This window comes from Stenotrophomonas sp. YJH_SMC_119, assembly GCF_059368315.1.
The window spans coordinates 56,049-110,997 of record NZ_JCAFRP010000011.1 but is presented as its reverse complement, the minus strand read 5'-3'; the positions used below and the strand labels follow the sequence as shown (position 1 = coordinate 110,997).

Sequence of the window (54,949 nt, the reverse complement as noted above, 5' to 3'; positions counted from 1 at the left end):
TCGCGCTGGACGAGGAAGGCCACCCGATCGCGGTGCCGCCGCTGCCGGCGGCCTGACCCGGACAACCGACCGGCGCTTGCGGGGGCGCTGCGGCGCCCCCATCTGGCAGCCATGACCCCGCCACTGACCGACTTCATCGACCGCGCCCAGCGCCTGTTCGTGCTGACCGGCGCCGGCTGCAGCACCGCCTCGGGCATTCCCGATTACCGCGACAGCGACGGCCAGTGGAAACGCACGCCACCGGTGACCTACCAGGCCTTCATGGGCGAGGCCGCTACCCGCCAGCGCTACTGGGCGCGCAGCCTGCTGGGCTGGCCGCGCTTCGGCCTGGCCCGGCCCAATGGTACCCACCAGGCCCTGGCCGCACTGGAAAGCCGTGGCAAGCTGCAGGTGCTGCTGACCCAGAACGTGGACGGCCTGCACCAGCGCGCCGGCAGCCGTAACGTGATCGACCTGCATGGCCGCCTGGACCTGGTGCGCTGCATGGGCTGCGAGCGCCGTAGCGGCCGCGAGGACTTCCAGCAGCGCCTGCTGGACGCCAACCCCGGCTGGGATGCGCTGGAGGCCGGCGTCGCGCCTGATGGCGACGCCGACCTGGAGACCGATTTCTCCAGCTTCGTGGTACCCGTGTGCCCGCACTGCGGCGGGGTGTTGAAGCCGGACGTGGTGTTTTTCGGCGAAAACGTGCCCCGCGAGCGGGTGGAGGCGGTGCACGAGCACCTGCAGCAGGCCGACGCCGTGCTGGTGGTGGGCTCGTCGCTGATGGTCTATTCCGGCTTCCGCTTCGTGCAGGCGGCGGCCAAAGCAGGACTGCCGGTGGCGGCGCTGAACCGTGGCCGCACCCGTGCCGACGACCTGCTGCAGTTCAAGGATGAACGCGATTGTGCTGAGGCGCTGGCGTCGGTTATCGAACCATCGGCCGGGTAGAGTCGACTGTCAGTCGACTCTACAGGCCACCCGCCGCCGCGAAACAGCGATCCATCCAGATGGTTGATCCCGGAGCCGTGCGGCGGTGCAATACGCATCCCCTACGTCGTCCATCACTGTCTTGAGCCAGCTGTTTTCGCCGATCTCGTTCGGCCCCCTGACCCTGTCCAACCGCATCGTCGTCGCGCCGATGTGCCAGTACTCCGCCGAAGACGGCCGCGCCAGCGACTGGCATGCCATGCACCTGGGCAACCTCGCGCAATCCGGCGCCGGCCTGCTGATCCTGGAAGCCACCGCGGTCGAGCCGCGTGGCCGCATCAGCTGGGCCGACCTGGGCCTTTGGGATGACGGCACCGAGGCCGCGTTGGCACAGGTACTGGCCAGCGTCCGCCGCTGGTCGCCGATGCCGCTGGGCATCCAGCTCGGCCATGCCGGTCGCAAGGCCTCGGTGAACCGCCCTTGGGACGGCGGTGGCCAGCTGCCGGCCGACGATGCGCGTGGCTGGGCCACCGTGGCGCCGTCGCCGCTGCCGTTCCACGCCGCCGATCCGGCACCGCAGGAACTGGACGAGGCCGGCATCGCCGAGGTCATCGCCGCCTTCGCCGCCAGTGCGGTGCGTGCCGAGCGCCTCGGCTTCGAGCTGATCGAGCTGCATGCCGCCCACGGCTACCTGCTGCACCAGTTCCTGTCGCCGCTGAGCAACCGTCGCACTGATGGCTACGGTGGCTCATTGCCGAACCGCCTGCGCCTGCTGGTGGAAGTGTTCGACGCCGTGCGTGCGGCGGTATCGGACAAGATCGCCGTGGGCGTGCGCATCTCCGCCAGCGACTGGGTCGATGGCGGCTGGGATCTGGTGCAGAGCGAAGCGCTGGCCCAGGTGCTGGACGCGCGCGGCTGCAATTTCCTGCATGTCTCCAGCGGTGGCCTGGACGAACGACAGAAGATCACCGTCGGTCCGGGCTACCAGGTGCCGTTCGCGGCAGCGATCAAGGCCAAGGTGCGCATGCCGGTCATCGCCGTGGGCATGATCACCGAGCCCGAGCAGGCCGAATCGATCCTGCGCCATCGCCACGCCGATGCCGTGGCCCTGGCGCGCGGCATCCTCTACGACCCGCGCTGGCCGTGGCATGCCGCTGCCGCATTGCGCGACAGCGTGGAACCGGCGCCACAGTACCTGCGCTGCGAGCCGCGCGACGCGCGCGGCGTGTTCAAGACGCGCTGAGGCTCACACCCGCCAGGCCGGCGCGATGCCGGCCTGAAGGTGTTCGAACAGCGCGCGGATCTTGGCGGTGAAATCGCGGCGGTCGCTGACGCAGAAGTAGACCTCCATCGGTTCCGGGCGCCACGCGGTGTCGGCGCCGAACACCGCCTGCAGGCGGCCATCGCGCAGGTACGGCTCGGCCACGAATGCGGCCAGCCGGGTGATGCCGGCACCGGCCGCCGCCAGCGTCGCCAGCGCATCGATGTCATCGCAGACCATGCTCGGTGGCAGCGCGGCGTCCACGCGCTGGCCGTCCTTCAGCAGGCCCCAGCGCAATGGCCGGCCATCGGTGGGGAAGCGGTGCAGCAACCCGCGATGACCGCCCAGATCGGAAGGCTGTTGCGGGGTGCCGTGCGCCTTCAGGTAGGCCGGCGAGGCACAGAACACGAACGGAACACGCGCCAGCTGCCGCGCGACCACCCCATCCTCCAGCTGCGCCCCGATGCGGATGCTGGCATCCACCGCTTCCGGCCCATGCTGCACGGCGCGGTCGGTCAGGCGCAGCTCCAGCTGCAGTTGTGGGTAGCGCTGCTGCAGTGAAGGCAACAAGGGGGCAAGCACGTGGCGACCGAAGGCGCTGCTGCTGGCGATGCGCAGCGGCCCGGCCGGTTCGATGTCACCGGCGGTGACCATCGCCTGCGCGCGCGCCAGGTCGGCTTCGATGTGGCGCACCTGCGCCAGGTACAGCGCGCCGGCCTCGCTGAGGGCCAGCTGCCGCGTACTCCGGTTCAGCAACCGTACGCCCAGATGGGCCTCCAGCCGGTTGATGTTCTGGCCGACCGCGGTAGCGCTGATGCCAAGGATGCGGGCCGCGGCGGCAATGCTGCCGGTCTCTGCGGTGCGGGTGAAGCTGCGGATCAGTTGCAACAGGTTCATGACCGACCAGCTTGCCACGGGAAGGTCCAAGTATCGCTTGGTACTGAACCAAGCAGGCCGGTTGCACCCGTGATCATCCGGCCGCTGGGCAGGGCGCTGCCCTACACTGTGGCGATGCGCCCCGATTCCATTCTTACCCTGTCCTGCCCCGACCGCACCGGCATCGTCTACCGCGTGTCCGGCCTGCTGTTCGACCACGGCTGCAACATCCTCGACGCCCAGCAGTTCGGCGATGAGGAGAGTGGCCGCTTCTTCCTGCGCGTGCACTTCGACCGCGATGCCGGCCTGCCGCTGGAGACCGTGCACGCCGCCATGGCCACGCTTGCCGAGGGCTTCGGCATGGACTGGCAGCTGCACGATGGCCGACGCCGCGCGCGGCTGCTGGTGCTGGTCAGCAAACAGGGGCATTGCCTCAACGACCTGCTGTTCCGCGCCCACAGCGGCCAGCTGAAGGTGGACATCGCAGCAGTGGCGTCCAACCACGCCGACTTTGCGCCGCTGGCGGCGTCCTACCAGGTGCCGTTCCATCATCTGCCGGTGAACGCGGAAACGCGCGCGGTGCAGGAGCAGCAGATCATCGACCTGGTCGAGCGCGAGCGCATCGACCTGGTGGTGCTGGCGCGCTACATGCAGATCCTGTCGCCCACGCTGTGCCGCGCGCTGGCGGGCCGTGCGATCAACATCCACCACAGCTTCCTGCCCAGCTTCAAGGGCGCGCAGCCGTACCACCAGGCACACGCGCGTGGGGTCAAGATCATCGGCGCCACCGCGCACTACGTCACCGAGGACCTGGACGAAGGCCCGATCATCGAACAGGACGTGGCCCGCGTGGACCATGCGATGGCACCGCGCGAACTGGTGCGGCTGGGCAGCGATACCGAATCGCTGGTGCTGGCACGCGCGGTTCGCCGCCATGTGGAGCACCGCATCCTGCTCAATGGGCATCGCACGGTGGTGTTTCGGTAATCGCCCATCCCGCGTCCGCCGGGCATGGCCCGGCACTACCGAATCCTGATTTCATCCAATGAAAAGCCCCCGGTTCGGCCGTCCCGCGATCTGTAGGGGGGCGTAGTTAGGGGGCTGGATGAATCGATTGTGTTGTTGTGGGCAGGAGCGCGCAAGCGGCATAAGCGACGTGCGCGGTAGCGCCGGGCCATGCCCGGCGGTCACGCCTCAGACGATGGCAATCCCCGCCTTGCCCAGCGCCTCGCGCACCATCACGTCGCTGGCTTCGGTCACCGGCTTGGTCAGCTCCCACAGGAACTTCACCCGGAAGCCGGACTTCACCGCGTCCTGCGCGCTCCACAGCACGCAGTAGTCACGGGCCAGGCCGCATACGTGCACTTCGCGGATGCGGCGTTCGTGCAGCCAGCCGGCCAGGCCGGTGGCCGGGCGCTCGCCATCGGGGCCGTGGTTCTCGCGGAAGGCGCTGTACGAATCCACCTGTTGGCGCGTGCCCTTGCGCAGGATCAGGTCGGCCACGGTCCAGTCCACGCCCGGGTGCAGGGCGGCACCGGCGCTGCCCTGCACGCAGTGGTCCGGCCACAGGGTCTGCGGCTGCGCGTGCAGCAGGATGGTCTCGAACGGGCGTTGGCCGGGGTGCTGGCTGGCGAACGAGGCATGGTCGGCCGGGTGCCAGTCCTGTGTTGCCACCACGGTGCGGTAGCGGCGCTGCACCAGCAGATCGGCAATGGGTGCCACCAGCGCATCGCCCTGGTCGCAGGCCAGCGCACCGCCGGGCATGAAGTCCGGCTGCAGGTCGATCACCAGCAGGGCGACATCGGCGGGCAGGGCGGTCATGGCAGATCCAGCACGAACTCAAGGGGCGACCAGCGTGGCCGCCCCATGCCTGCACGTCAATCGTCCTGCGGCGTCCCAGCGTCCTGCCCGTAGTACAACAGGCCGATCTTGATCCGCTCGCGGCCATTCTCGCGGCGATGGCGGTTGGCATCGCGCAGCGAGTACACGCAGCCGCAGTATTCCTGCTGGTAGAACTGCTCGCGCTTGCTGATCTCGATCATGCGGCTGGCACCGCCGCCCTTGCGCCAGTTGTAGTCCCAGTACTGCAGGCCTTCATAGCGCGAGGCGGCGCGGATGCCGCAGTCGTTGATCTGCGCCATGTTCTTCCAGCGCGAGATGCCCAGCGAAGAACTGATGGTGTCGTAGCCGTGCTCGTGCGCGTACAGCGCAGTGCGCTCGAAGCGCATGTCGAAGCACATCGTGCAGCGGATGCCGCGCTCGGGCTCGTTTTCCATGCCGCGTGCACGGCTGAACCAGTTGTCGGTGTCGTAGTCGCAGTCGATGAAAGGAATGCCGTGCTGCTCGGCGAAGCGGATGTTCTCCTGCTTGCGCAGCTCGTACTCCTTCACCGGGTGGATGTTGGGGTTGTAGAAGAAGATCGCGTAGTCGATCCCGGAGGCGGTGATCGCCTCCATCACTTCGCCGGAACAGGGCGCGCAGCACGAATGCAGCAGCAGGCGCTTGCCGTCGGCGGGCAGGGTCAGGGTGGGGCGTTGGAGCTCGGTCATCGTCAGGTACCGCATGGACCGCCGGCAACGGCGGTGGCCCATGCATCAGCGCGTGGGTGAACGGGTCTGGCCGGATACCGTGAACAGGACGCGCGCGGCCACACCGCCTGCACGCGCAGGACGACGACGGCCCCGGCAACCTCCCCGCGGAGATTCCAGGTCGAGTCAGGGAACGGTCGTGTCCCCCGGCCGGGGCCGGTATTCGGGCTGATGGACACGGGCCGCAGCCCACCTACTACCCGCCGCTTCCCAGGTGCGAGCCCAGTGCTGTTGGCAGGATTCGTTTCCATTCACCGCTGCGGGGCAGCTCCGGAATGGACGCGCGAGGCGCCTTCACCGGATTCCCGTTTAAATCCCTCCCCGCGCCGCAGCGATGGGAGGGATACCTTCGGCGTGTGCAAGGTGGACCTGTTGGTGGCGCCGGTCAAGAGCGCAGGGGTCAGAACCCGCTGCGCTGCAACGGGATCCGACCCCAGCGGAAGGAAGGGGTCGGATCCCGCTGCCACGCAGCGGGCTCTGACCCCGGTCGGGATGCACCTTCAATGCCCCACGGCCGCCCGCGTGCGGATGTCGTCCAGCCGCTGGTCGTACAGAAGATGGCCGTTCTCCCACACGGTCACCATTGCGTCCTCGAAGCCGTCCGGCAGGGTGTCGTCGCCGTTGGCCGGCAGTGGCACCGTATGCAGGCTGCCATCGTCCAGGTGGCGCAGCAGGCGCATGCGGCCGCGCTTGCTGGCCTTGCCGGCGTCGGTGACCGGATCCTTGTAGACGTCGATCCACTCGCCCTCGACCCGTGCGGCCGAGCACTTCAGCGCGAACTTCTGCGTATCGCGGTCCAGCCGCTGCAGCAGCGCACCGCCCATGCCGAAGGCCACGTTGTCGGCGGCGTAGCCGTCGTCGGTGATGCGCTGCAGGATCGCGCGGATGGTGTCCGGATTGATGCCATCGCCCTGGATCACCCGCACGTGGTTGAGCACGCGATAGCCCTTGCCGTTGATCGCGTGGCCGAAGGCTTCATCCAGCCGGCGCAGGCTTTCGGCCACCACCTCCACCGGGTCACCCGAGTCGGGACGGATGACCAGGGTGGCGCCCGACGCGATCACGTCATCGCGCAGGGTGGTGCCCCAGTGTTCGCTGATCGCGCGGTAGATGTCATAGCTGTCCGACACCACCGCCACGATCGAACCGGGCTTGCCGAACTGGCGCAGCATGTTGCGATAGGCGTCCACCTCGCGTTCGCGGCCCCAACTGGTGATGGTGCTGTGCTCGGCGGCCGGAATCGAATAGCCGGCCATCGGCGCGTGGTAGTGCGCGCGTGCCAGGCACAGCGCCGACACGGTATCGGTGCCGAGGAAGTTGACCAGGTGCGCGGCACCGCCCAACGCGGCCGATTCCAGGCTCGATACACCGCGCGCGCCGAAGTCGTGCAGCTTGAACGGCAGCTGCTCCTGCGGGTCGTCGCTGGTCTGCTGCAGGAACGCGGCGATGGTCTGCCGTGCGTGCCAGCTGATGGTGGCCACGGTGACCGGATACCACACGCGCAGCAGCAGCGTTTCCAGATACGACGGCACCCAGAACGCAGCCGGATCGGTCGACTCGATGGTCATCAGTGCCTGGTGGGTGGGCACCACGCTGCCCTCGGGAACGGCGCGGATGCGCACCGGCAGGTGGCCGCCAAGCCGGTCGACGATATCGCGCCAGCCGGCCTCGTTGAACGGTTCGCCGTGCGCGGCGAATACCGCAGCAGCGTCGTCGATGTCGGCGTGGGTGACCGGTCGTGCCAGCGCGTCCTTGAGGATCGCCTGCAGGCCGAAGAACACCGTGCGATCGTGCAGGCCGCCACGTGATTCGACGTAGAAGAACGTGGCATCGGTACCCGGCGGGTACTGCAGCCAATGGCTGGCCTTGTAGCTGTCGGTGTTGAGGAGAAGATTATCGAGGTAGTGCATGACGGAAGCTCCTTCGCGTCGAGTGACACCAGCGGTCTGTCCGCCAGTGGGGAGGCCGGGCCTGTCAGCCGCGGCCGAGGAAATACTCCAGGATGTGCAGGTGGTCTTCGAACAGCTGCGGGCCCATGTCCAGGGCTTCACTCACCGGTATCCAGCGCGCCTTGTCAGCGTCATCGCCGCCGCGCACCGGCGGCAGTTCACCGGCCGGGAATTCGAAGTGGAAACCGTGGGTGATGGTGCGGCCGCGCTGGCTGCGGTCGGGGTGGTCGAAGACCTGCTGGCCCTTCAGCGACCCCTTCAGCACCGGCAGCGGAATCTTCAGCCGGGTTTCCTCGCGTAGTTCGCGCAGGCAGCTGTCGAGCAGGCTCTGTTCCTGGCCGACGAAGCCGCCGGGCAGCGCCCACAGCCCCTTGCCGGGTTCCGAGCGGCGACGCACCAGCAGCACGTGGCCCGAATGCACCACCACCGCATCGGTGGTGACGAAGGTGGGCGCGTAGGGCGCATCCTTCCAGGCGGCCTTGTACTGTTCGATGAAGCGGTACTCGGCCACCAGCTGGCCATAGGCAGGCGCGCTTTTGCGGAACGCTTCAAGCATGTCGTACACCGGCGCCGGCACATTGCCACGCAGCATCAGCAGCGCACCGTGGAAGTCGACGTCGCCGGCTTCGAACAGGTAGCGCCGCAGCTCGGTGGCCGACAGGGTGGCGGTGTGCTGCACGTCCACCAGCGGCCACTGCGGGAACTCGCGCAGGTAGTAGCTGGACGCGTCCTTGTCCATGCCGATCAGGCCTACCTTCGCATCGGCGGCGGCGCCGTCGTTGCGCAGGGCTTCAGCCACCTGGCGCTGCACGTTGGCGATCCACTGCGCTTCGTTGTACAGGTGGTCACGCAGCGGGCGGATCAGCAGACGGTCGGTGTGGCCATCGAGGGCGGCCTGGATCATCACGGCGCGTTCGGCCACGGTCCAGGGATTGCGCAGGCTGCGGGGGGTATCGGCAGAGCCGACCAGGAAGATCAGCTTGCGGGCCCGGCTCAGGGCCAGGCGGGCAACGGCGGCGTGGCCGTTGTGGAAGGGCTCGAATCGCCCGATGAAGACGAGATAGTCGAATTCCATGAGAATCCCTCATGTCGTTGTGGCAGCCGCGGGTCTGTCCCTTGGCTTGCTGCAGATGCTACGCCGATGGCGGGGCGGGTCAAGCCTGCAGCCGTGCTTTCTGCTGAACGGCGCATCGCGTGCGCGGACTGCGCCGTTGTTCTCAGGCCCTGAGAAGCCCCTGCGCCATACTGGCACCCACGCGGCGGACGGCATGCTCGGGGGCAAGACAGTGGCGGACAAGTACTGCGATCTGGTCATGAAAGGCGGCATCACCAGCGGCATCGTGTACCCCAATGCGGTACTGGCGCTGGCGCGCGAGTATCGCTTCAAGAGCATCGGCGGCACTTCGGCCGGCGCCATCGCCGCCGCCGTGGCGGCTGCGGCGGCCTGCGGTGATCGTCGCCAGCAGGCCGGCGAGCACCTGCCCGGCGATGCAGGCTATGGCGGGTTGTCGGCGGTGTCGGCGCAGCTGTCGCGGCGCGGCTTCATCTACAGCCTGTTCCAGCCCGCACGCGGCGCACGCGCGGCCTATCGCCTGCTGGTGGTGCTGACCGGCAATGCCAGCCTGCCGCACAAGCTGCTGTGCCTGGCCGTTGCCGTGTTCGAGATCGCGCCGCTGGAAGTGCTGGTGTCGCTGGCGCTGCTGCTCGGCCTGGGCTGGTGGGGCGGTGGTTGGAGCGGGGTGGCGGCCACGCTGCTGCCGTCGCTGCTGTGTGCGTACGGTGCGGGTGTGGCCGGTGCCGCGCTTCGTGTGGCACGCGTGGCGCGACGCAATCTGCTGGGCCTGTGCAGCGGCCTCGGCCGCGATGCACGCACGCCGGCACTGACCGAGTGGCTGCACGAATGCCTGCAGCAGTTGTCCGGCAAGCCGCTGGATGCACCGCTCACCTTCGCCGACCTGCACGACGCGCCGCGCTATGCCGGCGAGCCGGACAGCCCGCATGCGATCAGCCTGCAGATGATCACCACCTGCGTGTCGCACAACGAGCCGCGCACGCTGCCGCTGGGCGGCGCGCAGTTCTGGTTCCTGCGCGAGGAATTCGAGCAGCTGTTCCCGGCCAGCGTGGTGCAGTGGCTGGTGACGCAGGCCGGCCCGCCGCTGGAGGTGGAAGGGCGGCAGTACTACCACCTGCCGCCGGGCCCGAAGCTGCCGGTGCTGGTGGCCACGCGCATGAGCCTGAGCTTCCCGCTGCTGATCAGCGCGGTGCCGCTGCATGAACCCTCACGCCGCGAACGACGCTGCGAGCCGACCGCGCCGGCGGCCGACCCCGAGCACAACGTGGCCGACAGCATGGAAGGGCTGACCAGCGCCGGGCAGGCTTGCGGCCCGGTGATCACCGCCTTCCGCATCTGCTGGTTCTCCGATGGTGGCATCAGCAGCAATTTCCCGATCCATCTGTTCGATGCCGCGTTGCCGCGCTGGCCGACCTTCGCCATCAATCTGGTCTACCCGCAGCACGCCGAAGAGGTGAACCACGGCAGCAGTGGCCGCCAGTCGCTGGAGCACGCGGTGTTCCTGCCCACCGAGAACCGACACGGCTGGCAGCGCACCTACCAGTCGATCGCCACACCGCTGGCGGCCGCCGAGCTGGGCCGCTTCCTGTTCGCGGTGGTGGCGACCATGCAGAACTGGCGCGATCTGCTGCAGGCGCGCGCGCCGGGCTACCGCGACCGCATCGTGCACGTCAGCCTGCAGGGCGACGAAGGCGGCATGAACCTGGACATGCCGCAGGAGGTGCTGACCCGCATCGCCGACAAGGGCAGCCTCGCCGGTGCGCGCTTCTGTTCGTTCTCGTTCGAGAACCACTACTGGATCCGCTGGCGCAACCTGGCCTCGGCCTACCAGCGCTACACGCTGGAAGTGGCACGCACCGATGATCCGGCGCAGCAGGTACTGGCCTACCGCGCGGCGTACGCGATGGTTGCCAGTGGCCAGCCGACGCCACCGTCGTACAAGCTGGGCTCGGAAGACAAGCGGCTGGCCGCGCAGCAGCTGTGGGGGTTGATGGTCGAGCAGGGACGTACCTGGGAAGACCTTGGCCCGGACCTCACTGACGGCGCACCGCGTCCGTTGCCGCAGATGAAGGTGACCCCGATCTACTGAGCCGGTAGTAGATCCACGCCATGCGTGGATGCATTTCGCGCAGGGCGAGAGCGTGCCGACCAACGGTCGGCACCCACCATCAGCATCAGCATCAGCATCAGCATCACCATCAGCATCACCATCAGCATCACCATCACCATCAGCATCAGCATCAGCATCAGCATCAGCATCAGGTTCCAGCAGCAGGAGGAAACTGTCGAAGGCGGGGTGGTGTCGGATTGCGGGGTGTCCGCGGCATGGATGCCGGGGGGCACTTCAGGGACGGGTTCACGGCGTCCCCGCAATCCGACACCACCCCGCCATCCCACGGAAAGCCCGCTGTTGCTTTTGAGGTTGCCGGCCAGCGGCCGGCACTACCGCAGGTGCAGGGCGCAGCCCTGCAGAACCCCCTATCGCCCCGGCAACTGCGCGAACGCGCGCTGCATGCAGTCCTCGCGCGGGCACACCCGGCAACCCGGCCCGATCGACACCGAGTTCCCCGGGCTCTGTACATCCAGCCCCAGCGAATACACCAGGCGTTCGGCATGCTGCAGGTCGCAGCCCAACGCCACCGCGAACGTCTTGCGTGGCTGGCCATGGCCCACCGGCCCGCTGCTGACCTGCCGCGCCAGCCAGAAGTGGCGCCGCCCATCGGGCATGCGCGCGGTCTGGGTGAGGATGCGGCCGGGCTGGTTGAACGCCTCGTAGACGATCCACAGCGGGCACGACCCTCCCACCTGCGAGAAATGGAAATCGGTGGCCGAATGGCGTTTGGACACGTTGCCGGCACGGTCCACGCGGATGAAGAAGAACGGCAGCCCGGGCGCGCTGCGCCGCGCCAACGTGCTCAGCCGATGACAGACCGCTTCAAAGCCCACGCCGAACTGGTGCGCCAGCAGCTCGATGTCGTAACTGCTGGCCTCGGCCGCACGCAGGAAACGCATGTACGGCATCACCAACGCACCGGCGAAGTAATTCGACAAGCCAATCCGCGCCTGCGCGATGCGTGCCTCATCGGTAAAGCCAGCGCGCGCCACCACCGCATCGATCTGCGGCAGGTAGCCGTGAAGGGCCAGCTCGGCCGCCATCTGGAACGCCTGCTGGCCGGGCTCAAGGTAATCGGGCAGCCACAGCCGCCGCGCACCGGCATCGTATTGCCGTTTCTCGCGCCCGGCCTGCAGTGCGGCCACTTCCACCAGCACGCCATGGCGGTCGGCCAGCAGCTGGCGCAGCCGCGGTGCCACATGCCCGGGCGACAGCCCCCATTCGGCGAACAGCTGCTCGGCCAGCTCGTCCAGTTCGGGGATGTGGTTGTGCATGCGGTTGAAGAACTCGCGCACCTGGTCGCCGGCGGGCAGGGTGCTGCCGGCACCGGGCTCGCCCAGCTGGAACTCCAGCGCGGCGGCATGCTCGCGCAGCGCCAGGTGGCGGCGGTGCAGGTCCAGCAGTGCGCGGCTGACCTGCGGCAGGTTGCCCGCCAGGGCGCGCAGTTCAGTGGCACTGACTTCGGCCAGGCCCAGATCGCGCAGGGTCTCGCCCAGCGCTTCCTGCAGGGCAGCGGGCTCATCTTCGTCGAACAGTGAGGAAACATCGCCCAATACCTCGCCCAGCTTCTTCTGCACGGCCGGGGTGAGTGGGCGTTTGTTGCGCTCGATCTGGTTCAGGTAACTGGCCGACAGGCCCAAGGCGCGGGCCAGGTCCACCTGGCTGTAGCCGCGCTGCTCGCGCAGCCGTAGCAAGCGCAGGCCAAGCTGCCGCTGGGTGGCTGAATAATTCACAAAATTAACATGAATCGTCTGGCGTGTTGGCCAGATTAAGCGGATTCAGCCCGGAAATCGAGACGGGTGCTGTGAATAATGCCAAGCATCTTTCGCACCCCGTGGGATTGTCGTCATGACTGTTGCAGCGCCCCGTATCCGCATGCTGATCGATGGCCAGTTCGTTGAATCGGCCACCTCCCACTGGCAGGACGTGATCAATCCGGCCACCCAGGACGTGCTGGCCAAGGTGCCGTTCGCCACCACCGGCGAAGTGGACGCCGCCGTCGCCGCCGCCAAGGAAGCCTTCAAGACCTGGCGCAAGACCCCGATCGGTACCCGCGCGCGCATCTTCCTGAAGTACCAGCAGCTGATCCGCGAGAACATGAGCGAGCTGGCCCACATCCTCACCGCCGAACAGGGCAAGACCCTGCCGGACGCCGAAGGTGATGTGTTCCGTGGCCTGGAAGTGGTCGAGCACGCTGCCGCCATCGGCAACCTGCAGCTGGGCGAGCTGGCCAACAACGTGGCCAATGGCGTGGACACCTACACGATCATGCAGCCGCTGGGCGTGTGCGCTGGCATCACCCCGTTCAACTTCCCGGCGATGATCCCGCTGTGGATGTTCCCGATGGCGATTGCAACGGGCAACACCTTCATCCTCAAGCCGTCCGAGCAGGACCCGATGGTCACCATGCGCCTGGTCGAGCTTGCCCTGGAAGCCGGCATTCCGAAGGGCGTTCTGAACGTCGTCCACGGCGGCGAGGAAGTGGTCAACGCGATCTGCGACCACCCGGACATCAAGGCCGTGTCGTTCGTCGGTTCCACCCGCGTCGGCACCCACGTCTACAATCGTGCCTCGCTGGCCGGCAAGCGCGTGCAGTGCATGATGGGCGCCAAGAACCACGCCGTGGTGCTGCCGGACGCCAACAAGGAACAGACCCTCAACGCGATGGTCGGTGCCGCCTTTGGTGCTGCGGGCCAGCGCTGCATGGCCGCTTCCACCCTGGTGCTGGTCGGTGAGGCGCGCAACTGGGTGCAGGACCTGGTCGAAAAGGCCAAGACGTTGAAGGTCAGCGCCGGCACCGTGTCCGGTACCGACGTCGGCCCGGTCATTTCCTGCAGCGCCCGCGAGCGCGTGGAAGGCCTGATCGCCTCGGGCGTGGAGCAGGGCGCCAAGCTGGTGCTGGATGGCCGCAAGCCGCAGGTCGATGGTTTCGAGAAGGGCAACTTCGTCGGCCCGACCATCTTTGCCGGTGTCACCACCGACATGCGCATCTACCAGGAAGAAATCTTCGGGCCGGTGCTGGTCATCCTCGAAGCAGAAACGCTGGAAGACGCCATCGCGATGGTCAACAGCAACCCGAACGGCAACGGCACCGCACTGTTCACCCAGTCCGGCGCGGCCGCGCGCAAGTTCCAGGAAGACATCGACGTCGGCCAGGTCGGCATCAACGTGCCGATCCCGGTGCCGGTGCCGCTGTTCTCGTTCACCGGTTCGCGCGCCTCCAAGCTGGGTGACCTGGGCCCGTACGGCAAGCAGGTGGTGCTGTTCTACACCCAGACCAAGACGGTCACCGCGCGCTGGTTCGATGACGAGACGCTGAGCCACGGCGTCAACACCACGATCAGCCTGAAGTAACGGCAGGAGCAGCCATGAGCCACTCGATGACGACGGAACTGGAAGAAGCGCAGCAGGCGTACCGCGAGGCGGCGCGCGACTTCGCACAGGCCGAACTGGCGCCGCACGCCGCGCGATGGGATGCGGAGGGCATCTTTCCGCGCGAGGCGATCGCCAAGGCCGGTGAACTGGGCTTCTGCGGCCTGTACATGGACCCGGAAGTGGGCGGCAGCGGCCTGAGCCGACTGGACGCCGCCGTCGTCATCGAGGAGCTCGCCAACGTCGATCCGTCGACCGCGGCTTACATCAGCATCCACAACATGGCCTCGTGGATGGTGTCCAGGTGGGGCCAGCCGGCCCTGCGCGATGCGTGGGGCACCGATTTGTCCTCGGGCCTCAAGCTGGCCTCGTACTGCCTGACCGAACCGGGTGCGGGTTCCGATGCGGCGTCGCTGAAGACCACCGCCGTGCGCGATGGCGACTTCTATGTGCTGAATGGCTCCAAGGCCTTCATTTCCGGCGCCGGTGCCACCGAGCTGCTGGTGGTGATGGCGCGCACCGGTGGTGCCGGTGCCGGCGGTGTCAGCGCCATTGCGGTGCCGTCGGACCTGCCGGGCATCAGCTTCGGCCGCAAGGAAGAGAAGATGGGCTGGAACAGCCAGCCCACCCGTGGCATCACCTTCGAAAACGTCCGCGTGCCGGTCAGCCACCTTCTGGGAGAGGAAGGCGGCGGCTTCAAGCTGGCGATGAAGGGTCTGGACGGCGGCCGCATCAACATCGCCGCCTGCTCGCTGGGTGCCGCGCAGGGTGCGCTGGATGCCGCGCGCCGCTACATGGGCGAGCGCCGCCAGTTCGGCAAGGCGCTGGCCGAGTTCCAGGCGCTGCAGTTCAAGCTGGCCGACATGGTCACCCAGCTGGTTGCCGCCCGGCAGATGGTGCACACCGCCGCGCGCAAGCTCGATGCCGGTGCCAGCGACGCCAACGTGTGGTGCGCGATGGCCAAGCGCTTCGCCACCGATGCCGGTTTCAACGTCTGCAACGAAGCGCTGCAGATCCACGGCGGCTACGGCTACATCCGCGAGTACCCGATCGAGCGCCTGCTGCGTGACTGCCGCGTGCACCAGATCCTGGAAGGCACCAACGAGATCATGCGGGTGATCGTTGCCCGTCACCTGCTCAACACCGAAGAGGAACTGCGATGAAGGATTGGCGTACCCAGGAGCACGTGGGCCTGAAGGTGGAGGTGGATGGTCACACCGCCGTGGTCACCCTGAACAACCCGCCGGCGCACACCTGGACCGTGCACAGCCTGTCGGCGCTGCGCGACCTGGTGGGTGCGCTCAACGCAGACCGCGACATCTACGCGCTGGTGATCACCGGTGACGGCGAGAAGTTCTTCTCCGCCGGTGCCGACCTCAACCAGTTCGCCTCCGGCGACAAGGCCGCTGCACGCGAGGCCGCGCGCCGCTTCGGTGAAGCCTTCGAAGCGCTGTCCGGTTTCCGCGGCGTGTCGATCGCCGCGATCAACGGCTACGCCATGGGCGGTGGCCTGGAATGCGCACTGGCCTGCGACCTGCGCATCATCGAAGACCACGCCCAGGTGGCGCTGCCGGAGGCCACCGTCGGCCTGTTGCCGTGTGCCGGTGGCACCCAGAACCTGCCGCGCCTGGTCGGCGAGGGCTGGGCCAAGCGCATGATCCTGCTGGGCGAGCGCATCAATGCCGAGACCGCACTGCGCATTGGCCTGGCCGAAGAAAAGGTCGGCAAGGGCGAAGCCAAGGCACTGGCCCTGGAATGGGCGAAGAAGGCCGGCAAGCAGAGCCCGACCAGCATCGCCGCCTGCAAGACCCTGGTGCAGTCCACCCGCACCGGCACCCACGCCTCGGCGCTGGTGGCCGAGCGTGAAGCCTTCGTCGACCTGTTCGACACCGCCGACCAGGTCGAGGGCGTGACCGCCTTCCTGGAAAAGCGCACCGCGCAGTGGAAGAACGCATGAGCATCGACACCGTTGCCGACGACGCACCGGTGCTGTTCGAGGAGCGCGTGGCCGGCAACGGCACGCGCATCGGCATCGCCACGCTCAACGCGCCGCGCACGCTCAATGGTTTCTCGCTGCCGATGGCGCACCTGCTGCTGAAGCAGCTGAATGCCTGGGCCGATGACGACGGCATCGCCATGGTGGTGCTGCAGGGCGCCGGTGAGAAGGCGTTCTGCGCCGGCGGCGACCTGCACAGCCTGTACAAGAGCATGGTCGCCTTCCGCGAGGCCGGCTGCAGCGACATCCGCGAGAACGACTACGCCGCCGAGTTCTTCGACGTTGAATACCGCGTCGATCATCTCATCCACACCTACGCCAAGCCGATCCTGTGCTGGGGCCATGGCATCGTGATGGGCGGCGGCATCGGCCTGATGTCCGGCGCCAGCCACCGCGTGGTCACCGAGCGCTCCAAGCTGGCCTTCCCGGAAATCACCGTTGGCCTGTTCCCCGATGTGGGTGGCAGCTGGCTGCTGCCGCGCGTACCGGGCAAGGGCGGCCTGTTCCTGGCGCTGACCGGCGCGCTGCTCAACCCGGGCGACGCTATCTACGCCGGCCTGGCCGACGTGCACGTGGCAGAAGAATGCCGCAGCGCGGTGTTCGATGCGCTGCTGCAGGTGGCCTGGTCGGGCGATGCCGCACACAACCACGAACGCCTGACCCATCTGCTGCAGTCGCACGCCAGCGACGCCGCCACCGGCCCGTTGCTGGCCAATGCGGCGCAGGTCGAGGCGCTGTGCGAAGGCGATGACCTGCAGGCCATCGTGGCGCGCATTGCCGGCCTGCAGACCGACGACGCCTGGTTGCAGGCCGCACAGAAGACTCTCGCCGCCGGTGCACCCGGTTCGGCACGGTTGGCGTACGAACTGCAGCGCCGCAGTGCCGGCCAGGATCTGGCCGCGATCTATCGCCTGGAGTACATCGTCGCGCTGCATTGCGCCGCCCACGGTGATTTCGCCGAAGGCATCCGCGCGTTGCTGATCGACAAGGACCGCAATCCGCAGTGGAACCCGGCCACCCTGGCTGAGGCCACCGGCGCGTGGGCCGATACCTTCTTCGCTTCCCCCTGGGCCGATGCCGCGCATCCGCTGGCCGACCTGGGCACTCCCCTTGTTGAAAGGAGCCTTGCATGAGCCGCATTGCATTCATCGGGTTGGGCAACATGGGTGGCCCGATGGCCGCCAATCTGGTCAAGAACGGCCACAGCGTGCGCGTGTTCGATCTGGTCCCGGCCGCGGTGCAGGCCGCCGTTGACGCCGGTGCCAGCGCTGCGTCGTCGGCACGCGACACCCTGGCCGATGCCGAAGTGGTGATCTCGATGCTGCCGGCCAGCCGCCACGTCGAAGGCGTGTATCTGGGCGATGACGGCATCCTCGCCGCGATTCCGGCCGGTGCGCTGGTCATCGACTGCAGCACGATCGCCCCGGCCAGCGCGCGCAAGGTCTCGGAAGCGGCCGCCGCGCGTGGCCTGCAGATGATCGACGCACCGGTGTCCGGCGGTACCGCCGGTGCCCAGGCCGGCACCCTGACCTTCATCGTCGGTGGCGAAGAGGACGCGCTGGAACGCGCCCGTCCGGTGCTGCAGGCGATGGGCAAGAACATCTTCCACGTCGGTGCCAGCGGCGCCGGCCAGGTGGCCAAGCTGTGCAACAACATGGCGCTGGGCGTGATCATGGCCGTCACCGGTGAAGCCATCGCCCTGGGCGTGGCGCACGGTCTGGACCCGAAGGTGCTGTCGCAGATGATGGCGGTCAGCACCGGCCGCAGCTGGGCCACCGAAGTGTGCAACCCGTGGCCGGGCGTGCTGGAAAACGCGCCGGCCTCGCGCGGCTACAGCGGCGGTTTCGGCAGCGATCTGATGCTGAAGGACATGGGCCTGGCGGTGGAAGCGGCGATGAGTGTCGGTGCCTCGATTCCGCTGGGCGAAGTGGCCCGCAACCTGTACTCGATGAACCACCAGGCCGGCCGCGGCAAGCTGGATTTCTCCAGCGTCGTGCAGCTCATCACCAGCGAAAAATGACCTGGTAGTGCCGGCCGCTGGCCGGCAACCTCATGCCCCCCTGTGGGACAACGAAGGTGGGATGGGCGGATGTTCGGTTTCGACCGGCATCCGCCCATTTTTTTGCTCTTTACGTTGGTAGTGCCGGCCGCTGGCCGGCAGCACCCCATCAGGCAACGATCAGCGTCACGTCGATGTTGCCGCGGGTGGCGTTGGAGTACGGGCACACGATGTGCGCCTTCTGCACCAGTTCTTCCACCTGCTCGCGCGGCACGCCCGGCACGTTGATGGTCAGCTCGGCTTCGATGCCGAAGCCGGTCGGGATCTGGCCGATGCCCACTTTGCCGGTCACGGTGGTGTCGGCCGGCAGCGCGACCTTGGCCTGGCCGGCCACGAACTTCAGCGCGCCCAGGAAGCAGGCCGAGTAGCCGGCGGCGAACAGCTGTTCCGGGTTGGTGCCCGGGCCACCGGCGCCGCCCAGCTCGCGCGGGGTCGACAGCTGGATGTCCAGCACGTTGTCGGAGGAGACGGAACGGCCTTCACGGCCGCCGGTGGAGGTGGCCTGGGCGGTGTACAGAACCTTTTCGATGGACATCGGGATGCTCCTGGTCGGTGGGTGGGTGGTGCGTTGGAGCCTACTTTGCCCGCTTTCCGGGTACGTTGGGTTGCAGGGCGTACGAAAAACTTGATCGATCGTCCTGCTGGCCTAGATCGTCCACTCGCGGTCGGTGGTGAACATGATGGTCAACCAGCGGTCCGGCGAGGCCTCGCCCAGCGCGTCGCCGATCTCGTCGCGCAGCTGGTCCCATTCCACCAGCGGCCGCGGCGGATCGTTTTCCGGCACCACGAAGAACAGCTCGATCTGCTCGCCTCGCCCCACCTGCGCCACATAGCTGCGGTGCTCGACGAAGCCATGCTTGGCCACGATCGCGCGTGCCACGGCATCCACGTGCGCCTGCAGCTCCGGCGGGGTGACCAGCAGGATGCCGGCCAGCGCCCGGCGCACGGTGCCGAGCGGGGCGATCATCACCAGCACGCAGACGAAGGCAAGGATGGCCGGGTCGATGTACGGCCCGACCCAGGCCCAGGACGTGCCCTGCACCAGCACGCCGCCGAGGAAGGCCAGCAGGTAGCAGGCCGACATGCTGGCCGCGATCACCCAGTTCTTCGCATCCAGTGCGATGAACTCCGAGCCGATGCGGCGGTTGGCGCGCAGGATGAACCAGGCCAGTGCGCCTTCGCCGACGATGGACAGCCCGGCGAAGGCGATGGCCGGGCCCAGCGCAATGTGGCGGCCCCCGGACATCAGTGCATCTACCGCATTGACCAGGGCATACAGTGCCGCACCGATCATCAGCGTGCCGCTGACCCCCAGCACGATCGGCTCAAGGTGCCAGAAACCCATGGTGAAGCGCTGGTTGAGCCTCGACTGCAACGCATCGGTCTGGGTGGACAGCGCGATCAGGCGTGCCACCAGCAGCGACAGCCAGGTCATGACCACATCGATCAGGCCGTAGATGCCGTCGAAGATGATCAGCGAGGAATTGGCCAGCAGGCCGAATACCACCGCGGCGGCGGCCAGCAGCAGCGAGGCGGCGATCGACAGGCGCAGCACGCCCTGTTCGGTGGCGGGGTCGAAGAACTGCGGGCGGTGGGTGGCCATGGCCCGATTGTAGAGCGGCGGCATGCTTCGCTGTCTTCCGCTGTCCGGCATCGTCGCAGAACGTTGAGGACATCGACGAGAGGCCCAGCGAGCGTGACCGCGAATGCGTCGCCCAGGGCCTGGCCAACATGGTCATCGAATTCCTCGGCCGCATGCGGGATATGCAGCGCTACGATGCCGGTGACACGCAGGTCTACCGCGTGCGTGGGCGGGTGTTCCTTGCCTCGGCCGGCCATCTGGGTGCGGTGTTCGATTACCAGCACGTGACGCCGAGGGTACAGATTGATCTGCGCGACGCCCACCCGTGAGACCTGACCGCCTGAGGCGGCAGTGTTTCAAGAAGCAGACCGCCTATGGATGGCGGGTACTGATCACTTGGGGAAAGCTCCGGACGGACTTATCTGTCGTCAAAGCGTCGACGCGATCAAACCGGATCGACTACACCGCGAGGCCGACTCCCTCGAAGCGTGGGCACGGTCCGGGGCGCAAGACCTCGCATTTGCGACAATCCTCGACGCACCTCAACCAATGCCCCCGTCGACCTCAAGCCGACGAGGGGTGAGCAAGGCAATGGCACTCGCAGGCCCGTGGGCCCGCTCTCTTACGCCATCATGGCCCGCGGGCCGTGCTGCTGGGTCTGCTGGTCGATCTTCTGCTGCTCGCGCTGCTGATCGCTCACCTGCAATGCCCGCTCGCTGTTTTCCTGCACGCTCTGGCGCATCGCGTCTGCCGTCGATACCGGCGCGGTATTGCGGTTCAACGCGCTTTCGTCGTGCAGCGCATTGGCCTGCACCGCGCGCGCCATCGAGCCATCCTGGTTCAGCTCAACGCGATCAACCCGGTACAGGCCGGCACGTGCAGCTTCCACGGTAAGCGCAGCGGCCAGCTTCTCGCTGTGCTCGCCGGAGGGCAGGCCACGCGCTTCCTCGGCGAACTTCACCTGCACCAGGGTCTCGGTGTACAGCCAGTTCTGCGGGCTGCGCGGGTCGGACATCGGGTACACCGTCTCGCGCGCAGGCTCGGCCGCGGCCTGCTGTTCCGGGGTGCTGCCCTGTGCCTGCGCACGCTGCTGCACTTCATTGGCCAGCGCCTGGCGGGTTTCCGCATCGGCAATGCCGGTCGCAGGCAGGCCATGCTGCTGCTGGAAAGCGTTGATCGCATGGCGGCTGCCACCGCCCAGATAGCCATCGCTGCCGATGGCCTGGCCCTTGGCGTCGGTCAGCCCGAGCGCGGCCAGGTTGCCCTGGAGTTCGCGCGCGTCGCGGTCGATCGCGGCCAGCGTGGCTGGCCCGGCCTTGCCGTCCACCGGGTCCAGGTTGTGTGCGCGCTGGAAGTCTTCCACCGCCTTGCGGGTGGTGGCATCGAAGCGCCGGTCCGGATTCAGCGTCTGCTGGCCGTCAGCACTGGCATAGCCCAGCGTGACCAGATTGCTCTCCAGCTTCAGCACGGCACGGCCGCTGGACCCTTCCTTCAACGTCTGCGAACCGGCCTGCTGGCGCGGTGCGCCGATCTGGTCCAGCGCCACCTTGATGTCCGCATCGTTGTGCTCACCGGCGGGCGAGTAGTCGCGGCTGCTGACCTTGGCATGGGCGCGGTCCATTGCGTCCTTGTTGTTGGCGTAGGCATCTTCGTAGCGCACGGCGATGTCGCCGGCCTTGGGCGCGTCGAAGTACTGGTAGGTCTCGCGGATCTGCCCGGCCTTCGCGCGCAGCGCCTCGTAGTCACCGCCTTCTTCCAGCACCTTCTGCAGCTTGGGCAGCTGGCTGGGCAACTGGTTGGCGGTCTTGGCGATCAGGCTGATCGCTTCGAAGCGGTTTTCCTCGGCGATGCCGCTGCCGTGTGCGTCCACCATCGCCATGCCGATCCGGGTGGCGTTGCGCACCTGCGGGTAGTCGATGTTCGCGTGGATCCACTGCTTGCCCTCGGCCGAACCGGCCCAGGCGTTGATGCTGTCGCGCGTGTTGGTATCGATGAACTGGATCGAGCTGCGCCCGCTCAGGCCATTGCCGTGGCTGAGCAGGTCGCGGCGCAGGTCGGCGTGGTCCTGGGTGAAGGGCAGGTTGTGCGCCTTGGCATAGGTGCTGGCCTGATCGATCACGGCGTCGACATAGGTCGTCTCGCCCGCCTTCAGTGCGTGGCCGTCGATGGCGCCCAGCGCCCACTCGCCGCGCTGGCCGAAGTCGACCTGGATCGCGCCCAGGCTGTAACCGCTGTTCTGCGCGACTTTGTTCACCGTGCCCCAGTGCGGTTCGGTCACGCCCTGGGTGATGCCGGCGATGGCCAGATGGTAGGAGGCGGGACCCCCTTCGGTACCACGGCCGACGGCGAAATACACGGCGCCGGAGGTGGCATCGAGATCATGGGTATCGATGTTGGTTGGCATGTCTTACATCCTTGTGCAGTCAGAGGGTTTGCCCCTCAAGGGTCAGTCCAGCAGCTGCAGATACTTCTGCAGCTGGTCGGCACGCGCGCTCAGGCGCATCACATCGTTCAGCTCGCCCTGCAGGTTGCCGGGCTGCGAATCGTCGTACAGCGCGGTATCCAGTTCGCTATCGCGGCTGCGCGACTGCAGCCACGCGCGCTGGGCATTCACCAGCTTGGTCTTCTTTGCGCCACTCAGCTTTGCCTGCAGCTGGCGGTAGGCCTGGTTCAGGCGCTGGTCCTGGCGTGCGCTTTCCGAGGTCAGGCAGGCGGCCTGCTCGATCGCACCCTGTGCCTTGTCACGGCAGGTGGTGAAGGTCGGGCTCAGCCCGGTGGCAGCCGGTGCTGCGGTTGCCGTGCCGATGGCCATTACGGCGACCGCCAGCGCGGTGGCGAGGGTCCTGCTCAAACGCTTGTGCTGCATCATCTGCTCCACACGTCCAATCCATTGCGAGCGACGGACTATAACGGCGTCAATATTTCGTCGTCGTCAACGAATCGCGACAACTGTGACCGGTTGCCCGTCATTGTGGGTTGGCGCCGCCCGGCCTGCGGACGGCCCTCGGGCCCGGGCGCCCCAGCGCTATCCGGGCGCCAGCCGCCGCCATTCAGCCGAGCGGTGTAAACTATTGATCTCACTGGCAATGCCAGTCTCCACGATCAACACCCCGATGACGTCCGCCACCGCCCGTTACGCTGATTCCCTGCGCCTGTCCGTTGCCCCGATGATGGACTGGACCGACCGCCATTGCCGCGTGTTCCATCGCGTGCTGGCGCCGGGTGCACGCCTGTACACGGAGATGGTGCACGCCAACGCGGTCATCCACGGCGACCGCGAGCGCCTGCTCGGCTTCGACCGCAGCGAACAGCCGCTGGCGCTGCAGCTGGGCGGCAGCGATCCGGCCCTGCTGGCGCAGGCTGCGCGCATTGCCGCCGAGTGGGGATACGACGAGGTCAACCTCAACTGCGGCTGCCCGTCCGACCGCGTGCAGGCCGGGCGCTTCGGCGCCTGCCTGATGCGCGAGCCGGTACTGGTGGCCGAGTGCGTGGCGGCCATGGTCGATGCGGTCGACATCCCGGTAACGGTGAAGTGCCGCCTGGGCGTGGACGAGGACAACGACTACGACGTGTTTGCCAGCTTCGTCGACCGCCAGGTCGCCGCTGGTACGGCGATGGTGGTGGTGCATGCGCGCAACGCGTGGCTGAAGGGCCTGTCGCCGAAGGAGAACCGCGAGGTTCCGCCGCTGAAGTACGACTGGGCCTACCGCCTGAAGCAGGAGCGCCCGGCACTGCCGGTGGTGATCAACGGTGGCCTGGCCAGCATCGAGGCGGTACAGGCGCAGGCCGCGCACGTCGATGGCGTGATGCTGGGCCGGGCGGCCTATCACGACCCCTATCTGCTGCATCAGCTGGAGGCGCTGCACACCGGCGCCCCGCTACAGGCACGTGGTGACCTGCTGCGCGCGATGCGCCCCTACATCGAGGCGCGGCTGGGCGAAGGCCTGGCGCTGAAGCACATCACCCGCCACCTGCTCGGCCTGTTCCATGGCCAGCCCGGTGGTCGCGCTTTCCGCCAGGTGCTGAGCGAGGGCGCACACCGCCCGGGCGCCGGCTGGAGCCTGATCGAACAGGCCTTGGCGGTCACCGAACGCGAAGCTGATCGCGCCGCAGCGTGACGTCGGTCACGGTCCTGACTTGACAAGGGGCGGCGATTCGTCCCGAATGTTCACCTAGATGAACGACGCGAGCGCAGGGCCGGAAAAGTTCAGACCGGATTCACTGCCCCAAACCAAGAATTTGCAAAGGATTTGTAAAGCGCCGGGTCCCGAACCCGGCTCCCGGATTTACGACTTTTGAACGAATCGCCGTGCTCGGCTAGGATCGCATCGATGTCTTCCGCTCCCTTCCATCGCCGCATTGCCCTGGCCACCTGCGTGGTGCTGGCGGCTGCGCCGCTGTCTTCGGCGCTGGCGCAACAGCCGCCGCGTGGCGATCAGGGGCGCGCGGAGATGATGGAGCGGGGCGAGCGTGGTGGCCGTGGCGACGAGCGCTCGCTGTCCGATGCCGTGCGCCGCGTGCAGCGCACCACCGGCGGCCACATCCTCGGCGCCGAGCGCGTGCCGTTCGATGGGCGTGACATCAACCGGGTGAAGTACATGGACGACCGGGGCCGGGTCCGCTACATGGACGACCCCGCACCGTCGCGTTCACAGCCGCGCACGCCGCGGTCGGATATGTCATCACTACGCGGCGATAACCCCTGAACAGGGATAGTTGTCGCTATCAACCCGTACCCCACAGGCCTCCGGGCCACACCCAGGACACTAGGGAGAGTTCATGCGTATCCTTCTGGTCGAAGACGAAGCCCCGCTGCGTGAGACCCTGGCAGCCCGGCTCAAGCGCGAAGGCTTTGCCGTCGATGCTGCGCAGGACGGCGAGGAAGGCCTCTACATGGGGCGCGAAGTTCCGTTCGATGTCGGCATCATCGACCTCGGCCTGCCCAAGATGTCGGGCATGGAGCTGATCAAGGCCCTGCGTGACGAAGGCAAGAAGTTCCCGGTGCTGATCCTGACCGCGCGTTCGAGCTGGCAGGACAAGGTCGAAGGCCTGAAGCAGGGCGCCGACGACTACCTGGTCAAGCCGTTCCACGTCGAAGAGCTGCTGGCCCGCGTCAACGCGCTGCTGCGCCGCGCCGCCGGCTGGAGCAAGCCGACCCTGGAATGCGGCCCGGTCGCTCTGGACCTGGCTGCGCAGACCGTCAGCGTGGCCGGCAGCAATGTCGACCTGACCAGCTACGAATACAAGGTGCTGGAGTACCTGATGATGCACGCCGGTGAACTGGTCTCCAAGGCCGACCTCACCGAGCACATCTACCAGCAGGACTTCGACCGCGACTCGAACGTGCTGGAGGTCTTCATCGGCCGCCTGCGCAAGAAGCTGGACCCGGATGGCGAACTGAAGCCGATCGAGACCGTGCGCGGTCGCGGCTACCGTTTCGCGATTCCGCGCAACGAGGGCTGAGCCGGCTCAGCCTGGCGAGACCATGATGTCCGGCCGTCTGTGGTTCTTCCGACGCTGGCGGCCGCGCTCCCTGCAGGCGCGCCAGATGCTTGCCGCGTCCGTGGGCCTGGTCGCGTTCCTGGCCCTGGCCGGTTACGCACTCGACGCCGCCTTCGCCGATACGGCGAAGGCGAACCTGCGTGAGCGCCTGAAGAACTACGCCACCGCGTACGCGGCCGGCATCGACTTCACCCGCGACCGCTCGCTGTACATCCGCGAGCAGCCGCCGGATTCGCGCTTCGACGTGCCGGGCAGTGGCCTGTACCTGCAGGTAGTGATGCCGCACGGCAAGGGCAATTCGATGTCCGCCGAAGGCCCGATGCTGCCCACCGTCGGCGGCGGCCTGCTGGCACCGCGCCAGGAAGTGTTCGAAGGCCCGCTGCCGATGATCCAGATCGACGGCAGCCAGGGTTCGGTGTACCGCTATGGCCTGGGCCTGGTGTGGGACGCCGACGCCGACCCGGCCACCGAATTCCCGTACACCATCTATGTGATGGAAGACTCGCGCGCGCTGGGCGCGCAGCTGCGCGTGTTCCGCGGCCGTGTCTGGTTCTACCTGGGCGGCATCGGCCTGATCCTGCTGCTGCTGCAGACCGTCATCCTGCAGTGGAGCCTGCGTCCGCTGCGTCGGGTGATCACCGAGCTGACCAAGGTGCAGCGCGGCGAGACCGAGCGCATGAGCGAGCGCCACCCGCGCGAGCTGGAACCGCTGACCGACAGCATCAACGCCTTCATTGAAAGCGAGCGCGAGAACCTCGAGCGCCAGCGCAACACCCTGGCCGACCTGGCACACAGCCTGAAGACGCCCATTGCGGTGCTGCGCACGCAGATGGACAGCGGCGCGGGCGATGGCGCGCTGCGCGAGGAGCTGGACGTGCAGCTGCAGCGCATGAACAACCTGGTTTCGTACCAGCTGGCACGTGCTGCGTCGTCGGGCCACAAGCTGTTCTCCGCGCCGCTGCCGATCGAGTCCAACGCTGAGGAAATCGTACGTGGCCTGGAGAAGGTCTACGCCTCCAAGGGCGTGCTGTGCGAGTTCGACATCGATCCGGCCGCGCGCTTCCACGGCGAGCCGGGCGACCTGCAGGAACTGCTTGGCAACCTGCTGGAAAACGCCTTCAAGTGGGCCAACCGCCGCGTGCTGCTGACCGCGCAGCCGCTGCCGGCACCGAACGCGCGCCGCGCTGGCCTGCTGCTGGCGGTGGACGACGATGGCCCGGGCATTGCCCCGGACGACATCGGCAAGGTGCTGCAGCGTGGCGTGCGTGGCGACGAGCGCGTGCAGGGCCACGGCATCGGCCTGTCGATCGTGCAGGACCTGATCAAGGATTACCGCGGCGAACTGGCCGTCGGCCGTTCCAGCGAACTGGGCGGCGCCCGTTTCGAAGTGCGTTTGCCGCCGGGGCCGTAAACCTCGTTGATCGGTAGTGCCGGCCGCTGGCCGGCACCCTCATGATCTTCGGTGGCATTGCCAGGTTGCCGGCCAGCGGCCGGCACTACCGTGTTTCGATCTTCGGCGGCTCGCCGTAGAACCGCCGCAGCCACGCGTTCCCGTCCGCCGGGCATCGCCTGACGCAACAGCGCGTGGTGTTCCGGTAGTGCCGGCCGCTGGCCGGCACCCTCATGCTCTTCGGTGGCATTACCAGGTCGCCGGCCAGCGGCCGGCACTACCGTGTTTCGATCGTCGGCGGTTCGCCGTGGAACCGCCGCAGCTGCGCGTTCCCGTCCGCCGGGCGTCGCCTGACGCAATAACGCGTGCGTAATCCGGTAGTGCCGGCCGCTGGCCGGCACCCTCATGATCTTCGGTGGCATTGCCAGGTTGCCGGCCAGCGGCCGGCACTACCGCGTTTCGATCTTTGGCGGCTCGCCGTAGAACCGCCGCAGCTGCGCGGCGACCTCCGGCAACGCCTGCTGCAGCAGATCCGGTGCCGAGAAGTGATACTCGCTGGCCACCGCGAAGAACTCTTCCGGCGCCTCGGCCGCGTACGGGTCGATCAACATTTCCTCGCCGGCATCCACCTGCGCGCAGAAGGCATCGTAGGAACGCTGGAAGGTGGCTGCCCACTCGCGCTGCCACTCGCGCGGCAGTGGCGGCGTGCCGTCCATCGCACCATCCAGCGCATCCAGCTTGTGCACCATCTCGTGCACCGCCACGCAGTAGCCCTCGTGCGGCGTCGCCAGGTCGGCCTGCACATCGGCCCACGACAGGATCAACGGACCGCTGTCCCACGACTCGCCAATCAGTTCGTCATCCCACTCATGCAGTACGCCGGCCGCATCCATGTGGCTGCGATGTACGCGGAATGCATCGGGGTAGACGATCAGCTGCGACCAGCCTTCCAGACCCACCTCGCCGAACTCCAGCAGCGGCAGGCAGCACAGTGCCGCCAGCAGCACGCCATCGCCGGCCTCCAGCTGCAGCTCGCCGATCGGGGTAATGGTCTTCTCGTGCAGGAAGCGCGTGGCCAGCAGGCGCAATCGCGCGCGGCGTTCGTCGTCCAGACCGTGCAGCCAGGCGGCGCGGCGGCAGGCCTCATTCCACAGTACATCGTCGATCGGCCGCGGCGCAGGCCGCAGCCACTGCAGCAACGACTTGATCAGCGGAACATTCCCGGCAGGTAGCTGTGCCACTTCGGTGCGCGGATGCGCTGCAGCACGTCGTCATCGCTGCCACCGCCGCCCGTGCTGGTGTTGGCTGCCGGGCGGACCGGTGCCGGCTTGGTGGTGGCGGCCGAAGCGGTCGCGGTCGGTGCACGCTGCGAAGCGGCATCGCCGTTGGAGGACACGCAGGCGCCGCGGCTGTCGTCCAGCGCTGCCGTCGCAGACGCCGCGAAGGGCATCGTCAGCAGGATCAGGCAATGGGCATAACGGCGCATTGACGACATCCACGTTAAGGGAAGGTGAGTTCCCGATTCTAGCCCGAACCCGGCGCCCCGTTGGAAGCCCCCGCGGAACCCAGCGTGGCGGGCGCCGCTGGCGGCTTTCCCGCATAATTCCTTCCTGACTTCGTGGAAGCTGCCGTGGACGACCGCCAATTGCTGGCCAAACTCGCTGCCGGTCGCCTCTCCGGCGACGCCCTGGCCCGTGAGCTGGGCCAGACCCGGGCGGCCATTTGGAAGCGTATTCAAGGACTTAGAGCCGCCGGTGTAGACATCGAGGGCCGCGCTGGCGAGGGCTATGGCCTGACCCGCCCGGTCGACCTGCTGGACCCGGATGCGATCCGTGCCGGCCTGCCTGCCGGCGTCCAAGCCCTGCTGCACGACCTGCAGGTCGCTTGGACAGTGGACTCGACCAACGCCGAATTGCTGCGTTGCAGCGCGCCCCAGCGCGGGGTGAGCGTCCTGCTGGCCGAGCGCCAAACCGGCGGCCGCGGCCGTCGCGGCCGTACGTGGGCGTCGCCGCTGGCCGCGCATATCTACCTGTCGGTGCTGCGGCTGTTTTCCGGTGGCCTCGGTCGCCTGGCCGGGCTGAGCCTGGTGGCCGGCATCGCCGTGGCCGAAGCGCTGCACGACCTGGGCTACACCCAGGCGCAGCTGAAGTGGCCGAACGACCTGATTGTCGATGGCAAGCGCAAGCTGGTCGGCCTGCTCGCAGAAGGCGGTGGCGAATACGCCGGCCCGGCGCGCGCGGTGATTGGCATCGGCATCAACACGCACATGCCGCCGTCCTTCGCCGAGCAGATCACCCAGCCGTGGGTGGACCTGGACACGCTGGCCGGCAAGCCGGTGGACCGCAACGTGGTGGTTGCTGCCGTGCTGGCGCGCCTGCTGCCGGCACTGGAAGAATTCGATCGCGAGGGCCTCGCTCCCTTCCTGCCGCGCTACGCCGCGTTCGACATGCTGGCCGGTCGCGAAGTACGGGTGGAACTGGAAGGGCAGTGGCAGCACGGTACCGCGCTTGGCCTGGCCGATGACGGCGCACTGCGCGTGCGCATCGATGGCCGTGAGCGCCTGCTGCACGCCGGCGAAGTCAGCGTGAGGGCGGCATGAGCGATTGGTTGTTCGACCTCGGCAACTCGCGCTTCAAGTTCGCGCCGTTGCAGGGCGACCGTGCCGGTGACGTGCAGGCCTGGGCGCATGGCGCCGAAGGCATGGCCGGACAGCCGCCGCACAGCTTGCCCAGCGGCACCACCGCGTTCGTGGCCAGCGTGGCCGCACCGTCGCTGACCAGCGCGATGCTGGACCAGCTGCAGCGTCGCTTCGAGCACGTGCACGTGGTGCGTACCAGCGCCGAATGCGCCGGTGTGCGCATTGCCTATGCCAAGCCCGAAAAATTCGGTGTGGACCGTTTCCTGGCCCTGCTGGCTGCGGCCAAGGCGCAGCGCCCGGTGCTGGTGGTCGGGGTGGGCACCGCACTGACGATCGATCTGCTCGACGCCGACGGCCAGCACCACGGTGGCCGCATTTCCGCATCGCCCACCACCATGCGCGAAGCACTGCATGCCCGCGCGGTGCAGCTGCCGGCTACCGGCGGCGACTACAGCGAATTCGCCAACGACACCGCCGACGCGCTGGCCTCCGGCTGCGATGGCGCCGCGGTGGCGCTGGTCGAACGCAGCGCGCAACAGGCGCACGCGCTGCTGGGCGTGGCACCGTCGCTGCTGGTGCACGGTGGCGGCGCACCGGCGCTGATGCCGTTGCTGCCCGGCGCCGACTACCACCCCTCGCTGGTGCTGGATGGCCTCGCCCGCTGGGCGGTGCACCAGCCCGCAGGCTAGTATCCGCGCATGCTGACCCGTGCCCTGATCGTCGTACTGGCCATCCTCAATCTTGGCGTCGCCTGCTGGTGGCTGCTGCGCGATGCACCGCAGAAGCCTGCGCCGCCGCCGCAACCCGCCGGCGTGGCCGAGCTGCGCTGGGTGCCCGGTGGCGTGGATGCCGCGGCGGCCGCCGAAGCCACGGCCGCCGCGCCGACCGCGCCGTTGATGGAGCGCGAACCGGCGGAGAAGACGGCCGTGGCTGTAACGCCGGCGCTCGCCGCCCCGGCCAAGCCGGAGATTGCCAAGCCGCAGGCGGCTGAGGCTACGCCGGTTGCTGCCGCTGCCAAGCCGGCAACACCGCCTGCACCGACCCCGGCGCCGGAAAAGCCCGTAACCCCGCCCGTGGCTGCCGAACCGCCGCGCTGCATCGCGCTGGGCCCGTTCGCCGACCGCGCCGCCGCGACCAATGCGCAAGGCAAGGCCAGCACGCTGCTCAGCCAGGTGCGCCTGCGCGAACAGCCCGCTGCCAGCGGCAGTGCCCGTTACCGGGTGATGCTGCCGGCCGCCGCCAACCGCGAAGAAGCCCAGGCCACCGTGAAACGCATCGTCGCCGCTGGCCTGAGCGACTACTACATCATCAGCCAAGGCGAGGAGGCCAACGCCGTGGCGCTGGGCCAGTACCGCAACCGCGAAGGCGCCGAGCGGCGCATGGCGGCGGTGCAGGCCGCCGGCTTCCAGCCGCGCCTTGTCGCCAGCGGCGACGCCGGGCAGTGGTGGCTGGAAGGGCAGCTGGCGGCAGGCACGCAACCGGCCCAGGCCCAGCAGCGCAGCGGGGCGGCACAGAGCCGGTCGCTGGAATGCGCAAGGTTGCGCTAGAATCCCCGGACCGCGGCGCTGCCGCCGGTGATCCACCCATGCCGCTTTAGCTCAGTTGGTAGAGCAACTGTCTTGTAAACAGTAGGTCATCCGTTCGATTCGGATAAGCGGCACCATCCCCATGATTCAGCGCCTCTTTGCGCTGCTCCAGATACCTGCCCGGTGGTTCGAAGGGCGGCAGAGCTGTTTTCTCGACAGTCTTACCTTGAGAACGATAGCCCGTCCTGCGCATGAACCTGCTGCGCCGGCTGCTGTTCAAGATCTGCGGCCAACGCTTCAGCGCGATGAAGGGACTCTGCTTCAGGCGCACGAAGCGCGTCCATCGTACTCATGGTTCCACGACGTTGGGCAGGATCGTCCATCGCTCCCTCGACGATGAATACCTTCTCGCCACGTGCAAGGGACTCTGTCGGGTTGTTCAATACAACGTGGTCAACTCTTGAAAGCCCTTGCTCCTTCGCGAGCACCAACAGACTCGCGGACATGCGCTGGCTCGACTCATCCCACTGCTTCCCGCTCTCGGCGTCCAGGCGTTCCACACCCGCTCTGATCTGCATGTAGAGAGAGCGGTCAGCGTTGCCGAGTTCGGCCACTGAGAAAGTAGCTCGTTGCAGCGAGAGCGAGTCGTCGGTGGTCGAGCTGAGGCTGGCCGCAACCGCCGTACGCTCGGCGTCAAATTCTGGATCTGGCCTACGCCGCCGTTGCGTGGGTGCTATTTCCCGGTCGTAGAAGTCGCCGTAGTAAAGCTCGTATGTCGCATGAGGTCCAACGGACGGAGCCTCCGTCTTAAACACCTCAGCGATCTGACCCAGTGCTTGGCTACGGTTGATTCGTCCCGCCTGGAGTTCTGCCGCAATGGTTCCATATTGTTGTGGCCGGCTACCCGTGCCGGAAACGCCAATATCTGGGCCACCACCCGCAACGATTTCACGCTGGACCTGGACATTGCTGAGAGTCGCGGCGGCTTCTCCTCGCAACTCGCTGTCTACATAGGCTTGCTTAGAAGCTCGGTTTGAGGGTTCGGTGAAGAGATGGTGCCCAACTTCGTGAGAAAGAGAACGTGCGAGTCTGGTGCCTTGCCCGATTGCATTCTCGTCTATGACGATCTTCACGCCGGGAACAAGGTAGGTGCCTTCACCGGCTGTGCCCCATTGAACAACGATACCTTCGCGTCTCGCCTGGGCGAGACCCGCCTGAAGTGTTGGGGATTTTGCCAGAAGCGGGGCCAAGGAAGGATCATCCAACGGCGATGCAGGACGCCGCGCGGCTCCTGGGCGGCCTCCCTCCTGCGGCTGTGGCAGTCCAGCGTCTTCAGTACGCTCCATGCGGCGGCTCCTTCGCAATTACAGGGATCAGTGCTGACGGATCGATATGTAGGTCAGCGTCACGCTGTCGGCGGCGAGCCCAAGCACGACCTGTGCATCGTTCACCTGCGCGGTCCAGTAAGGCCGGGAGCCCGGCGCATCGGGTCGAGGTGGATGTTTGGTGGAGTTCTCCCAGATCATTTCCTCGAGCGCAATGCTCGGTGGCGCGATATCAAAAATCAGGTTCGCGAGGGCGGGGTTGTCAGCGGCACTTCTCAGCCTGATGTTCCGCACCTCAAGGTCGCCCAGCATTCCGCGTTCTGCGATCCGCTCGTCCATGAGATCCTGACGCGCCGGCTCTCCCAGACGGGTGTGGAGAAGTTCACTCAATGCATCGACATCATCAAAGCGAACTGTAGACAATCGCTCGATGCTGTTCTTGAATCGCTCCATACCAATTTCACTCCCTGATTCGACGGCCTGTCTTTGATTCAGATGATCTGATGGGCGTGGCGGCGCGGCGGTTGAACATGCTGCCAGTACAAGCGCCGGAATAGCGATCGCGAGGCGACGACGCGCTGCGATCCAGAGGCGCCGCCGAAGTCCACGTTCTGATGAAGTAGCGCATTTCTCGACCCATGCATTCATGAAAGCATCTCGCGCGCCAATGTCACACTCTTGAATCTAGCACAGCATTTTGTGAGTGCGGATCGGGTCCGCGTGAACAATGAGCTACTGAAAACGCACCCGATTCCACTTTCCAATTTGAGAAGAGGGGGCGTCGGCAGCGAGGGAGGGAGTGCCAGACGGGAGGCCGAGCACAGCTCCAAGCGTGCATTCCCGATAGTTGAAAGACTGTAGCCAGTAGGCTACAGTTCTCCATGAAGATCCAGCGTACCCGTCAGTTCGCGACATGGATTGACGCTCTCAAGGACGTAACCGCACGCGCTCGCATCCTGGCCCGTATCGGTCGGCTCGCTGAAGGCCATCCGGGTGATCACCGCTATCTGGGGGACGGTATTTCCGAACTGCGTATCGATGCAGGGCCGGGCTACCGCCTGTACTACACCCAGCGCGGCAGGCAGTTGCTGATTCTTTTGGTCGGAGGTGACAAAAGCTCACAGCAACGCGATATCGAAAAGGCCAGGGAGATTGCACGTGCCCTGTGAGCGTCGAACCGGCTGTAGTCGAAACGAATCAATACCGAAGTACTGGAGCTGTTCCATCATGGCCACTAAGAAAAAAGTCGAACTCAAATCATTTGATGTGGCCGAACACCTTCGGACACCCGAAGAAATGGCAGCCTATCTCGACGCCTGCATCGAGGAAAGCGACGGCGATTCCGCGTTCATCGCCAAGGCGCTCGGCGACATCGCGCGCGCTCAGGGTATGAGCAAGGTTGCGCGCGCGGCGGGCCTGTCGCGCGAGAGTCTTTACCGCGCACTGTCCGGCGAACGCAGCCCCGATTTCGCCACCATCCTGAAGGTGACCCGTGCCTTGGGTGTGCGCCTGCATGCCAGTGCCGTGTGAGGCATCAAGGCACTGCGCTCCACTTCCGCCGCCTCAAGAAGTCCGGTGCGATCAGTCTCAATCAAACCGAATGATGCGGATCAACCCTCTTGTCGACGATCCGTCTCCGAAGGCGGCCACCGTGCCACAGGGGAATACCTCTTTCGCACCGTCATGGTTGACGAATGAGATCGTGCAGTGCGCCCGCGTCCCAGGCGTGATGCGGGTGACGACGCGGTCATTCAGCACGAAGCTGTACCACATGACTCCAGGGCTTATGGAAAGCGCCCTGGGACGCGCGGTGGAGGCGATCATCTCGGCAACAGTGCCACCGCGCGAATCCACTTCGTCCAGCCGCAGCTCAACAAGGAAAGGTTTCAGGTCTGGGTAGGGTGTGCTCATTCCAGCAGCGGGTCTGCCTGAATCGTTAGCTGGGTTGCGGCGTGTTGAACCTATGCGTTGGGGATCTCAACGTTCCGCATTATTGAGTCCCACCCATCTGCAACGCCACATACTCCGCCAGCCCCCGGCAGGCCAGCATCAGCCCTTCGCGCGTGCCGTCGCCGATGTCGTCTTTCTCTTCCCCATCCACGCGCACGCGCTCGGCGGCGTGATACAGCTCCAACAGCGACACCAAACCCACCGCGGCGCGATCCCGGCGTGCGGCGGCCACGGCCTGGCCGGGTGTGGTGGAGGGCCCCGGCCACGGCTGTCCATCGGCGGCGTCACCGGCCTGGATGCGCTGCAGGCAGCCGGGCAGGTTGATCGGCGCGGGCGCCTCGTTGGCGGCGGCGAAAGCGGCTTCCAACGGCTGCGCCAGTTCGGGTGGCAGGCGCAGCGCAGCCTCGCCCAGGGTGGCGGTCAGGTACGGGTGATGGGTCTTGGGCATGCGGGCGTCCTCGTCGGCAACAGAGGTGCCACCCGAAGAGGGTGGCGGGCGATGCGTGGCTTCCAAGACCGGAAATCGATGAGCCGGTGGGCACAGGGCCCCCACGCACCGCCCGCCGTCGATCGGCGAACGGATTGCCAGCCGGCGCCGCTCTTGGGAAGACGGCGCCGGCTGGCAAGCGTATACAGCTTCGATTAAACGGGCTTGGAAGTCCCGGCCACCTTTGCAGGTGGCGATTCATCATGCGCACGTGAAATCACCGCCTGCCAGTCGTTTGTTTCGATGGCATCGGGTGATCTGAAAGGAAAAATGAATTATCGCGTTTGGCCCGTTTCGAGCATCGCAATGCCAGAAGCGACATATCGCGCAGCGCCGTCATCATCGGTCATCCGGGCTGCGCCACTGTTGCCGCACGGCTTACAGTAGCGTGCGACGTAAAGCCGGCTTAACAGCCTCGGCAAGGCACCAAGGCAACGATACCAGACCCAAAAGTGCCAACGCGCGCCCCGATCTTGATATTCCTCACGGACCGCCCGCAGCGCCCACCGCATACTGCCGCTACACGCCCACCTGGGCCTCTTCGGGATCCGCACATGCGTCGCCACGCCCTGCCGCTCACCGTCGCATTGTTGTCCGCCGCATTCGCAGCCCCGGCCATGGCCGCCGTGCCGTTCTTCAACGCCAGCTGCCCGGGCGGCATCGATGTTCACGCCGACGATGGCGGACCCGTCTACGTGCAGGGCCGCGAGGCCACACTGAAACGTTTCAACGACCGCTATTTCGAAGCACGCGATGCCAACAGCGGCATCACCCTGTCGATCAGCCGCAACGATGACGGCGCGCCGCAGGTCAGCTACACCGGCCGTGGCGGCGCCAATGGCATCTGCCAGGTCAGCGCCAGCGGCACGTCCGCGCTCACCGCAAACAGTGCACGCCCTCGCGACGCTGCCGCCGGAGATGCCGCACTACCGCGCGAAGTCACCTGCGAATCCACCGACCAGCAGCAGGTCTCGTGCGATCTGAACACCCGTGGCAACGTGGAAATCGTGCGCCAGCTCAGCCGTACCCGTTGCGAGGAAGGCAAGAACTGGGGCCTGTCGCGGCATTCGGTGTGGGTCAATGGCGGGTGCCGGGCGGTGTTCCGCAATACCTCGCGAATGTCGTATTCAGCCCCAACTGGTGACAGCGCGCTGGGCGCCTGCAACCTGCGCAAGGGCGCGCAGGGCGCGGTGGTGACCCAGGTGCCGGTGGGCAGCGACTACCAGGAGCTGATCATTGATTACCCCGATGGCCGCTACCTGTGCATGATGCGCAACAACGGCGAAGTGCAGAGCGTGACCCCGCTGCGCCGCCGCGGGGGTTGAGTTCGTCGCGCCCGCCGCCCTATGGTGGCCCCCCCTTATTGACGTCGGGTGGCATCACCATGTCCCATCTTCTGGCCAAGGCTGCTGAAAAGGCGGATCTCGACCGGATCGATGCCTTGCTGGATGCAGGCGCCGATATCGAGTGGCAGCACAAGGGCACGGGGCGCACTCCGCTGCTCTCGGCCGTCATTGCCGGAAAATGCGATGCCGCAGCGCGATTGCTGGATCGCGGTGCCAACATCGAGCATGCCTGCAGGGCACTGGGCTACACCGCGCTGGGTTGGGCCGCCGCGCATGGCGATACTGACATCGGCGACCTGCTGATCGCACGCGGCGCCATGCTCGACCCTGCTTCGCCGGAACAACGGCGTACGCCGCTGATGCTGGCATGCGCCCGTGGGCACCTGGCGATGGTCGAACGCTTGCTGGACAGCGGCGCGTCCGTGGCACCGCTGGATTTCGAAGGGTGCAACGCGTTGGCGATGGCCGATGAACGCGGTTACGCGGAGGTGGTGGCGCTGTTGCACGCCGCCGGTGCGACGCCGCCGCCTGCGTTGATGGAAGCACCGCCGCTGGAGTGGCCCCAGCCCGACGCCGGAGGTGAGCCCGCGTCGGTGGTGCGTGGATACTTGTTGGCATATCACGAGTGGGAAACGCGTGGCTACAAGGATTCCCGTGCCGGTGGCGGACTTCTGCTCAGCTCGGGCTTCCAACAGGAGAAAGCGGACATCCTGGCGGCCTGGTGTACCGACCGCAAACGGGTCTATTCGACCGGCGTTTCGGTCGGGAACCCCCCGCGGTACGTACCGGAGGATCTCTTGGTGTCAGTTGCGATGCCGACGGTCTCGAGGGCCGAGGTGCTGGTACGCGACGACCCTCAGAAGGCGCGTTCCCTTCGTTACGAACATCTGTTCGTACTCAAGCGTGTGGGTGGGCGGTGGCGGATCGACCTGCGGAAGAAGCGTGTGTTCCACATCGAGACCTGGGCGGCAGCCATCCTCTAGTGTGAAAGGAGCCTGGACACGAACCCCGCCCTGCTGCACCGCCGCGAGTGGTGTCACATCCCTCTGGCTAGACTGTGCTTCTTTTTCGTTCGCAGGAGGCACCCATGGCCCATCCCATTTCCGTATCCCTCATCGGCGTGCCCACCGACGTGGGCGCGGGCCATCGTGGTGCACGGCTTGGTCCGGAAGCCCTGCGCGTGGCCGGCCTGCCCGAGGCGCTGGAAGCGCGCGGCGTGGACGTGCGCGACCTGGGAAACCTGGATGGCCCGCGCAACCCGTGGACCGCGCCGGTGGAAGGCTACCGCCACCTGGATGAAGTGGTGGCGTGGAACCACGCACTGATGGAAGCCAGCTATGCCGAGCTGCAGGCCGGTCGCATGCCGATCATGCTCGGCGGCGACCACTGCCTGGGCATCGGTTCGATCACTGCCGTGGCACGCTGGTGCCGCGAGCAGGGCAAGACCCTGCGCGTGCTGTGGCTGGATGCGCATTCGGACTTCAACACCAGCGATGTCACTCCATCGGGCAACATCCACGGCATGCCGGTGGCCTGCCTGTGCGGCCTCGGCCCGAAGGCGCTGACCCACCTCGGCGGCAGCGCACCGGCGATCACCCCCATCCAGGTGCACCAGATCGGCATCCGTTCGGTGGACCCGGAAGAGAAGCGCCTGATCAAGACCCACAAGGTGGATGTCTACGACATGCGCTACATCGACGAGAACGGCATGAAGCGCGCGGTCGAGGCAGCACTGGCGGGCATCGACGAGAACACCCACCTGCATGTCAGCTTCGATGTGGATTTCCTCGACCCGAGCATCGCACCGGGCGTCGGCACCACCGTGCCGGGCGGGGTGAACTACCGCGAGGCGCAGCTGGTGATGGAGATGATTGCCGACACCGGGCGCATGGGTTCGCTGGACATCGTCGAGCTCAACCCCTTGCTGGACAAGCAGAATGCCACCGCCGAACTGGCCGTGGACCTGGTCGAAAGCCTGTTCGGCAAGTCCACCCTGATGCGCGACTGAGCTCTCCGCCTGAACGGATCGATGATCCGTTCACACGCGCTCCACGCCCCTGCCGCCAGATTGCACATCACGCGGCGGCAGTGGCATTGGCTCCTTCCGCCGAGCGACCGAACCCCATCCGCGAATGAAGCGGTATAGCGGCGAACCCAAGGAGAAGCCCATGAAGCGCGTAGTTGCCCTGATGCTGTTGTCGATGTTCTCGGTGGCCCTGCTGGCCGGTTGCAACACCGTTGCCGGTGCCGGCAAGGACGTGCAGAAGGCTGGCGAAAAGGTTGAGGATGCCGCCAAGGGCCGTTGAGCCTGAAGTGGAACGGAAAGCAAAAAGGCCGGGGGGACCTCCCCGGCCTTTTTTCTTGCGCGTTTTTCTGCAGCGTACGTGTCGAAGCGTAGTGAACCATTCAAGCAGGTGAGCAGTGCTTTCATGGTCGGTTGACCGGCGCTCAACAGCCGCTGCGCGAAGCTGTAGCCACGGTAAGAACGCCGTTGCAACCAAGGACTCCCAGCAATGAACAAAGACATCATTTCCGGCAAGTGGTCGCAGCTGAAGGGCAAGGCCCAGGCCAAGTGGGGCGATCTGACCAACGACGACTTCGATGTGGCTGAAGGCAATGCCGAGTATCTGGCCGGCCGCCTGCAGGAACGTTATGGCTGGGCCAAGGATCGTGCTGAGAAGGAAGTCCGTGAGTTCCAGGATGCCGTGAGCAAGGACTACCCGGACTACAAGTAAGCGCTACGGTTTTCCCCCCACGGCACAACGCCCGCACCGAGAGGTTGCGGGCGTTGTGCTGTCTGGGCGGCCGATCAACGCGCCGGCGGGTCCGGCACATAGCGGTTGGGGAACGCCTGCGGTTCGCGCGGCAGGCGCGACGGCGGTGTATCGACCAGGATGCCGCGCGCGCGCAGATTGCGGGCGCTGTCGTAGCGCAGCTGCAGAACCTGCGCCGGGCTGCGGCTGGCGCGTTCGAAGTCGGTATCGCGTACCGACGACTGCTCGCGTGCGCCGTGGCCGGTGCCCAGCGCAGGGGCCTGTGACTTGCTGGCATAGCCCTCGATGCGGCTGTTGCTGGCGCTGGCATCGGCCGCCGCTTCGGCCGTCGGGGCCGGTGCCGGCAGCGGCAGGCTGCGGCGCAGGATCGGATCCGGACGCCAGCGGCGCGCTTCCTCGAACACCGCCACGCCGACCACGCCGATGTTGTCCGGGCGACCGGTGCGGCTGGCATAGCTGCCGCTGGGGCTGCTGAACACGAACTGCGCCACTTCATCCTGGCTCTTGCGCCAGCCGGTGATGTCGGCGCGCTGGCCGGGGTTGAGCACGTAGCCGGTCTGCGACGGATCGGCATCCTCGCCGGAGATGGCGTTGACGCCGTCTACCGACAGCACCACCAGCACCCGGCGCGGGCTGTCGTTGTACAGGCGCACGGCGTAGCGGTGGCCGCGCTCGCCGGCCACCCAGCGCTGGCCCTCGGCGGGGTAGCTGCGCAATTCGGTGCCGCGGTCGCGGTCGACCAGAGACATGCGCACGGGGCCGCCCTCGTAGGCCGGCGGCGGCATCGGGGCGGGGCGGAAGCCGGCCAGGGGCAGGATCAACAGCAGGGGCAGCAGGCGTTTCATCGGGCGTCTCCAGCGGGGTTGCGTGAATGAACGCGCCGCAGGCCCTGACGGGGTTGGTGGCGTGCAAGGTAAACTGGCCCCGTTCATCGAAGGTTACCCCACGCAGTCATGACCACCCGAGTCCTTACCGGCATCACCCCCTCCGGCACGCCCCACCTGGGCAACTACGTTGGCGCCATCCGTCCGGCCATCGCGGCCAGCCGCGCCCCGGGGATCGAGAGCTTCTTCTTTCTGGCCGACCTGCACAGCCTGATCAAGTCCCAGGACCCGCAGCGCACCCAGCGCGCGACCCTGGAGATCGCGGCCAGCTGGCTGGCCTGTGGCCTGGACCCGGAACACGTGTGGTTCTACCGCCAGAGCGACATCCGCGAGACTACCGAGCTGATGTGGTTCCTGACCGCGATCGCCAGCAAGGGCATCCTCAACCGCGCGCACGCCTACAAGGCGGCGGTGGACAAGAACCGCGAGGAAGGCGTGGACGAGGACGCAGGCGTCAGCGCCGGCCTGTTCATGTACCCGGTGCTGATGGCCGCCGACATTCTGATCTTCAAGGCCAACCAGGTACCGGTGGGCCGTGACCAGATCCAGCACATCGAGATGGCGCGCGACTTCGCCCAGCGCTTCAACCACGTGTATGGCAAGGAGTACTTCCCGCTGCCGGACGTGGTGATCGACGAGCAGGTGGCGACGCTGGCGGGCCTGGATGGCCGCAAGATGAGCAAGAGCTACCACAACACCATTCCGCTGTTCGTGCCGCGCGAGGAGCTGAAGAAGCTGGTGTTCTCGATCCTGACCGACTCGCGCGCACCCGGCGAGCCGAAGGACACCGAGGGCTCGGCGCTGTTCCAGATGTACCAGGCCTTCGCAACCCCGGAACAGACCGCCGAATTCGCCAAGGCGTTCGCCGCCGGCATCAGCTGGGGTGACGCCAAGCAGCAGCTGTTCGAGCGCATCGACAGCGAGCTGTCGCCGCTGCGCGAGCGCTACAACGCGCTGATGGCCGAGCCGGAGAAGATCGAGGCGCTGCTCAAGCGCCGTGGCCAGCAGCTGCGCGAGCAGCTGGCGGCACCGCTGCTGGACGAGCTGCGCCATGCGGTGGGCCTGCGTGACCTGTCCAGCGCAGGCGATATCGCCAGCGAGGACGCCGGCGTGGCCCGCGTGGCACCGCCACTGTTCAAGCAGTACCGCGAGAAGGACGGCCGCTTCTACTTCAAGCTGACCGCCGGTGACGGCACGCTGCTGATCCAGAGCGAAGGCTTCGATTCGCCGCGCGACGCGGGGCAGTTGATTGCCGTGATCAAGCAGGCGGAGCAGGGTGACCAGCTGCAGAGCGAACTGTTCAAGCTGGACGCCGAAGTGGACGCCGTGCTGGCGGCCCTGGCCATGCTGCGCGAAGCGTAAGGGTAGGGCCGGGCGCTGGCCGGCAACTGCATAGGAAATGCCGGCCAGCGGCCGGCACTACCACGGCAACTGCATAGGAAATGCCGGCCAGCGGCCAGCACTACCACGGCAACTGCATAGGAAAACGCCGGCCAGCGGCCGGCACTACCACGGCACTGCATAGGAAAACGCCAGCCAGCGGCCGGCCCTACCCGCGAACGAAGGTCATGGCATGATGTCCGCGCGCCTCAGGCGCGATGACATGGAGTCTGCGATGGCCTGGTTGTCGCTGCTGCTGTTCCTGCCCTGGTTCCTGCTGCTGGGCAGCCTGTACTGGCTGTTCCCGCGCCAGCCGCGCACCCCGCGGCGGCGCCTGTTCGATGGCTCCACCCTGCTGCTGGCCTTCGCCCTGAGCATCGTCTCGATGCTGTGGGGGTATCGACTTGGACTGGCACAGCCCGGCGCCGGCCCGATCTGGCCGCAGGTACTGGCGGTGCTGTACGCCTACGGCGCATTCCTGGCGGTGCTGGTGCTGGCCCTGCTGCTGCGGCCGCGGTTCGCATTGCGCTGAACCTGGCCCTTGCGCACCCGATGGACCTGCGGTTGGTTGGCCTGCGCTTGCCCTTGCCTGCGCTTGCCCTTGGTAGAGTCGACTGTGAGTCGACTGCTCTTCTGGAAGCCCGCGCTGCGCGCGACAGTCGACTGACAGTCGACTCTACCCGGCCACAACCCGGCACTACCCGACCAAAGCCGCATCGAACCCGGACCGCCCGCGCGCCTACCATGGGCGTCTGTTCCCGATCCTGCCAGGTGCGTGCCGATGATCGCCGACCCCAGCATCCACACCATCGATACCGGCTTCCAGCGTCCCGACTTCGACGCGGCCTATCTGATCGTTGAAAACGACCGCGCCGCGTTCGTCGACTGTGGCACCGGCCTGTCGGTGCCGGCGATGCTGCAGGCGCTGGCCACCGCGGGTCTGGCCGTTGACGCGGTGGACTGGCTGCTGCTCACGCACGTGCACCTGGACCACGCCGGCGGCGCCGGCCTGCTGATGCAGCAGCTGCCCAACGCAAAGGCAGTGCTGCACCCGCGCGGTGCGCCGCACATGATCGACCCGACCCGGCTGATTGCCGGTGCCACGGCGGTGTACGGTGCCGAGGAAATCGCGCGCAGCTATGGTCGTATCGAGGCCATTCCCGAACATCGTGTGGTGGTGGCCGAGGACGGCCACCGTATCGACCTGGCCGGCCGCGAGCTGGTGCTGCTGCACACCCCGGGCCACGCACTGCACCATTACTGCGTGTGGGATGCGCGCAGCCGCAGCTGGTTCACCGGCGATACCTTCGGCATTTCCTACCGCGAGCTGGACAGCGCGCAGGGGGCCTTCATCTTCCCGACCTCGTCGCCGGTACAGTTCGACCCGGAAGCGATGAAGGCCTCGATCCAGCGCATGCTGGGCTATGGCCCGCAGGCGATGTACCTGACCCACTGCGGACGTGTGGAACAGGTGCAGAAACTGGCCAACGACCTGTTCGAACAGATCGATGCGATGGCCACCATCGGCCGCCAGTGCGATGGCCGCCCCGACCGCCACCGCTGCCTGCTGGCCGCGCTGCAGGCGCTGTACCTGGAACGTGCACAGCTGCATGGCTGTGCGCTGGACGATGCGGCGGTGACCGCTGTTCTGGCGATGGACATCGAACTCAACGCGCAGGGCCTGGCCTGCTGGCTGGACCGCATCAGCAGGTAGATCCACGCCATGCGTGGATGACGTGGGCCCAGGTTGCGCCGTGGTGTCACGACCACGTTACACTCTGGTGACTTCCAAGCTAGCCGTGGTACTGCCGTGAATCCGATGCGCGTGTTGCTGCTGTCGTCCTGCCTGTTCGTCGGCGGGCTGGCCCATGCGGCCAACGACCTGCCGGGTGGCGGCATCGATCCGCAGGCACTGTCGCGGCACGTGCGTGTGCTGGCATCGGATGAATTCGAGGGCCGCGCGCCGGCCACCGAGGGCGAAGAGCGCACGGTGCAGTACCTGATCGAGCAGTTCCGCAGCTACGGCCTGCAGCCGGGTGGCGTGGATGGCAGCTGGGTGCAGCCGGTGCCGCTGGTGCGCGCGCAGCTGGACGGCCCGGCCAAGGCCAGCCTGTCGCTGAAGCAGGGCAAGCGCGCGCTGGCCAACGGCGTGGACGTGACCCTGCAGAGCCTGCAGCCGCGCAAGCGCGTGCAGATCAAAGACGCGCCACTGGTGTTCGTCGGCTATGGCATCGACGCACCGGAACGCCACTGGAACGATTACAAGGACGTGGACCTGCACGGCAAGATCGCCGTGGTGCTGATCAACGACGCCGATTTCGAAGCCGATGCGCCGGGCGCGTTCGATGGCAAGGCGGTGACCTACTACGGCCGCTGGACCTACAAGTTCGAGGAAGCCGCGCGCCGTGGTGCCGAGGGTGTGCTGATCGTGCACGAGACCGCGCCGGCCGCCTATGGCTGGGCCACGGTGAAGAGCTCGGGCACCTCGCCGCTGTTCGACATCGAACGCGGCCAGGCCGAGGCGATGGCGCAGCACACGCCGCTGCGTGGCTGGATGCAGCGCGAACTTGCCGAGGCGATCTTCGCCGACGCCGGCCTCGACTTCGATGCCGAGAAGCGCAAGGCGATGCGTGCCGACTTCCGCCCGGTGGCACTGGACAACGCGAAGCTGAGCGTGGATTTCGCACTCAAGCGCGAGCAGGTGGTCACCCGCAACGTGGTGGCCAAGCTGCCCGGTGGTGAACACGCCGACGAGGCCGTGATCTTCTCCGCGCACTGGGATGCGTTCGGTATCGGCCAGGCCGACGCCAAGGGCGACCGCATCCGCCGTGGTGCGATCGACAACGCCACCGGCGTGGCCACGGTGCTGGAACTGGGCCGCGTATTCGCCGCCGGCCCGCAGCCGCAGCGCACGTTGTACTTCGTGGCCCTCACTGCCGAAGAGAAGGGCCTGCTGGGCGCCAGCTACTACGCCGCGCATCCGCTGGCGCCGCTGGACAAGACCGCTGCAGTGCTGAACATCGAGATGTTCAGCCCGGATGGCGCGACCCGCGACATCGCTTCGTGGGGCAAGGGCCGGGTGTCGCTGGAAGGCGACCTGGAACGCGTGGCCAAGGCCCGCGGTCGCAGCTACAGCCCGGACCCGAACCTGGAGGCCGGCTTCTTCTACCGCGCCGACCACTTCGCCTTTGCCCGCCTGGGCGTGCCGGCGATCACCATCGGCCCGGGCCTGGACAAGCGGGACGGCGGTGTTGAAGCCGGCCGCGCGCTGCGCGAGAAGTATTTCGCCGACTGCTACCACCAGGCCTGCGATGCCTGGACCCCGAGCTGGGATCCGAGCGGCCACGCGGCTGACACTCTGCTGGTCTACGACCTGGGTGCCGAGCTGGCCAACAGCCGCCGCTGGCCGACGTGGGAGAAGGAATCGGAGTTCCGCGGCGCGCGCGACAAGAGCGAAGCGGCCCGCCGCTGAGGCTCGGGACCGGCGGGGTGTCATGTCATTCCGCCGGGGGTAGAGTCGACTGCCAGTCGACTATCGCGCGCAGCGCGGGTTTTTCGGTGCCGACAGAGAGAGCAGTCGACTGACAGTCGACTCTACCGATTGCGGATTGCGGATTGCGGATTGCGGATTGCGGATTGCGGATTGCGGATTTCCATTGCCGGCCAGCGGCCGGCACTACCTGCGCCGGCGCAGCAGCGTCCATGCGCCCCAGCCGGCGGCCGCGAGCGCTGCCAGATAGCACGCCACCATCGTGCGCAGGCCAACCGGCGACCCTGCATTGATGCCGCGATGCAGGCGCAGTTGCAGCGAGCTGTGGCCGCTGCCCAGGTCCACCGCCAGCTGCAGCGCCAGCGCGGAGCAGAACACCAGCAGGGCGACCCCGAACCCGGTGCGTGGCCACGCGGCCTGTGCGTTGGGGCGGCGCAGCAGCCAGGCCAGTGCCGTGGCTGCGGCCAGCGCCGCCGCGATCCACATCAGTGGCGTGGCGGGAGATGCAGCGGCCACCGGCAGTGCACCGGTGGCCGCGATCACGGCAACGCGCTTACTTGCGGGTGCCGTCGAGCCAGTTCGGGCCCTTGTTGGTGAGGAAGAACACATAGACCACCAACGATACCGCGATCGTTGCGGTCACGTAGATGGCGAACCAGTCGACGTGGCCGGTCTTCAGCGCGCCCTGGTACAGCAGCGGGGCGGTGCCGCCGAACAGCGAGTTGGCCAGCGCGTAACCCAGGCCTACGCCCAGCGCACGCACGTGGGTGGGGAACAGCTCGGCCTTTACCACGGCATTGATCGAGGTGTAGCCGGTGAGGATGACGAAGGCCAGTGCCAGGGTCAGGAACGCCAGCGTGGCGTCGTGCTGGTGCGGCAGCTGGGTGATCAGGTACCAGCTGTACAGCACGCCGCCGACACCGAAGAACACCAGCAGGGTCTTGCGGCCGATGATGTCCGACAGCCAGCCGCCGACCGGCTGCAGCACCATCAGGAACGCCAGCACGCCCAGGTTGATCAGGGTGCCGGTCATCGGGTCGTTGCCCGCGAATGCGCTCTGGATCATTTTCGGGCCGTTCACCGAGTAGGTGTAGAAGGCCACGGTGCCACCGGCGGTGATCAGGAAGCACAGCAGCAGCGGCCGCCACTGGTGCACGAACAGCTCGTACATCGAGCCGGACTTCTGCGCCTTGCCCACGCGCGCAGCTTCGATCGACGACTCCGACAGCGATTCGTCCATGCCGCGGCGCAGCCAGAACACCACCACCGCGGCGATGCCACCGATGCCGAAGGCGATGCGCCAGCCCCACTCGGAGATCTCCGGCTTGCCCCAGAAGGTCAGCATCAGCAGCAGGGTCAGCTGGGCCAGCACATGGCCGCCGACCAGGGTGACGTAGTGGAAGGAGGACAGGAAGCCGCGACGGCCGGGAATGGCGGCCTCTGACATGTAGGTGGCGCTGGCGCCGTACTCGCCGCCGGTGGCGAAGCCCTGCAGCAGGCGCGCGAACAGCAGGATGACTGCGGCCCAGATGCCGATGCTGGCGGCGGTGGGGGTGATGGCGATCAGGAACGAGCACAGCGCCATCAGCGTGACCGAGACAGTCAGCGCCAACCGACGGCCGTGGCGGTCGGCGAAGCGGCCGAAGAACCAGGCACCGATCGGGCGCATCAGGAACGTGGCGGCGAAGATCGCCCACACGTACATCGTGGAGTTCTTGTCGTCCGGCGAGAAGAACTGCGATTCGAAGTACACGGCGAACACCGAGTACACGTAGACGTCATACCACTCCACCAGGTTGCCGGCGGAGCCTTTGAGGGTATTGGAGATCGACCGGCGCAGGGCAGCGCGGTCGTTCGCGGGTACGGCGGGTTGGGACGTGGTGCTCATCCGGGTGGGAATCCTCGATGCGGCGCTTCCGTGCGGGAAAGATCGGTGCCAGCCGCGCGCGGGGCACTGACGGCCAGCCTCCTAGGTACTGCATCCCACGTCAACGCCGGGTGCCGGAGGGGCGGGGCAGGGCATGGGACCGCACAGGGTGACAGCGCAGGGGGGCAGGGACCATAGCTAATACGTCGTAAGGAGCCGTTGCAGCCCTTCTCGGCAGCCTCAATCAGACGATGTATGCGTTGGTTCAACCGGGGAAACGATGGCAGTCCTGAAGTTGCTGCGGGCCCACTTCCGCAAAAGTGCTGCCGTGAAGGCCAGAAGCGACAGGGACAGCGCGATCTCCCAGATCGGCACATTCACGTACAGAAGCCGAACCGGCATTGCAGCCATTGACGTGAAAGGAAAAAGGGACATTACGTGCATGAATGCACCGTCGGGCGTCCGCAGGCCAGCAAATCCAATCATGATCATCGTCAGTGGGAAAGCCGGGAGCGTGTTGCGGAAAGCTGAATGCGGTGATCGAATCGCGGTAGCGCACGCGGCGAAAAACCAGTTCCACAGCATGAGCCCCAGAAGGCAGAACACGAGCAGGCCGAGCATCACCTTCCAACTGCCTTCGGCAAAGGTTGCATCCCCACTCGCCGAACCGGACATCAGCGTCCAACCGATTGCACCGTAGACCCCATACACTGCCACCGTCTTCAATCCATGAAGGATGGACGCGGCAACTTTGCAGTCGAGCCAGAGCCCAGGTGGCGCTGCACTCAGGATCATTTCTGTAGCATGACCAAAGCGCTCTCCCAGCAGGCCCTGAAAAATCATGCCAAGGCAGCCAAGTATGGCGAGTGTCGTCAGTACCACCATTGCGATTGAAACAGCGGTCAAGGATGTGTCCGCGAAGACCGCAGTGCCCTGAGAGTCAATGACGCGTAGCGAGACAGGTGAGTCCACCTTCCGAAGCTGGTCACGGGTTACACCGAGCAGTGATAGAGAATGTTGACGGTGGAGCGTGTCCAGGCTGCGTTGCAGTTCCCCAAGCCAGCCCGGCGGCTGCTCGGTGTGGAGAATATAGTCTCCGGCCACCGAGGACAGAATTGGTGGATCGCCTGAGACCCCATCTCCCAGCGCGTCACTGAAGTGGAAGCGCCCCTCGCTCAGGCCCGCTACTGGAGTGCCTCGCGCATCCAAGTGGACGACGGCTGCAGACTCCCGAGCAAGAATGGCGTCTCCACCCAACTTCACCAATGCGATCACTGCGAGCAATAGAAGACCTGCAACTTCGCCACGAATGTCCAGGTGCCTTCTGAATTCGAACAGGCTGATCATGAAGAACGGGCTCACTCGCATAAGCTTTTCTCCGGTCGAAGGTCATGCGGGGAGGACTCGCAATGCAGAGGATGAGAGAGCGCCACGATGCGGGTAGGGTGAAGGTCCTGCGACGTGGCGGGATGAAGCTGTCCATCTCTCAGCATGAGAATCCTTCTGGCGACGCGCTGAAGCAACTCAATGTGGTGGGCGGAAAGCACAACGGCTGTGCCTTGGCGTGCCGCACGATTGATGAGGTCGGCAACGGCAATCTGGTTTACAGGGTCCAGTCCCGAGAACGGCTCATCAAGGATCAGGACGCCCGGGTCGTGAAGCATGCAGGCGGCGAGCTGCAGCTTCTGCAGGTTGCCCTTGGAGAGGCTGGATACTCGATTTGAGGCGCGCGCCAGCAGCCCTATTTCTTCAAGCCATACATCGCGTGCCTTCACCGCCTGCTTTCCTGACATCCCTCTCAGTCGCGCCCAGAACTCCAGTGTCCTTCCAACGGTGACTTCGGAGAAGAGACTGCGCGATTCGGGCAGATAGCCAATATCCACGTACGGTACGCTGGCGGTGTCGGCTTCGGTTCCAAAAGCTACGGTTCCGGAATCGGCAGGAATGAGATGGCAGAGGATACGGAAGAGCGTCGTCTTGCCAACGCCATTGGCACCGATGATGCCAACGATCTCCCCTGGAGGTACGCAAAGATCGAGGTCCCGCAGCACGACCCTCTCGCCAAACCGCTTGCAGACCTGCTCAGCGAGAAGCATGGCGGGACCTCTCTTCAAAACCGTCAGCCAATTGGCGGGCTCTGGATCGCATGAACAGGCTGTGCCTGGACTGGACCATGGTGGTCAACTGAAGGGCGGCTTCGGGGGTTGGCGAGTTCGCAATCAGGGCTTCCAGTGCAGCCATGCGCACTCGGTCCATCGGGTGGCTCCTGAAAATATCGCGAAGCAGTTGCTGCGACTCCCCATCTTCCGTCGCAGCCGCGATCATGAAAATGGCCGCAGCGCTGGAGCGGTTGATGATCTGCGAAATCGTGCCGGTTCCAGGTTCGAACTCGTACTGGTCCATGGTTACACTTCTCAGTGAGTGCTCCATGATGTTGATGCTTACCGAGAAGCTTTCTGGTGCCATTTGTTGGTGGACATCCTGGAATGCCCTGTACAGCAGCATGCTTCCCTTGTTGAGCTGGGATCGTTCCATGAACCTGAGATCGACACTTTCTCCGGGGATTCCGCAAACAGACGCGTAGTCGTACTCGAAGTAGTCACTTATGTACCCCGGTCCCTGATATCCGATGGTCAGGAAATTGAAGTTGTGGTCGTGCGGAATGCCATAGAAAAACGTGCTGTGCCCGCTTGCAGCAAGGATCTCGTCCTCATGGCCAGGCCAGAAGCATGCGCGGATGAAGTAGCTCTGGCCCGAGACCTGTGGGGCATGGAGCATCAGGACCTGGGGTGTGTAGTCGTTATCGACCTGAATGCTTTTCGAATCCTTGAGTTCCTTGCAGATGATCTCGCTCAGGAATGTCTGGTTGTTGCCCAGCTTCCTCAGCACGGGGGCCACTGAGATCATCGACTCCTGGTCGCGGGGATCGAACGCCGAATCGTGTAGGTAGTCCACGAGTTCCATCAGGCCGATCGAATCCTGGGACGTGTCTTCAATGCGGATTGGCATGGTTGCTCATCCTTGTTCCAGTGAGCGGGTCGCAAGCTTCCTGATCTCTTCGTTCACATCGTTCTCCCTCATTTCCTTGAGTCGCTCGGATGCCGCTGCCGGGTCAACGCGGTAGAGCGACCTCAGCGCGTTCCAGCGAACGAATGTCGTCGGATGGCGCGACATGTCCAGCAAGGCTCCGGTGTTGTCGCTCCCCCGCAGGTAGGACAATGCTGTCGCGATGATCTGGAGCCGGGAGTCGGTTACGCTTGTCGCCGTGCAGCCGACGAGCTTTCCGGACGGCAGGGAGAAGTGCTGAGTGACCTCGGACCTTGATCTGGACGAGAGGCAGACAATCATCGACGTCGGACTGGAGCCATGTAGAAGGTGCATTCCCTGCCTGCCGCCCTCAAGGAACAGATGGTCACCAGAAGCCGACTGCCCTCGACTAGGCGGGCCCAGCCGCGGGTCGGATTCGTCACCGGTGTGGACCGGGTATACCTGATACTCGACGCCGGGCGTATCCGTGAAGAACACCAGTGAGTCCGTGCCGTTGATGGTGATTCCGGTTTCGACACCGGCCTGGAATGCTGCAGCTGCCTGAAGTGGCGAGCTCTGCATGTAGTGCACGTCCACGAACTCGTCCTTGTATATGACCATTCCCGCCAGTGGCGGCTTGACGAAGAATTTCCCCGGCGTCGCATACAGTGGACTGCCCATGTGGCTCCGGCACTCATCGTGGAAGAAGTCGCGCAGGATTACCTGATCGAACTCACGGCATATCGAAAGCATGGATTGACGGTTTGTCGAGGTGTCCCCACTTCCATTGATCAGCGATCCCCATTGGCGAATACGTGCCGCACGTCCAGTGGCCTCGAGCACGCCCAAGAGCGACGATCTCCTTCCGAATATCTCCGTCAGTGCAGACAGTTCTGCAGGATCATCCGCGAGTTCCAACATTCGAGCTGGATCTTTCATATTGTCTCCGGAGGGTGGGTCGGATGATCCGACCCACCCGAGTGGGATATCACTTCGGATGGATGCCCCGGTTGATGAGAATGCCGACAACGATGCCGACAGCTGCGCAGCCTGCTCCGGTTGTCTCAATCAAGATGCACGAACCGTGCATCCCTACCGATCTGGCCTGCTTGGGTAGTGCTTTCGGTTCCACGGGATGCTCCTCAGATGGGCAGGACGGCAATGACGATTGCAACGGCAATCAGGACCGGTTCAATGGGTGAGCACAGCAATGAAGCACCAGCAACTCCCACCGGCATTGCGAGTGGAGGCGGTATGCAGGTCATGGTGGTTCTCCTGTTCAGGTCATTGGCCCAACACCTGCTGGGCAAGTCCGTTTTCAGTGATCGGAGCAATCCTTTCCTTGATCGGCATCTCACTTGTGTTCGGCGGGGTGCGATACGTCAGCTTGGATGACACTGCCACCCGCCTGGCGGCGCAACAGACGTCGGGGTTTGTCTCAACCCTGTCGAGGGAAAACCCGGCGCCTTTGTAGGTGCAAATCAGCGTGCCCGGAACCGGGGTTATTTCCGTCAGCCGAACGCTCTAGAATCCGTTTTCCCCCGCCCGCTGGTGCGTCATGTCGGCTTCCCCTGTTCCCTTTGCGGCTGCCCCCCGGGGTGGCCTTGTCGCGCTGGCATTGCTGCTGGTCTACGTGGTCTGGGGCTCGACCTACCTGGGCATCGCCAAGGCCCTGCACGGCGGCGCGCTGCCGCTGACGATGGTCTCCGGCAGCCGGTTCATCATTGCCGGTGGCCTGATGTTCCTGGCCTTGCGCCTGTTCTGGAAGATGCCGAACCCGACCCTGCGGCAGTGGCGCAACCTGGTGGTGATGGGCGTGACCATGCTGGTGCTGGGCAACGGCATGGTGGTGCTGGCCGAGCGTGAGGTGTCCTCGGGCCTGGCCGCGACAGCGGTGGCCTCGGTGCCGCTGTGGATGGCGCTGTTCTCGGCGCTGCGCGGGCAGCATGCCAGCCGCGGTGAGTGGCTGGGCATCGCCATCGGCTTCCTCGGCGTAGTCTGGCTCAACGCCGGCAGCAGCCTGACGGCCTCGCCGACCGGGCTGGTGCTGCTGCTGATCGCGCCGATCGGCTGGGCCTTCGGTTCGGTGTGGGCGCGCGGCCTGGACCTGCCGGGCCCGTTCATGACCGCCGCCGGGCAGATGATCTGCGGTGGCGTGCTGCTGGTGCTGATCGGCCTGGCGGTCGGCGAGCGCCCGACCACGCTGCCCGATACCGGTGGCCTGCTGGCGATGGCCTACCTGTGCGTGTTCGGTTCCATCGTTGCCTTCACCGCCTACGTCTGGCTGCTGCAGAACGTGCGGCCGGCGCTGGCCGGCAGCTATGCGTACGTCAATCCGGTGATCGCGGTGCTGCTGGGCGCGCTGCTCAACGGCGAGCGCTTCGGCTGGCGCGACCTGCTGGCGATGGCGGTGATTCTCCTGGGTGTGGTGGTGCTGACAATGGCAAGGACGAGAAAGAAGTGAGCATGGACGAGAAAGAACAACGCCGGGGCCTGCTGGTCACCGCATCCACCTTCGTGATCTGGGGCCTGGTGCCGGTCTATTGGCACCTGCTCAACGAGGTACCCTCGTTCCAGATCATCGCCCACCGCATCATCTGGAGCACCGTGATGGTGCTGGGCTGGCTCTTGATCAGCTCGCGCCTGGGCTGGTGGCAGAAGATCGCCGCGCAGCCGCGCGCGCTGCCGATCCTGCTGGTGTCGAGCCTGACCATCGCCTTCAACTGGGGCCTGTACATCTGGGCGGTCAACGCCGGCCATGTGATCGAGACCAGCCTGGGCTACTTCATCAACCCGCTGGTGAACGTGCTGCTGGGCGTGCTGGTGCTGAAGGAGCGGCTGCGGCGCCTGCAGTGGGTGGCGGTGGCGATGGCGGCGGTGGGCGTGGCCTGGCTGACCATCGACGCGGGTACGCCGCCGTGGATCGCGCTGGGCCTGGCCTGTTCGTTCGGCCTGTATGGCCTGCTGCGCAAGCTGGTCTCGGTCGATCCGGTGGCCGGCCTGGGCGTGGAGAGCATGTACCTGTTCCTGCCGGCGCTGGCCTTCGCGATCTGGGCGGAAAACGGCCATGGCGGCGCGTTCTTCCATGGCTGGGGCTGGCGCAATGACCTGCTGCTGGTCTTCGGTGGCGCAGTGACCGCAGTGCCGCTGATCGGTTTCGCCTACGGCGTGAAGCGCATCCCGCTGTCGCTGGTCGGCATCCTGCAGTACATCGCGCCGAGCCTGCAGCTGCTGCTGGGCGTGTTCTTCTTCCACGAAGGGTTCGATACTGCCAAGGCGATCGGCTTCGCCGCGATCTGGGCCGGCCTGATCCTGTTCGTCGGTGACAACATCCGCACGATGCGCGCCAAGCGCTAGCGCCGGCGGGGCTGCGGGGTCGGATCCCTCCGCAACGCGGAGGGCTCTGACCCTGTTCTATCCGTCGCGTGGGGTCAGAGCCCTTCGCAGGGCGAAGGGATCCGACCCGCTTCCACCCAAAAAAGAACGGCGCCCCGAAGGGCGCCGTTCTGCTTCCATCCACCGCCAGGAGAGAGAGATGGCGGTGGCGGGAACGCGGTTGCAGGCTTAGAAGCGCTGCTGGTACTTCATGTACATGAAACGACCGATGTCGAAGCCACCGTAGTAGGTGAAGCTGCTGTTCGGCTGGCTGTACATGATCGGACCCTGGTGGTCGAAGACGTTGTTCACGCCCAGCGACACGGTGCCGTCCCACGGCAGGCTGTAACGCACCTGCAGGTCGTGGAAGGTGTTGGAGCCCACCTTGCGGCTCGGCTGCGCATCGGTGTACGGCGAGACGAAGCCGGCCATGTTGCAGTCCGGGCCACCGGCCAGGTCATACGAGCAGGCTTCCTTCATGCCCGAGTAGTAGCGGGCGGTCCAGCCGATGCCCAGGTCGCCGTACTGCCAATCCAGGTTGAAGGTCGAACGCACGCGGAAGTTGCCCTGCCAGCCGGTCTTCTGCTCCACCGGCGTGGTGGCGGCGCTGTCGTTGCGCTGCTCCAGGTAGTCGGTGTAGGTGGTGTTCCAGGTGGCGGCAAAGCGGCCGAACGCGGTTTCCGGCAGGCGGTAACGCAGGCTGAAGTCGTAGCCGGCGGTTTCGCGGTAGCCCGCATTGACCAGCGAGCGGTCCAGCGACGTCACCTGACCCAGCGTCTTGGCGCTGGTGGAACGGGTGAAGCGGCCGCACGCCGAATCCACGCCCTGCACGTAGCACTGGTTGAGGATGTCGGTGGCCGACTCACCCACGATCGCGTTGTCGATGCGGATCTTCCACCAGTCCAGGCTGACGTCCAGGCCCGGCACGAACTCGGGGCTGTACACCAGGCCCACGGTCCAGGTCTTGGCGGTTTCCGGCTTCAGGTTCGCATTGGAACCGGAGTCGAAATCGGCGATGCCCTGCTGGCCCGGACGGTTGGCGACGTTGCCTTCCGACGCGGTCTGCTGGCGGAAGTCCGCCGGCACCTTCAGCGCCTGGCAGCGTGCGGCCACGGTCGCGCTGCTGGCAGCGATGCCGAACGAGGTATCGCACGGATCGGTGAACGAATCACGGCTCTTCACCGCACCGCCGTACAGGTCGTCCACAGTCGGCGCACGGAAGCCGGTGCCATAGGTCGCGCGCACCAGCAGGCTGTCGATCGGCTTCCACTTCAGGCCGAACTTGCTGTTGGTGGTCGAACCGAAGGTGTTGTAGTCGGTGTAGCGGCCGGCCAGGTCCAGCGACAGTTCACGCGCGAACGGCATGTCGGCCAGCAGCGGTACCTGCAGCTCCAGGTAGACCTCGTTGAGCGAGTAGTCGCCACGGGTCGGCTGGCCGGTGGTGCCGGCAATCTGGCCCTTCTGCACCATCAGGTCCGGGGTGTAGCTGGCTTCCTCGTTGCGGTGCTCGAAGCCCATCGCGGCCATCACGTCGCCGGCCGGCAGGGTGAACACCGAACCGGAGATGTTGGCGCTGGCGACCTTGGTGGTGCTCTTCATCTTGTCGACGAAGCGGGTGAACAGGTAGTCCTGCACGTCCTGGTTGCTCAGCGAGCCCGGGCCCGCATAGCCCATCGGCGCGGCCGGGTTCCACGGCACGCAGCCGGCGATCACTGCACCCGGGCTGCCGCAGCGTGCCACGGTGCCATCCATGAAGGATGGGCCGACCGCCAGGTCGACGTGCGGTTGGTACATGCTGCCGGTACCGATGCGCTCGCCTTCATTGCGGTTGTACATGTAGCTGACGTTCCAGTCCCAGTAACGCGAACCGGTTTCAAAGCTGCCTTCCAGGCCGATGCTGGCGCGCTTGGTGTCCAGGTTGTTCTCGGTCGCACGCGGCATTTCTTCGGTGCGGTGCGAGAACAGCACGTCCTGGCCCCAGTGGTTGAACGCGCTGTCCTTGGACAGGGCAGCACGGGAACCGTTGCGCGCCTGTGCGGTGGACACCGAGTAGGGGTAGCCGGCCAGGTGCTTGGTCGACTCGCGCTTGCTGTACAGCGCGTCGGCCACGATGCGCAGGTCATCGGTGATCGAGAAGCCACCGTTGGCGAACACCGAAGTGCGCTCCAGGCCGCTCAGCAGGCTCATGTTGGTCTTGGTGTTGGCACCATCGGC

General features: G+C 66.3%; 56 protein-coding genes, 1 tRNA gene and 1 riboswitch (2 of these 58 only partly in view). Of the genes, 32 read left to right on the top strand and 25 right to left on the bottom strand.

The features are described 5' to 3' along the window. The 3 genes from AC5P6S_RS16145 to AC5P6S_RS16135 form a co-directional block, all read left to right on the top strand. On the top strand, positions 1-56 hold the 3' portion of the coding sequence (locus AC5P6S_RS16145; protein ID WP_005407672.1) for an acyl-CoA thioesterase. The gene continues 346 nt to the left of window position 1, outside the view; only the last 56 of its 402 coding nucleotides appear in the window; its start codon lies off the left edge, out of view; it ends in the stop codon at positions 54-56. A 55-nt stretch (positions 57-111) separates the two neighbouring features. Continuing rightward, the gene (locus AC5P6S_RS16140; protein WP_049419245.1) at positions 112-927 is read left to right on the top strand and encodes an NAD-dependent protein deacetylase; all 816 of its coding nucleotides are present in this window, start codon (positions 112-114) and stop codon (positions 925-927) included. Positions 928-1,048: 121 nt separating this feature from the next. After that, positions 1,049-2,149: an NADH:flavin oxidoreductase/NADH oxidase gene (locus tag AC5P6S_RS16135; RefSeq protein WP_080353069.1), complete on the top strand. Its 1,101-nt coding sequence runs from the start codon at positions 1,049-1,051 to the stop codon at positions 2,147-2,149. A 3-nt stretch (positions 2,150-2,152) separates the two neighbouring features. On the opposite strand, the gene AC5P6S_RS16130 is transcribed toward AC5P6S_RS16135, so the two are convergent. Continuing rightward, positions 2,153-3,064, bottom strand: a complete 912-nt coding sequence (locus tag AC5P6S_RS16130) for a LysR family transcriptional regulator (protein WP_060380447.1) — start codon at positions 3,062-3,064, stop codon at positions 2,153-2,155. Between the two features lie 114 nt (positions 3,065-3,178). Here AC5P6S_RS16130 and purU point away from each other — a divergent pair, with 114 nt between their 5' ends. Beyond that, the gene (gene purU, locus AC5P6S_RS16125; protein ID WP_065184114.1) at positions 3,179-4,030 is read left to right on the top strand and encodes a formyltetrahydrofolate deformylase; all 852 of its coding nucleotides are present in this window, start codon (positions 3,179-3,181) and stop codon (positions 4,028-4,030) included. Between the two features lie 207 nt (positions 4,031-4,237). Here the strand turns inward: purU and pncA are convergent, their stop codons facing one another. The 4 genes from pncA to AC5P6S_RS16105 form a co-directional block, all read right to left on the bottom strand. Further along, complete coding sequence (gene pncA / locus AC5P6S_RS16120) at positions 4,238-4,864, bottom strand: bifunctional nicotinamidase/pyrazinamidase (RefSeq protein ID WP_099561569.1); 627 nt, start codon at positions 4,862-4,864, stop codon at positions 4,238-4,240. Between the two features lie 56 nt (positions 4,865-4,920). Then, the gene (locus AC5P6S_RS16115) at positions 4,921-5,607 is read right to left on the bottom strand and encodes an epoxyqueuosine reductase QueH (protein ID WP_005407678.1); all 687 of its coding nucleotides are present in this window, start codon (positions 5,605-5,607) and stop codon (positions 4,921-4,923) included. Positions 5,608-5,768: 161 nt separating this feature from the next. Then, positions 5,769-5,998: riboswitch (cobalamin riboswitch) on the bottom strand. Positions 5,999-6,131: 133 nt separating this feature from the next. Further along, positions 6,132-7,541: a nicotinate phosphoribosyltransferase gene (locus tag AC5P6S_RS16110; RefSeq protein WP_060380900.1), complete on the bottom strand. Its 1,410-nt coding sequence runs from the start codon at positions 7,539-7,541 to the stop codon at positions 6,132-6,134. Positions 7,542-7,605: 64 nt separating this feature from the next. Further along, positions 7,606-8,655: a bifunctional nicotinamide-nucleotide adenylyltransferase/Nudix hydroxylase gene (locus tag AC5P6S_RS16105; RefSeq protein WP_049403797.1), complete on the bottom strand. Its 1,050-nt coding sequence runs from the start codon at positions 8,653-8,655 to the stop codon at positions 7,606-7,608. A gap of 193 nt (positions 8,656-8,848) precedes the next feature. Between AC5P6S_RS16105 and AC5P6S_RS16100 the strand changes: the two genes are divergently transcribed. After that, the gene (locus AC5P6S_RS16100; protein ID WP_111686762.1) at positions 8,849-10,741 is read left to right on the top strand and encodes a patatin-like phospholipase family protein; all 1,893 of its coding nucleotides are present in this window, start codon (positions 8,849-8,851) and stop codon (positions 10,739-10,741) included. On the opposite strand, the gene AC5P6S_RS16095 is transcribed toward AC5P6S_RS16100, so the two are convergent. Beyond that, the gene (locus AC5P6S_RS16095) at positions 10,735-10,911 is read right to left on the bottom strand and encodes a hypothetical protein (protein WP_165711181.1); all 177 of its coding nucleotides are present in this window, start codon (positions 10,909-10,911) and stop codon (positions 10,735-10,737) included. The genes AC5P6S_RS16100 and AC5P6S_RS16095 overlap by 7 nt on opposite strands. Positions 10,912-11,130: 219 nt before the next feature. Continuing rightward, on the bottom strand, positions 11,131-12,498 hold the full coding sequence (locus tag AC5P6S_RS16090; protein WP_012478808.1) for a helix-turn-helix domain-containing protein: 1,368 nt from the start codon (positions 12,496-12,498) through the stop codon (positions 11,131-11,133). A 115-nt stretch (positions 12,499-12,613) separates the two neighbouring features. On the opposite strand from AC5P6S_RS16090, the gene AC5P6S_RS16085 reads away from it, so the two are divergent. From AC5P6S_RS16085 to mmsB, 5 genes are read left to right on the top strand one after another with little or no spacing between them, the layout of a single operon-like run. Continuing rightward, complete coding sequence (locus AC5P6S_RS16085) at positions 12,614-14,119, top strand: CoA-acylating methylmalonate-semialdehyde dehydrogenase (RefSeq protein ID WP_012478809.1); 1,506 nt, start codon at positions 12,614-12,616, stop codon at positions 14,117-14,119. A gap of 14 nt (positions 14,120-14,133) precedes the next feature. Further along, positions 14,134-15,300 (top strand): acyl-CoA dehydrogenase family protein, encoded by a 1,167-nt coding sequence (locus AC5P6S_RS16080; protein ID WP_060380143.1) that lies wholly within the window; start codon positions 14,134-14,136, stop codon positions 15,298-15,300. Then, positions 15,297-16,094, top strand: a complete 798-nt coding sequence (locus AC5P6S_RS16075; RefSeq protein ID WP_005411946.1) for an enoyl-CoA hydratase — start codon at positions 15,297-15,299, stop codon at positions 16,092-16,094. The genes AC5P6S_RS16080 and AC5P6S_RS16075 overlap by 4 nt, the downstream gene beginning before the upstream one ends. Beyond that, positions 16,091-17,266, top strand: coding sequence for an enoyl-CoA hydratase/isomerase family protein (locus AC5P6S_RS16070; RefSeq protein WP_495204671.1), 1,176 nt, complete (start codon positions 16,091-16,093; stop codon positions 17,264-17,266). Before AC5P6S_RS16075 ends, AC5P6S_RS16070 begins: the two co-directional genes overlap by 4 nt. Next, positions 17,263-18,153, top strand: a complete 891-nt coding sequence (mmsB, locus tag AC5P6S_RS16065; protein ID WP_005407687.1) for a 3-hydroxyisobutyrate dehydrogenase — start codon at positions 17,263-17,265, stop codon at positions 18,151-18,153. Before AC5P6S_RS16070 ends, mmsB begins: the two co-directional genes overlap by 4 nt. A 148-nt stretch (positions 18,154-18,301) precedes the next feature. On the opposite strand, the gene AC5P6S_RS16060 is transcribed toward mmsB, so the two are convergent. Both AC5P6S_RS16060 and AC5P6S_RS16055 read right to left on the bottom strand, forming a co-directional pair. Further along, positions 18,302-18,727, bottom strand: a complete 426-nt coding sequence (locus AC5P6S_RS16060) for an organic hydroperoxide resistance protein (RefSeq protein WP_004153735.1) — start codon at positions 18,725-18,727, stop codon at positions 18,302-18,304. A gap of 111 nt (positions 18,728-18,838) precedes the next feature. Beyond that, positions 18,839-19,819 (bottom strand): cation diffusion facilitator family transporter, encoded by a 981-nt coding sequence (locus AC5P6S_RS16055; RefSeq protein WP_005407688.1) that lies wholly within the window; start codon positions 19,817-19,819, stop codon positions 18,839-18,841. Between the two features lie 104 nt (positions 19,820-19,923). On the opposite strand from AC5P6S_RS16055, the gene AC5P6S_RS16050 reads away from it, so the two are divergent. Then, positions 19,924-20,103 carry a sulfate transporter gene (locus AC5P6S_RS16050; protein WP_111173852.1) on the top strand — a complete coding sequence of 60 codons (180 nt, stop codon included), beginning with the start codon at positions 19,924-19,926 and terminating at the stop codon, positions 20,101-20,103. Positions 20,104-20,396: 293 nt separating this feature from the next. Here the strand turns inward: AC5P6S_RS16050 and AC5P6S_RS16045 are convergent, their stop codons facing one another. Next, positions 20,397-22,178: a peptidoglycan-binding domain-containing protein gene (locus AC5P6S_RS16045; protein WP_495204670.1), complete on the bottom strand. Its 1,782-nt coding sequence runs from the start codon at positions 22,176-22,178 to the stop codon at positions 20,397-20,399. Positions 22,179-22,220: 42 nt separating this feature from the next. Beyond that, positions 22,221-22,640 carry a lysozyme inhibitor LprI family protein gene (locus AC5P6S_RS16040; RefSeq protein ID WP_216655230.1) on the bottom strand — a complete coding sequence of 140 codons (420 nt, stop codon included), beginning with the start codon at positions 22,638-22,640 and terminating at the stop codon, positions 22,221-22,223. Positions 22,641-22,860: 220 nt separating this feature from the next. On the opposite strand from AC5P6S_RS16040, the gene dusA reads away from it, so the two are divergent. From dusA to AC5P6S_RS16020, 4 genes are all read left to right on the top strand, one after another. Continuing rightward, positions 22,861-23,892: a tRNA dihydrouridine(20/20a) synthase DusA gene (dusA, locus tag AC5P6S_RS16035; protein WP_065183737.1), complete on the top strand. Its 1,032-nt coding sequence runs from the start codon at positions 22,861-22,863 to the stop codon at positions 23,890-23,892. A gap of 213 nt (positions 23,893-24,105) precedes the next feature. Then, complete coding sequence (locus tag AC5P6S_RS16030) at positions 24,106-24,480, top strand: hypothetical protein (RefSeq protein ID WP_005407693.1); 375 nt, start codon at positions 24,106-24,108, stop codon at positions 24,478-24,480. A 73-nt stretch (positions 24,481-24,553) separates the two neighbouring features. Continuing rightward, on the top strand, positions 24,554-25,237 hold the full coding sequence (locus AC5P6S_RS16025; protein ID WP_004136763.1) for a response regulator transcription factor: 684 nt from the start codon (positions 24,554-24,556) through the stop codon (positions 25,235-25,237). A gap of 25 nt (positions 25,238-25,262) precedes the next feature. Next, entirely contained in the window at positions 25,263-26,687 is a 1,425-nt protein-coding gene (locus tag AC5P6S_RS16020; protein WP_032953760.1) for an ATP-binding protein, read from the top strand. A 428-nt stretch (positions 26,688-27,115) separates the two neighbouring features. Here the strand turns inward: AC5P6S_RS16020 and AC5P6S_RS16015 are convergent, their stop codons facing one another. Next, entirely contained in the window at positions 27,116-27,907 is a 792-nt protein-coding gene (locus tag AC5P6S_RS16015) for a M90 family metallopeptidase (protein WP_183153719.1), read from the bottom strand. After that, positions 27,874-28,152 carry a hypothetical protein gene (locus AC5P6S_RS16010; RefSeq protein WP_005411956.1) on the bottom strand — a complete coding sequence of 93 codons (279 nt, stop codon included), beginning with the start codon at positions 28,150-28,152 and terminating at the stop codon, positions 27,874-27,876. The genes AC5P6S_RS16015 and AC5P6S_RS16010 overlap by 34 nt, the downstream gene beginning before the upstream one ends. A gap of 144 nt (positions 28,153-28,296) precedes the next feature. Here AC5P6S_RS16010 and birA point away from each other — a divergent pair, with 144 nt between their 5' ends. The 4 genes from birA (at position 28,297) to AC5P6S_RS15990 (ending at position 30,967) form a co-directional block, all read left to right on the top strand. Beyond that, complete coding sequence (birA, locus tag AC5P6S_RS16005) at positions 28,297-29,265, top strand: bifunctional biotin--[acetyl-CoA-carboxylase] ligase/biotin operon repressor BirA (protein ID WP_049460450.1); 969 nt, start codon at positions 28,297-28,299, stop codon at positions 29,263-29,265. After that, complete coding sequence (locus tag AC5P6S_RS16000; RefSeq protein WP_065183739.1) at positions 29,262-29,993, top strand: type III pantothenate kinase; 732 nt, start codon at positions 29,262-29,264, stop codon at positions 29,991-29,993. Before birA ends, AC5P6S_RS16000 begins: the two co-directional genes overlap by 4 nt. A gap of 9 nt (positions 29,994-30,002) precedes the next feature. Continuing rightward, positions 30,003-30,851: an SPOR domain-containing protein gene (locus AC5P6S_RS15995; RefSeq protein ID WP_065183740.1), complete on the top strand. Its 849-nt coding sequence runs from the start codon at positions 30,003-30,005 to the stop codon at positions 30,849-30,851. Positions 30,852-30,891: 40 nt separating this feature from the next. Next, a tRNA-Thr gene (locus tag AC5P6S_RS15990) sits at positions 30,892-30,967 on the top strand. Positions 30,968-31,051: 84 nt separating this feature from the next. On the opposite strand, the gene AC5P6S_RS15985 is transcribed toward AC5P6S_RS15990, so the two are convergent. Together AC5P6S_RS15985 and AC5P6S_RS15980 are read right to left on the bottom strand one after the other, a co-directional pair. After that, positions 31,052-32,176, bottom strand: a complete 1,125-nt coding sequence (locus tag AC5P6S_RS15985; protein ID WP_012478868.1) for an XVIPCD domain-containing protein — start codon at positions 32,174-32,176, stop codon at positions 31,052-31,054. Positions 32,177-32,203: 27 nt separating this feature from the next. Continuing rightward, the gene (locus tag AC5P6S_RS15980; RefSeq protein ID WP_012478869.1) at positions 32,204-32,803 is read right to left on the bottom strand and encodes a hypothetical protein; all 600 of its coding nucleotides are present in this window, start codon (positions 32,801-32,803) and stop codon (positions 32,204-32,206) included. 233 nt (positions 32,804-33,036) lie between these two features. On the opposite strand from AC5P6S_RS15980, the gene AC5P6S_RS15975 reads away from it, so the two are divergent. Together AC5P6S_RS15975 and AC5P6S_RS15970 are read left to right on the top strand one after the other, a co-directional pair. Continuing rightward, the gene (locus AC5P6S_RS15975) at positions 33,037-33,324 is read left to right on the top strand and encodes a type II toxin-antitoxin system RelE/ParE family toxin (protein WP_012478870.1); all 288 of its coding nucleotides are present in this window, start codon (positions 33,037-33,039) and stop codon (positions 33,322-33,324) included. A gap of 58 nt (positions 33,325-33,382) precedes the next feature. Then, positions 33,383-33,685 carry an addiction module antidote protein gene (locus AC5P6S_RS15970; protein ID WP_012478871.1) on the top strand — a complete coding sequence of 101 codons (303 nt, stop codon included), beginning with the start codon at positions 33,383-33,385 and terminating at the stop codon, positions 33,683-33,685. Positions 33,686-33,742: 57 nt separating this feature from the next. On the opposite strand, the gene AC5P6S_RS15965 is transcribed toward AC5P6S_RS15970, so the two are convergent. Beyond that, positions 33,743-34,066, bottom strand: a complete 324-nt coding sequence (locus AC5P6S_RS15965; RefSeq protein ID WP_012478872.1) for a hypothetical protein — start codon at positions 34,064-34,066, stop codon at positions 33,743-33,745. Between the two features lie 79 nt (positions 34,067-34,145). Next, positions 34,146-34,553 carry a hypothetical protein gene (locus AC5P6S_RS15960; protein WP_044569408.1) on the bottom strand — a complete coding sequence of 136 codons (408 nt, stop codon included), beginning with the start codon at positions 34,551-34,553 and terminating at the stop codon, positions 34,146-34,148. 593 nt (positions 34,554-35,146) lie between these two features. On the opposite strand from AC5P6S_RS15960, the gene AC5P6S_RS15955 reads away from it, so the two are divergent. The 5 genes from AC5P6S_RS15955 (at position 35,147) to AC5P6S_RS15935 (ending at position 38,673) form a co-directional block, all read left to right on the top strand. Then, positions 35,147-35,917: a DUF3011 domain-containing protein gene (locus AC5P6S_RS15955; protein ID WP_012478874.1), complete on the top strand. Its 771-nt coding sequence runs from the start codon at positions 35,147-35,149 to the stop codon at positions 35,915-35,917. A gap of 59 nt (positions 35,918-35,976) precedes the next feature. Beyond that, the gene (locus AC5P6S_RS15950) at positions 35,977-36,921 is read left to right on the top strand and encodes an ankyrin repeat domain-containing protein (RefSeq protein ID WP_012478875.1); all 945 of its coding nucleotides are present in this window, start codon (positions 35,977-35,979) and stop codon (positions 36,919-36,921) included. A gap of 104 nt (positions 36,922-37,025) precedes the next feature. Next, the gene (gene rocF, locus AC5P6S_RS15945; RefSeq protein WP_005407709.1) at positions 37,026-37,946 is read left to right on the top strand and encodes an arginase; all 921 of its coding nucleotides are present in this window, start codon (positions 37,026-37,028) and stop codon (positions 37,944-37,946) included. A 160-nt stretch (positions 37,947-38,106) separates the two neighbouring features. Continuing rightward, complete coding sequence (locus tag AC5P6S_RS15940) at positions 38,107-38,244, top strand: entericidin A/B family lipoprotein (protein WP_005407710.1); 138 nt, start codon at positions 38,107-38,109, stop codon at positions 38,242-38,244. 207 nt (positions 38,245-38,451) lie between these two features. Then, positions 38,452-38,673 carry a CsbD family protein gene (locus tag AC5P6S_RS15935; RefSeq protein WP_004153772.1) on the top strand — a complete coding sequence of 74 codons (222 nt, stop codon included), beginning with the start codon at positions 38,452-38,454 and terminating at the stop codon, positions 38,671-38,673. A gap of 74 nt (positions 38,674-38,747) precedes the next feature. Here the strand turns inward: AC5P6S_RS15935 and AC5P6S_RS15930 are convergent, their stop codons facing one another. Further along, positions 38,748-39,557, bottom strand: a complete 810-nt coding sequence (locus tag AC5P6S_RS15930) for a hypothetical protein (protein WP_012478876.1) — start codon at positions 39,555-39,557, stop codon at positions 38,748-38,750. Between the two features lie 108 nt (positions 39,558-39,665). Here AC5P6S_RS15930 and AC5P6S_RS15925 point away from each other — a divergent pair, with 108 nt between their 5' ends. The 4 genes from AC5P6S_RS15925 to AC5P6S_RS15910 all read left to right on the top strand — a co-directional run bounded on the left by AC5P6S_RS15925 (position 39,666) and on the right by AC5P6S_RS15910 (position 44,448). After that, on the top strand, positions 39,666-40,958 hold the full coding sequence (locus AC5P6S_RS15925) for a tryptophan--tRNA ligase (RefSeq protein WP_088428780.1): 1,293 nt from the start codon (positions 39,666-39,668) through the stop codon (positions 40,956-40,958). A 253-nt stretch (positions 40,959-41,211) separates the two neighbouring features. Then, a complete protein-coding gene (locus AC5P6S_RS15920; RefSeq protein WP_099484560.1) occupies positions 41,212-41,508 on the top strand; it encodes a hypothetical protein in 297 nt (98 codons plus the stop codon). A gap of 249 nt (positions 41,509-41,757) precedes the next feature. Further along, positions 41,758-42,690 carry an MBL fold metallo-hydrolase gene (locus AC5P6S_RS15915; protein WP_495204669.1) on the top strand — a complete coding sequence of 311 codons (933 nt, stop codon included), beginning with the start codon at positions 41,758-41,760 and terminating at the stop codon, positions 42,688-42,690. 105 nt (positions 42,691-42,795) lie between these two features. After that, entirely contained in the window at positions 42,796-44,448 is a 1,653-nt protein-coding gene (locus AC5P6S_RS15910; protein ID WP_099561268.1) for a M28 family metallopeptidase, read from the top strand. A gap of 204 nt (positions 44,449-44,652) precedes the next feature. Here AC5P6S_RS15910 and AC5P6S_RS15905 read toward each other — a convergent pair whose 3' ends face one another. The 6 genes from AC5P6S_RS15905 to AC5P6S_RS15880 all read right to left on the bottom strand — a co-directional run bounded on the left by AC5P6S_RS15905 (position 44,653) and on the right by AC5P6S_RS15880 (position 50,299). Next, complete coding sequence (locus tag AC5P6S_RS15905) at positions 44,653-44,952, bottom strand: hypothetical protein (RefSeq protein WP_005407716.1); 300 nt, start codon at positions 44,950-44,952, stop codon at positions 44,653-44,655. 67 nt (positions 44,953-45,019) lie between these two features. Beyond that, a complete protein-coding gene (locus tag AC5P6S_RS15900) occupies positions 45,020-46,354 on the bottom strand; it encodes an MFS transporter (RefSeq protein ID WP_099561269.1) in 1,335 nt (444 codons plus the stop codon). A 219-nt stretch (positions 46,355-46,573) separates the two neighbouring features. Then, positions 46,574-47,680: an ABC transporter permease gene (locus AC5P6S_RS15895; protein WP_224119325.1), complete on the bottom strand. Its 1,107-nt coding sequence runs from the start codon at positions 47,678-47,680 to the stop codon at positions 46,574-46,576. 11 nt (positions 47,681-47,691) lie between these two features. Then, positions 47,692-48,429: an ABC transporter ATP-binding protein gene (locus tag AC5P6S_RS15890; RefSeq protein WP_099561271.1), complete on the bottom strand. Its 738-nt coding sequence runs from the start codon at positions 48,427-48,429 to the stop codon at positions 47,692-47,694. Next, entirely contained in the window at positions 48,416-49,342 is a 927-nt protein-coding gene (locus AC5P6S_RS15885; protein ID WP_032966347.1) for a hypothetical protein, read from the bottom strand. Before AC5P6S_RS15885 ends, AC5P6S_RS15890 begins: the two co-directional genes overlap by 14 nt. Positions 49,343-49,348: 6 nt before the next feature. Next, complete coding sequence (locus AC5P6S_RS15880) at positions 49,349-50,299, bottom strand: HEAT repeat domain-containing protein (RefSeq protein ID WP_232503870.1); 951 nt, start codon at positions 50,297-50,299, stop codon at positions 49,349-49,351. Between the two features lie 619 nt (positions 50,300-50,918). Between AC5P6S_RS15880 and yedA the strand changes: the two genes are divergently transcribed. Together yedA and rarD are read left to right on the top strand one after the other, a co-directional pair. Continuing rightward, positions 50,919-51,824 (top strand): drug/metabolite exporter YedA, encoded by a 906-nt coding sequence (yedA, locus tag AC5P6S_RS15875; protein WP_005407723.1) that lies wholly within the window; start codon positions 50,919-50,921, stop codon positions 51,822-51,824. Beyond that, the gene (gene rarD / locus AC5P6S_RS15870; protein ID WP_012478888.1) at positions 51,821-52,717 is read left to right on the top strand and encodes an EamA family transporter RarD; all 897 of its coding nucleotides are present in this window, start codon (positions 51,821-51,823) and stop codon (positions 52,715-52,717) included. Before yedA ends, rarD begins: the two co-directional genes overlap by 4 nt. A 207-nt stretch (positions 52,718-52,924) precedes the next feature. Here the strand turns inward: rarD and AC5P6S_RS15865 are convergent, their stop codons facing one another. Continuing rightward, positions 52,925-54,949: the 3' portion of a TonB-dependent receptor plug domain-containing protein gene (locus tag AC5P6S_RS15865; RefSeq protein WP_005407725.1), read on the bottom strand. It continues 834 nt past the right edge of the window; only the last 2,025 of its 2,859 coding nucleotides appear in the window; its start codon lies off the right edge, out of view; its stop codon occupies positions 52,925-52,927.

Coding starts and splice junctions, on each gene's coding strand:
- AC5P6S_RS16140 (WP_049419245.1), top strand. CDS start 112: ATGACCCCGCCACTGACCGACTTCATCGACCGCGCCCAGCGCCTGTTC.
- AC5P6S_RS16130 (WP_060380447.1), bottom strand. CDS start 3,064: ATGAACCTGTTGCAACTGATCCGCAGCTTCACCCGCACCGCAGAGACC.
- purU (WP_065184114.1), top strand. CDS start 3,179: ATGCGCCCCGATTCCATTCTTACCCTGTCCTGCCCCGACCGCACCGGC.
- pncA (WP_099561569.1), bottom strand. CDS start 4,864: ATGACCGCCCTGCCCGCCGATGTCGCCCTGCTGGTGATCGACCTGCAG.
- AC5P6S_RS16115 (WP_005407678.1), bottom strand. CDS start 5,607: ATGCGGTACCTGACGATGACCGAGCTCCAACGCCCCACCCTGACCCTG.
- AC5P6S_RS16110 (WP_060380900.1), bottom strand. CDS start 7,541: ATGCACTACCTCGATAATCTTCTCCTCAACACCGACAGCTACAAGGCC.
- AC5P6S_RS16105 (WP_049403797.1), bottom strand. CDS start 8,655: ATGGAATTCGACTATCTCGTCTTCATCGGGCGATTCGAGCCCTTCCAC.
- AC5P6S_RS16100 (WP_111686762.1), top strand. CDS start 8,849: ATGCTCGGGGGCAAGACAGTGGCGGACAAGTACTGCGATCTGGTCATG.
- AC5P6S_RS16095 (WP_165711181.1), bottom strand. CDS start 10,911: ATGCTGATGCTGATGCTGATGCTGATGCTGATGGTGATGGTGATGCTG.
- AC5P6S_RS16085 (WP_012478809.1), top strand. CDS start 12,614: ATGACTGTTGCAGCGCCCCGTATCCGCATGCTGATCGATGGCCAGTTC.
- AC5P6S_RS16080 (WP_060380143.1), top strand. CDS start 14,134: ATGAGCCACTCGATGACGACGGAACTGGAAGAAGCGCAGCAGGCGTAC.
- AC5P6S_RS16075 (WP_005411946.1), top strand. CDS start 15,297: ATGAAGGATTGGCGTACCCAGGAGCACGTGGGCCTGAAGGTGGAGGTG.
- AC5P6S_RS16070 (WP_495204671.1), top strand. CDS start 16,091: ATGAGCATCGACACCGTTGCCGACGACGCACCGGTGCTGTTCGAGGAG.
- mmsB (WP_005407687.1), top strand. CDS start 17,263: ATGAGCCGCATTGCATTCATCGGGTTGGGCAACATGGGTGGCCCGATG.
- AC5P6S_RS16060 (WP_004153735.1), bottom strand. CDS start 18,727: ATGTCCATCGAAAAGGTTCTGTACACCGCCCAGGCCACCTCCACCGGC.
- AC5P6S_RS16055 (WP_005407688.1), bottom strand. CDS start 19,819: ATGCCGCCGCTCTACAATCGGGCCATGGCCACCCACCGCCCGCAGTTC.
- AC5P6S_RS16050 (WP_111173852.1), top strand. CDS start 19,924: ATGGTCATCGAATTCCTCGGCCGCATGCGGGATATGCAGCGCTACGAT.
- AC5P6S_RS16045 (WP_495204670.1), bottom strand. CDS start 22,178: ATGCCAACCAACATCGATACCCATGATCTCGATGCCACCTCCGGCGCC.
- AC5P6S_RS16040 (WP_216655230.1), bottom strand. CDS start 22,640: ATGCAGCACAAGCGTTTGAGCAGGACCCTCGCCACCGCGCTGGCGGTC.
- dusA (WP_065183737.1), top strand. CDS start 22,861: ATGCCAGTCTCCACGATCAACACCCCGATGACGTCCGCCACCGCCCGT.
- AC5P6S_RS16030 (WP_005407693.1), top strand. CDS start 24,106: ATGTCTTCCGCTCCCTTCCATCGCCGCATTGCCCTGGCCACCTGCGTG.
- AC5P6S_RS16025 (WP_004136763.1), top strand. CDS start 24,554: ATGCGTATCCTTCTGGTCGAAGACGAAGCCCCGCTGCGTGAGACCCTG.
- AC5P6S_RS16020 (WP_032953760.1), top strand. CDS start 25,263: ATGTCCGGCCGTCTGTGGTTCTTCCGACGCTGGCGGCCGCGCTCCCTG.
- AC5P6S_RS16010 (WP_005411956.1), bottom strand. CDS start 28,152: ATGCGCCGTTATGCCCATTGCCTGATCCTGCTGACGATGCCCTTCGCG.
- AC5P6S_RS16000 (WP_065183739.1), top strand. CDS start 29,262: ATGAGCGATTGGTTGTTCGACCTCGGCAACTCGCGCTTCAAGTTCGCG.
- AC5P6S_RS15995 (WP_065183740.1), top strand. CDS start 30,003: ATGCTGACCCGTGCCCTGATCGTCGTACTGGCCATCCTCAATCTTGGC.
- AC5P6S_RS15985 (WP_012478868.1), bottom strand. CDS start 32,176: ATGGAGCGTACTGAAGACGCTGGACTGCCACAGCCGCAGGAGGGAGGC.
- AC5P6S_RS15980 (WP_012478869.1), bottom strand. CDS start 32,803: ATGAATGCATGGGTCGAGAAATGCGCTACTTCATCAGAACGTGGACTT.
- AC5P6S_RS15975 (WP_012478870.1), top strand. CDS start 33,037: ATGAAGATCCAGCGTACCCGTCAGTTCGCGACATGGATTGACGCTCTC.
- AC5P6S_RS15970 (WP_012478871.1), top strand. CDS start 33,383: ATGGCCACTAAGAAAAAAGTCGAACTCAAATCATTTGATGTGGCCGAA.
- AC5P6S_RS15965 (WP_012478872.1), bottom strand. CDS start 34,066: ATGAGCACACCCTACCCAGACCTGAAACCTTTCCTTGTTGAGCTGCGG.
- AC5P6S_RS15960 (WP_044569408.1), bottom strand. CDS start 34,553: ATGCCCAAGACCCATCACCCGTACCTGACCGCCACCCTGGGCGAGGCT.
- AC5P6S_RS15955 (WP_012478874.1), top strand. CDS start 35,147: ATGCGTCGCCACGCCCTGCCGCTCACCGTCGCATTGTTGTCCGCCGCA.
- AC5P6S_RS15950 (WP_012478875.1), top strand. CDS start 35,977: ATGTCCCATCTTCTGGCCAAGGCTGCTGAAAAGGCGGATCTCGACCGG.
- rocF (WP_005407709.1), top strand. CDS start 37,026: ATGGCCCATCCCATTTCCGTATCCCTCATCGGCGTGCCCACCGACGTG.
- AC5P6S_RS15940 (WP_005407710.1), top strand. CDS start 38,107: ATGAAGCGCGTAGTTGCCCTGATGCTGTTGTCGATGTTCTCGGTGGCC.
- AC5P6S_RS15935 (WP_004153772.1), top strand. CDS start 38,452: ATGAACAAAGACATCATTTCCGGCAAGTGGTCGCAGCTGAAGGGCAAG.
- AC5P6S_RS15930 (WP_012478876.1), bottom strand. CDS start 39,557: ATGAAACGCCTGCTGCCCCTGCTGTTGATCCTGCCCCTGGCCGGCTTC.
- AC5P6S_RS15925 (WP_088428780.1), top strand. CDS start 39,666: ATGACCACCCGAGTCCTTACCGGCATCACCCCCTCCGGCACGCCCCAC.
- AC5P6S_RS15920 (WP_099484560.1), top strand. CDS start 41,212: ATGGCCTGGTTGTCGCTGCTGCTGTTCCTGCCCTGGTTCCTGCTGCTG.
- AC5P6S_RS15915 (WP_495204669.1), top strand. CDS start 41,758: ATGATCGCCGACCCCAGCATCCACACCATCGATACCGGCTTCCAGCGT.
- AC5P6S_RS15910 (WP_099561268.1), top strand. CDS start 42,796: ATGCGCGTGTTGCTGCTGTCGTCCTGCCTGTTCGTCGGCGGGCTGGCC.
- AC5P6S_RS15905 (WP_005407716.1), bottom strand. CDS start 44,952: ATGTGGATCGCGGCGGCGCTGGCCGCAGCCACGGCACTGGCCTGGCTG.
- AC5P6S_RS15900 (WP_099561269.1), bottom strand. CDS start 46,354: ATGAGCACCACGTCCCAACCCGCCGTACCCGCGAACGACCGCGCTGCC.
- AC5P6S_RS15895 (WP_224119325.1), bottom strand. CDS start 47,680: ATGATCAGCCTGTTCGAATTCAGAAGGCACCTGGACATTCGTGGCGAA.
- AC5P6S_RS15890 (WP_099561271.1), bottom strand. CDS start 48,429: ATGCTTCTCGCTGAGCAGGTCTGCAAGCGGTTTGGCGAGAGGGTCGTG.
- AC5P6S_RS15885 (WP_032966347.1), bottom strand. CDS start 49,342: ATGCCAATCCGCATTGAAGACACGTCCCAGGATTCGATCGGCCTGATG.
- AC5P6S_RS15880 (WP_232503870.1), bottom strand. CDS start 50,299: ATGAAAGATCCAGCTCGAATGTTGGAACTCGCGGATGATCCTGCAGAA.
- yedA (WP_005407723.1), top strand. CDS start 50,919: ATGTCGGCTTCCCCTGTTCCCTTTGCGGCTGCCCCCCGGGGTGGCCTT.